The sequence below is a fragment of the Streptomyces sp. CHD11 genome (assembly GCF_018638295.1).
In the GTDB taxonomy this organism is placed as follows: domain Bacteria; phylum Actinomycetota; class Actinomycetes; order Streptomycetales; family Streptomycetaceae; genus Streptomyces.
Map to the genome: position 1 here is coordinate 57,672 of NZ_JABTTS010000023.1, position 53,757 is coordinate 111,428.

Below are 53,757 nucleotides of genomic sequence, written 5' to 3' on the forward strand. Positions count from 1 at the left end.
CGGTCACGTGCTCGGCGTCCGACAGCTCCAGGATGGCCGCGAGTTGGGCCCGCGAGGTTGCCCGGCCGCCCACTCTGATCCGCAACGCCGCCTCATGAACCAGGGCCTCGTACGGGACGGGCCGCGCGCTCTCGATGACAACTCGCCGCTGCATGCGGTGCCGCACCCGCCACTCAAGTTCGTCCCCGGGGAGTTCGGGGACCCGCCTCGAGAAGAGCGCACGGGCGTAGTCCTCGGTCTGCAACAGGCCCGGCACATGCAGGAAGTCCACGTCCCACCGGAACGTGGCATGGTGCTCGAGCTCGGACAGGTCCAGGAAGGCCGTGGGCAGAAGGCCGCGGAAGCCTTCCCACCAACCACGCACCCGTTCCGTCGACATCGCTGCCAGCGCGTCGACCAACCCTGGGTCTGTGCAGGCGTAATGCGCGGCCAGCCGCCGCAGCCTCTGTTCACTCACACCAGTGGTACCGGCCTCGATCTGACTGATCTGCACCGAGTTCACACCGAGCAGCGCTGCCGCCTCCCGCGCGCTGAGACCTGCCGCCTCCCGAAGCCGACGGAGTTCGACGGCCAGACGTAGTTGTCGTGCTGTCGGCTCACGCCTGGTCCCCATCGACGGCTCCTCACTCAACACGCCGTTCGGCGCAACTCGTTCGGGCGTCAGATTACGCGACCCACTTGCTTCAGGTTAAATCTAAGGTCTACTTTCGGTGACGACGCGCACACACACAGCACCTCGGGCGTGGAAGCGCACCGCTCCGTCCCGCCGCGACGGGCGGCAATGACACCAACGCCCCAACCCCTCGCCTACCCCAAGGAGTCCGCATGCCCGGATCCGAACCGTGGGAGTACTCCCTCCACATCCCGAACGACCCCAGAGCCGTCACCGTCTGCCGCCGCACTCTCCGCCTGATCCTGACCATGCACGGCCTGATCGGGCTGGTCGACGTCGCGGAGCTGCTGGCCACGGAGCTGGTCGCCAACGCCGTACGGCACACCAAGGGGCCGGCGGCCCTGCGGGTGCACTGGTCGGGGACCGGTGTGCTGCGGATCGGGGCCTGGGACGCGGACCCCTCTCCGCCGGAGCCTCCGGAGCCCTTCGAGCCGGCGCTGGAGCGGGAGGACGGGCGAGGGCTCGCGCTCGTGCGGTCCTGCGCCGACGAGTGGGGGTGGCAGCCGCTGACCAGGGGCGGAAACAGGGGAAAGGTGGTGTGGTGCGAGCTGGCGCCGACTGGAGGCGCGATTCGAGAACGGTCGTTCTTGACTGGGCGTTCTTGAATCCCGTAGGGTCCTGGACATGGGACGACCACGCGCCTTCGACACCGACCGGGCCGTCGAGTCCGCGGCTGCCCTCTTCGCCACGCATGGCTACGAGGGGACCTCGGTGGACGATCTGGTCACCGCAACCGGGGTCCACCGGGGCAGCCTCTACAAGGTGTTCGGGTCGAAGAGAAGTCTGCATCTGACCGCTCTTCGTCATCACCTCGACCACGAGATCCACCCGAGCACCGCAGCCATCGCCACCTTGACCGACCCCGAGCAGGCACTGGCGGCGGCCATCGCCTCCTACGACAACGGGCCGGCCTCCGGGCTGCTGCTGCTCGCCGCCGCCGAGCGCGCACCCCATGACGCCGACGTCGCCGCGCTGGTCGCGGAGGGCATCGCCGCGCTACAGGACGCCCTGCGCCCTTCCCACGGTGATGCCGCACCGCAACTGACCTCCACCGTCCTCGGCGCGCGCCTGAGGGCGCGCGCCGCCCGGCCGACCGTCTCCAAGGAGCACTGACCATGGCCCTGATCTCCGTCGACCGCGAACGCGGCCTGCTGACCGTCGAGTTCCAGGGCCTCGACAGACTCTGGACGCTCAAGAGCCGTCTGGAGATCCCCCTCGCTCATGTGCGCGGCGCCACCCATGACCCCGGGATGGCGCGCGAGCCGAAGGGCATACGCGTCACCGGGACCCACTTCCCGGGCTACATCACCGCCGGACGCTTCCGGCAGGGCGGGGAACACCTCTTCTGGGATGTGAAGAACCCCGACAAGGCGGTCGTCGTGGCGCTCGCCGATGGCGGGACCTACGACCGCCTCGTCATCGAGGTCGACGACCCACGCGCCACCGTGGCGCTCATCGAGCGGTCCATCGAACGCGGTTGACGCCTCGCGGACGACTCAGCGGCCTACGGCGCAGGCGTCCCCGTCGAGCATGAACCGCGCCGGAGGCGTGACGTCGCCGGTGTGTTCGGTGAGGTAGCCGAGGGTGACGCTCGCGCCGGGGGCGATCGTGGCGTTGTGCGGGGCGTTGACCGCCGTGATCACGTTGCTGCCCTGGGTCAGGGTCGTGTTCCAGTCGGAGACGACCGTCTGGCCGAGGGCGAGCGGGAACTCCAGCGTCCAGCCGTTCACCGGTGTGTCACCGGTGTTGGTGACGGTGAGGTCGACCGTCGCCCCGGTGCCCCAGGACGTCACCGTGCGGTCCACCCGGCAGGTCGGTTCCTCCTGGGCGAAGGACACCTTGTACAGGCCGCCGGGGAGATCGTTGACCACGTAGAACTCGCCGTCGGCGGTCGTGCCGATCGACGTCACCTGGGTCGGCATCTCCCCGATCTCCGCTTCCTCGTAGCCGCCGCTGCCGTCGGGGCGCAGTGCCCACACCGTGGACGAGCAGTAGTCGGTGGCGATGTACGTGCCGCCGGCCAGGCCGGCGTGGTCCCGGCCCCGGTAGACGTGGCCGCCGATGACCGAACAGCCGCCGGTGTAGGGGGAGTACGTGAAGACCGGCTCGGTGTACTCCTCACCGGGCACGCAGTCGCCGTCCGTGAACTTCTCCAGGCCCTCGTAGCAGGACCAGCCGAGGTTCAGCCCGCCCCGGCCGGGGGCGAGATGGTCGATCTCCTCCCAGCGGCCCTGGCCCACGTCGCCGATCCACATCGAGCCGTCGGCGGTGTCGAAGGAGAAGCGCCACGGATTGCGCAGGCCGTACAGCCAGATCTCCTCGCGGGCGCCCGGCGTGCCCACGAACGGGTTGTCGGCGGGGACGCAGTACGGAAGCGGGTCGCAGGCGCGGCTCACGTCGATGCGCATGATCTTGCCTAGGAGGGTGTCCAGCCGCTGCCCGGCGTGGAAGGGGTCGCCGGAGCCGCCGCCGTCGCCGATGCTCCAGTACAGGTTGCCGTCGGGACCGAACGCGAGCTGGCCGCCGTTGTGATTGCTGAACTCGGCGTGTTCCTGGGAGAGAAGGGGTTCCAGGCGGGAGTCGTCGAGGCGGTAGCGGGCGACGGTGACCGCGCCGTCGGGCAGTGCGGTGTAGGCCAGGTAGAGGTGGTGGGTGTCGGCGAAGTCGGGTGGGAGGGCGATACCGAGCAGGCCGCGCTCGTTGCCTGATTCGTCCACGGCTGACGTGATGTCGAGGAGGGGTGCGGCCGCCAGGCCGGTGTCCGGGTGGTAGACGCGTACCGTGCCGGACTTCTCCGTGATGAACAGGCGGTCCGTGCCGTCGTCGGGGGCGGCCAGGGCGGTCGGGCGCCGCAGGCCGGAGGCGACCTGGGTGGTGGTGGCGCGGAGGGAGGGCAGAGGGACCGAGGGCGCGGCCTTCGTCGTCTCCTTCGGGGGCGGTGCGGGGTCCGCCGCGGCCGAGGGCAACGGGGTGAGCACGCTCAGCAGGAGGGCCAGCAGAACGGGCCCGGTCCAGCGGGGTCGTGGCATGTCGGCTCCAGAAACGAGGGGGGACGCTGACACAGCGGTGGTGCCTCTGGTGCTTCTTCGGGTGGCGGGCGCGACCGGTCTTTCCCACCGCGGTTCCACGGCGGCGTGGGAGCGCTCCCGCGACCTCCCAGGCTGCGCGTCGCCGCACAGGGCAGCAATGATTGAACGCGCCACTTTCGCCCCCCATGGCGCAAACGCTGCGGCCACTCGGCGCCGTTCCTCCGAGGTCGGCCGAAATAAAGTCACTGGCAAGCTACTTAGTGTCAACCTAGTTTCTTGCGGATGACCGGGCTCCGGCGGATACTCCTGGCCATGAGCACACCCGCCGAGCAGCGCCGCAAGGATCCCGTCGACGCGATCGTCGAGCAGTGGGCCCAGGTGCGGCCCGACCTCGACACGGCCGGCATGGAGGTCTTCGGTCGCGTCTACCGGCTCGCGCGCGCCATGGGCGACCGGATGGAGAGGGCGTACGCCAGGTACGGCGTCTCCCGCGGGGAGTTCGACGTCCTGGCCACGCTGCGCCGGTCCGGGGAGCCCTACACCCTCTCCCCCCGCCAGCTCTCGGGCGCGCTGATGCTGACCACCGGCGGGATGACGGGGCGTCTCGACAAGCTGGAGCGCGCGGGTCTGCTGCGCCGCTCCCCCGACCCGCACGACCGGCGGGGACTCCAGGTGACCCTCACCGACGAGGGACTGCGGCTGATCGACCAGGCGGTCGGCGCGGGTTTCGCCGAACAGGCGGCGGCGCTGTCCGCACTGGACGGGGAACGGGCGGCTCAACTGGCCGATCTGCTGCGGGACTTGCTGTTCGCGACGGAGAGGCAGGGTTAGGGGTCCGGCGCTCCGGGAGCCGACAGCACGGAGGGCGCCGGCTCCGCGTGTGCGGCGGTGCCGGCGCCCTCGGGAGAGTGCGCGGGGGCCGCCCGGGTGGGCGGCCTGCTCCGGGTCAGGCCTTGGCTTCCGCCTTGGCCTTGGTGCTGATGTTGGAGCTGGTGACGTCCTTCTTCTTGTGCGACTTGTCGCCCACCATCACCAGCCCGGCGATGATCGCGAACAGTGCGACCGGGGCCAGGACGTAGAGACCCAGCGTCTCGACCACGCTCAGGCCCGTGCCGGGGTCGTCGCCGTCGTCGCGGGTGAGCGCGAGCGCGGGGGACGTCATGAGCAGCATCATCAGCGTCGTACCGGCTGCCAGGGCGCCGGCGCGCAGGGCGTTCTTCTTGTCCACGGTCCCCAAAGTATCGAACGCGGATCAGCTGCGCGCGCCCGGGGTGTCCTAAAGGGGCGCGGCGGGGCCGGCGGGGTCCCGAAGGGAGCGGGCGGTGTCGTGTTCGGCCCGGGATACGGGAGGGCAGCGCAGGCGGGTGCGAGCCGGGGGGAATCGCGCGGCCCGGCGCAGGCGGGGTAGCTCCGATGCCTTCGAAGCACTGGGGGAGGCACGACTGCCCGCAGGGGGGCGGGGGTCCGGTGGGTGGCGTGGTCGGCCCTTGCGGAGCCCCGGGACGCGGTAGGCCGCGCGGGAGTCCCACGGGGACGCGGTACGCCGCGCGGGAGTCCCACGGAGACCCGGCGACGGAGACGCGGGGGTCCCACGGAGACCCGGCGACGGAGACGCGGGGGTCCCACGGAGACCCGGCGACGGAAACGCGGGGACGGGATCCGCGAAGGGGGTGGCGGTGGCGGGTGCCGGGCGGGGCTCGTCGGGGGGTCTACTCCCGCAGTACGTCCAGCAGGGCCCGCAGTCTCGGCGACCCCGTCAGTTCCTCCAGCGTCACCGGGCGCCCGGCCGCGTCGGCGATCGGCAGCCGCCAGTTGGGGTACTGGTCCCAGGTGCCCGGCAGGTTCTGGGGGCGGCGGTCGCCGACTCCGTCCGGCAGCCACACGCCGATCATCCGTGCCGGGGTCCGCAGCAGGTACCGGTGCACGGCCCGGATCTCCGCCTCCTCCCCGGAAGCGGCGTCCAGCAGCCCGAGCCGCGCCAGCAGCTCCCGCCACTCGCGGACGTCCGCCGCCGCCTCCGCCCGCTCTTCCTCCAGCGGCCGGGTGAGCAGCCCCAGGCTGTCCCGGAGCTCCACGTGCTCACCGCTCAGGCGGGCCGCCGTGGGCGGAAGGTCGTGGGTGGTGGCCGTCGCCAGGCAGTCCGCGCGCCAGGCGTCCGGCGGCAGCGGGCGGCGGTCGCCCTCCCAGTCCCGCTCGAACCAGAGCACCGAGGTGCCGTACACCCCGCGTGCGCGCAGGGCCTCGCGGACGCCCGGCTCGACGGTCCCGAGATCCTCCCCGATCACCATCGCCCCGGCGCGGGACGCCTCCAGGACGAGCACGGCGAGCATCGCCTCGGCGTCGTAGCGGACGTAGGTGCCCTCCGTGGGCGGGTGGCCCTCCGGAACCCACCAGAGCCGGAACAGCCCCATCACATGGTCGATGCGCAGCGCCCCCGCGTACCGGAAGAGCGCCCGGAGCAGCGCGCGGAAGGGGGCGTATCCGGAGTCGGCGAGGCGGTCGGGGCGCCAGGGCGGCAGACCCCAGTCCTGGCCGCGCGCGTTGAAGGCGTCCGGGGGCGCGCCGACGGACATGCCGGCCGCGAAGTGATCCTGCTGCGCCCAGGCGTCGGCGCCGGCGGGATGGACGCCGACGGCGAGATCGTGGACGATCCCGACCGGCATCCCCGCTTCCCGCGCCGCGCGCTGGGCGGCGGTGAGCTGGGCGTCGGTGAGCCAGACGAGACGGGAGTGGAAGTCGACGCGGTCCGCCAGCTCCCGGCGGGCGCGGGCGGTCTCCGGTGACCCCGGGTCGCGCAGCGGCGCGGGCCAGCGGTGCCAGTCGGGGCCGTGGACCTCGGCGAGGGCGTACCAGGTGGCGTGGTCCCGCAGGGCCTGGCCCTGACCGGCCAGGAAGTCGGCGTAGGCGGCCTCGCGGCCGGGGCCCAGCGGGACCTGGTGCGCCAGTTCCAGCGCCTCCCGCTTGGCCTCCCACACGGCGTCCCGGTCGATCAGCGCGCCCTTCCCCAGCACCGCCTCGCGCAGCTCCCCCGCCCGCTCCAGCAGGGCGTCGACGCGGCCCCGGTCCTCCACGTGAGCGAACTCGGGGACGTCCTCGACGCGCAGGTGGACGGGGTCGGGGAAGCGGCGGGACGAGGGGCGGTAGGGGGAGGGGTCGGTCGGAGGGCCTGGGACGGCCGCGTGCAGGGGGTTGACCTGGACGAACCCGGCGCCGAGGGTGCGCCCGGCCCAGCCGGCGAGTTCGCCGAGGTCGGCGAGGTCGCCCATGCCCCAGGAGCGGCGTGAGAGGAGCGAGTAGAGCTGGACCAGCAGGCCGCGGGAGCGGGTGGGCGGCGCGGGCAGCCGGGGCGGAGCGACGATCAGGTGGGCGTGGGCCGTGCGGCCGTCCGGGGCGGTGGCGGTCACCGCGTGCACACCGGGCGGGAGGTGTTCGGCCGAGGCGCGGGTCTCACCCTGTTCGGTGCGGATGCTCAGCCGGGTGGCCTCGGGGAGTGCGGCCAGCGCGCCCGGGGTGCCGGTGCCCCAGCCGACCACGGTGGGCGGCAGCAGCCGTTCGCCGAGTGCGTGTTCGCGGGCGGTGAGGGCGGTGCGGACGGCGTCCGGGGTCGCCGCGTCCACGTCCAGGGCGGCCAGCGCGAGGGTGACGGCGGTGGCCGAGGCCGCGACCGTGCGGTCCGGGGAGGGCTGGTAGGAGGTGGCGACGCCGTGCAGCGCGGCGAGCCGGGACAGGTCCTCGGAAAGGGGCTCGGCCGGCCGTGGCGCTCCCACGCTAGGGCTCCGGGCGGTACTGGGCCGGGAAGGAGTCGAGTCCGGAGGCGTCGGAGCAGTCCATGTAGGCGTCGGACTCGCTGGTCAGGGGGGTGGCCTCGGCGAGGGGCGGTTCGCTGGTGAGCGGCTCGGCGTCCGGCAGCGGGGGTTCGCTGGTCAGCGGGAGTTCGACGCAGGGGCCGTCCGCGCCGAAGACACAGAGGTGGAGGTCGTCGGCGGAGGTCTCCGCCGTGGGTTTGGACAGGGCCGGAGCAGGAACGTATGCCGGTGCGGTCACAGATGGTCTCCTCGTCGAGCACGGTCCGCGGGTCACGCGGGCGTGCGGGTGCGGGTCGTGCGGGTTATCTCGCAGCCCTACCCAGCGGGCGCGATGCCAGACGCACAAAGTCTTCCAACGTGGTCCTGCTCACATTCTCTCCCTGCCCTCTCCTCCCACAGTGGGACAAACGCGCCACTACGTCCACTCTCATTGACACGTTCACCGCAGAAATGGTGGGCTCAGGGCTTCCCGGTAACGGAATGGAAACGGCGGGCCGGCCGGTGGCCGGCCACCGAGCGCATCAGGAGGGTCCGTGGGGCTGCGGCGTGGGAGCAGGGCGAGCGCCAGGAGGACCGCCCTCGCGTTCGCCGTCCTCGCCGGAACCCTGGGCACCGCGCCGGTGGCCGTGGCGGCGCCGCCCGCGCCCGGGGCGACCGCGCCGCCCGCCGCCGACCCGGTGGGGGCCGCGGCCCTGTCCGTATGGCCGCGCCCCCATTCCCTGCGTGCGAACGGCGCGGCGGTCGAGGTGACCGAGGAGGTCGCCCTGGCTGTGGACGGGGCGTCCGACCCGTACGCCGTCGAAGCACTCAGGGGACTGCTGCGGGAGGCCGGGGCGCGCCGGTTCACCGCCCCCGGCGCACCGAAGCCCCAGGGGGCGCTCGTGGTGCGCGTGAGCAGGGAACGCGCCTCGGACGACCCCCGTCACGCCCTACCGGACGGCGGCTACGCACTGACCACCGGACGGGGCGCCGTCTCCCTCACCTGGGCGGACGGCGACGGCCTGTTCCACGCCGTGCAGACGCTGCGGCAGCTGCGGCGCCCGGACGGCACCATCGGCGCGGCCGTCGTACGCGACTGGCCGGGCACCGCCGTGCGCGGCGTCACCGAGGGCTTCTACGGCACCCCGTGGACGCACCGGCAGCGGCTGGCCCAGCTGGACTTCATGGGCCGCACCAAGCAGAACCGGTACCTCTACGCCCCAGGCGAGGACCTGCTGCGGCAGGCCCGCTGGCGGGAGCGGTACCCGGCCGGGCAGCGCGCCGAGTTCCGGGAGCTGGCGGAGCGGGCGCGGCGCAACCACGTCACCCTCGGCTGGGCGGTCGCGCCGGGGCAGGCGATGTGCTTCGCCTCGGAGGAGGACCTGCGGGCGCTGACCCGCAAGCTGGACGCGATGCGGGCGCTGGGCTTCCGCGCCTTCCAGCTCCAGTTCCAGGACGTCAGTTACAGCGAGTGGCACTGCGAGGCGGACGCCGACCGGTTCGGATCCGGGCCCGAGGCGGCCGCCCGCGCCCAGGCGCACGTGGCGAACGCGGTCGCCCGGCACCTGGCCGGCCGGCACCCCGGCTCCGCCCCGCTGTCGCTGATGCCGACCGAGTACTACGAGGAGGGCTCGACCGCCTACCGGCGGGCTCTCGCGGACGCCCTGGAGCCGGGCGTCGAGGTGGCCTGGACCGGGGTCGGGGTGGTGCCGCGCACCATCACCGGCAGCCAGCTGGCGGACGCCCGGAAGGTGTTCGGGCATCCACTGGTGACCATGGACAACTACCCGGTGAACGACTACGCGCCCGGCCGGATCTTCCTCGGCCCCTACCAGGGCCGTGAGCCGGCCGTGGCCGCCGGTTCGGCCGCGCTGCTCGCCAACGCGATGGAGCAGCCCGAGGCGTCCCGTATCCCGCTGTTCACGGCCGCCGACTTCGCCTGGAACCCGCGCGGCTACCGCCCCCGGGAGTCCTGGCGGGCCGCGATCGCCGACCTCGCCGGGGGTGACGCGCGGCGCCAGGAAGCACTGGCCGCGCTCGCCGGGAACGCCGCCTCCTCGGTGCTGGGCGGGACGGAGTCGGCGTATCTGCGTCCGCTGATGGAGGAGTTCTGGCGGAGCCGGCCGACGGCGCGCGGCACCGGGGAGAGCGCGGCGGCCGTCCGGCTGCGCGCGGCCTTCATGACCCTGCGCGATCTGCCGGGCCGGCTGTCCGGCACGGCGCTGGCCGACGAGGTCGCCCCGTGGACGGACCGTCTTGCCCGTTACGGCGACGCCGGCACGACGGCCCTGGACATGCTGCGCGCGCAGCAGGCCGGGGACACGGCCGCCGCCTGGACCGCCTTCCGGAAGCTGGGCGAGCAGCGGGACGGGGCGGCGTCCGTGCGGGCGAAGGCCGGCGAGGGCGTGCTGGAGCCGTTCCTGCGCCGCGCGCAGAAGGCGTACGAGAGCTGGGCGGGCATCGACCACGAGCCGCCCGCCCGCTCCGGTGGCGAGCGCACCCTCGACCTTCCTCGCGCCCGCGCGATGAACACCGTGACGGTGCTCACCGAGCCGGGGACGGCAGGGGCCGTGGAGGTACGTGCGCCGGGCGGGGAGTGGCGCCGGCTCGGCGCGCTGTCCGCGCGGGGCGCCACCGAGCTGCGTACCGGCGGCGAACCGGTCGAGGCCGTCCGCGTCACCGGCGCGGATCCCTCCCGGGTGCGGCACCTGGTCCCGTGGTTCGCGGACGCGCCGGCCGCTTCCCTGGAGCTGCCCGACGACCGTACGGACGCCGACATCGGCGGCACCCGGCGGCTGACGGCCACCCTCGGCTCCCTGCGCCCCGGGGAGGTACGCGGCAGGCTGACCGTCGAGGCCCCGGAGGAGCTCGGCGTCCGGGTGCCGGGGAAGGCACTGACGGTTCCGCGCGGTACGCCGGTGGAGGTACCGGTCGAGGTGACCGTGAAGCCGGGCACGCCGGCCGGGTCCTACCAGGTCCGGCTCGGCTTCGGCGGCGCGACCCGGGCGCTGACGGTGCACGCCGTCCCCCGCACCGGCGGCCCCGACCTCGCCCGCACCGGCCGGGCAGGCTCCTCCGCCGACGAGACCCCCGACTTCCCCGCCCCGGCGGCGAACGACGGTGATCCCGGCACCCGTTGGTCCTCCCCCGTCGAGGACGACGCCTGGTGGCAGGTGGAGCTGGAACGCCCGGTACGGCTGGGCAGGGTCGAACTGCACTGGCAGGACGCGTACCCGTCGGCCTACCGCGTGGAAATCTCGGCGGACGGACGCAACTGGCGCACGGCAGCGGAGGTACGGGACGGCAAGGGCGGCCGGGAGACCATCCGCATGGACGAGCGGAACGTCCGCCACATCCGCGTCCAGGGCGAGAAGCGGGCGACGCGGTACGGCTACTCACTGTGGTCGGTGGAGGCGTACGCGGTCGCGGACTGAACGCCCACCCGTTCTCTCGTCCGGCTGGGCGTGGCCTGCCCCGCCGACGACCGCGGACGCACCACCTCCTTGACGCTGACGGAATGCCACATGCGGTCAGCCGCGAGAGCTCACTCGGTGCAGCCCATTTTCTTCATCGCTTCGGGCAGATAAGACCGGGCAAATCGCTCGAGCTCCTGAGACTTTGCTGCGTCCCGCTTTCCGGCCAGGGTCACATCCAGTACGTAGTAATCCCCCATCCCCCGACCGGAGCAGGCATTCATCGACATGAGCCAGTCATCGGACGTCACGGTATCGTCACCGACATCCGATTTCTCGGGATTGGCAAATCGGTCACGATTTTCCCGCACAAATTCCATGACGTCGAATTTGTTCTGGCCTCGATGTTCACTGATCGTGAGCACGTTGACTTTGTCGACGAAGACGGAACACTCGGATTCACCATCCTCGGTCGCCCTCTGTTCAGCCTTGACCTCACCCCCCGAGGGCAGCAACGGCTTCAGCGCGGACGGCTCGACAGCTCTGCCGCACATGTCGTCGGGAATTTCATACCCAGTGGAGTTACCGCACCCGACGAGCACAACCAGCAGAGACAAGAGACCCGACGTCAGTACCGATGGCCGCAGCGCTTCACTATTCATCGTGGAGTGATCCCCGCCGCCCTGTTCGCAGTATCGTTCCCGTCAAATGCACTGCCGCCGATCTCTCCTTGCCGCAATCGCTTATTTCCTTCCTGGGACAGTTCATGCCCGGGATTGACACGAGACCATTCATCGCCCAGCGCATCCAGGTAAGCGGAACGCGAAGCGAAAGTGCGCCTGGTATCTATGGCCAGCTCTTCATCGATACGACCCTGCTCCTCCAGCTGCCAGGCGTAGGCTGCGGAATCCACTCCCCGCTGTACCGCATCACCGACCACCGGTATGAAGTTGGCCGTGCCGCCGACTATGTGATAACCCCACTTCGCCGACCAGGAAGGGTCTTCCTTGTCGGTCTCGAGCGCCTGGTACCGAACGGATTCCATGAACCCGACGGTGTGCCCAGCCCGGATGAGTTCCTCCTTCGGATCGCCTTGATGCTCAGTATGGAAATCAGCGACAACAGCCTGATTCACGCCTTCCATCAGCGTGCCGTAGGCGTTCTGATCACGCGAGACCTGCTTGGACACCTCCAGCAAGTCGCCATAGTCCAGTGGCCCTTCACCGGGGCCCAGCGAACTGGCCGTCCGGTGAACGTCATCTCCCCAGTTCCCCAGAAGCAACGCCGTGTCGTCCCGTAGCTCAGCGGGAAACTCATCGCCCTTGTCGGCCAGACGTCTCATCGCGCCGTCAAAGACCTGCCGCTGTACCTCCGTGTGTTCGTACGACGCGACGACGTACGGCTGGTCCGGGTTCAAACCGGTGCCCGCTGCCAGCAATGCCTTGCCGAGCGCGTCGCGGGACTGAACCGTGCCGTCGCCCTCGCCGTAGGGGTCGTCCTCGTCGTAGTACTCGCGCTCCGTGAGAAGGTAGTCGGCCGCGTCCTCACGGCTGAACAGTTCGGTCGCATAGTCGGGATTGTGCGAGACGGCCTTGAGGAAGCCGGCCATCGGGTCGCTGCCGGTTGTTCCGTAGTCGCCGTCGGGCCCCTTGGCCGTGTAATCGAGCTGGGCCCCTCCGAGAGCGGGGTTACCCCAGACCGAGGCAGGATCGAAGGGCTTCTTCTCCGCCTCGAAGGTGCGCAGGCCTTTGTAGTAGTCGTCCAGAAAGCCCTCGTCGAACTTCCCCTTGACCATGAGGTTGCTCATGATCTGGAAGCCGTACGTCTTCGCCATGATGCCCTCGTGCCCGTACAGCTTGCCGCCGGCGGCGATCAGGTCCTTCTTCCACGCCTCCATCTCCGGTGACGTGCTGTGCGAGGCGCCGGCGAGAGACATGCTGAGGTTCTTCTGGAGGTCACCCAGGAGCTTGGCGCGGTCGCCGTCGGGCGTCTTGCCCTGGCCGGGGTCGGCCAGATCACGCCAGAACTGGAGTGTGCCGTCCGCCCCCAGATCGAGGGCGAGGGTCTCTGTGAAGCCGGGATTGTCCCGCTGGTTCTTCAGCGTCTCGTTGAAGCGGGCCAGCTTCTCCTCGCTCCAGTTCTCGACGTTGCCCTTGGCGATCTCCCTGCGCCAGTACGCGGCGTCTGCCCTGCCCTGGTCGTGATCGGCGTCTTCCAACCCGGTCGAACCCTGGTCGGTGAAGTCGTACTTGTCCTTGGCGAGCAGCCGCAGGGCGCGGGCGGCGATACGGTCGGTCTCGGTCGCCTCCCACAGGATCCTGGTGATCCTGGCCTGCGCGACCTCCAGCTCCTGGTCCGTAGGCCTGTGGATGTCGGCCTTTCCCGCGACCGCGGGAGGGGGCACCGAGGCGATCACACCCCCCTTGCCGCTGACGTAGATGTTACGTTTCGCCAGCTCGTCGATCGCGGTCTGCAGGTCCTGCTTGTGCTGCGTGAACGCGGCGTGCGCGTCGCTCAGAATGGCCAGCACACTCTTCGCCTCGGAGGCCGCGTCATCGAACTGCGCCGCCGTCCTGGCCACGAACTGCCGCGAGACCGTGGCGTTGACACCCACCCAGTCCGCCGCGTTGGCCTTCTTCTGCAGATCCTTCGCGCTGACCTGGCCGTCACCACCGGTGGCCAGCTTCTCCAGTCGGCCGACCATCGTCCGCCAGTCGTCCACCGAGGTCTTCAGGCTGGCCAGGCGCAGGTCGTTGAGTACCGGCACCGTGAGCATGTCCGTCGCCATCGGTCTCACGCCTCCGCGGACTTCGGAGCGTAGTAGTCGTTGATCCGCGACACCGTCATCAGGTGACCCGCCGCGTTCCTCATGCCGGTCACGACGTAGTCCTCGTCCTTCGCGTGCTGAGCCCGTGTGAAGTCCAGGTGGTTGGAGATGTGGGCGCACGCCTCCTTCAGAGTGCCCAGCTGGGTGTTCCACGCGTCGTGCAGTTCGGTGAGCGCGGAGCCCATGTCGAGGCCGTCGTTGAAGAGGTCGACGGATGCCTTGAAGGTGCTCGGCCGCGCGACGTCCCCGTCCAGCATCAGCCGTTCGCGCAGCTCGTAGGCCATGTTCCCCAGCTTGCCCAACTGATCGTCATGCACCACCAGGTCCGGTGACCCGCCTCCGCCACCATGTCCCGTGTCGGGAGCGATCGCGTTCAACCGCATCGACGCCGCCTGCTTCTGTGCGACCTCGGCCTTGATCTGCTCCCATTCGTCCCACGCCATGCGGACGAACCCCCTCCCCGTATGCGATATCGACCCGAAGCGCACCGGCGTGCTTCCAGCCGGCGTCGGGCATTCTTCCATGATGGTCCGGGACGGCATTGGGGCAGCGGTCATCAGCCGCCGGTGTCGGCGTTGCAGGTGACGCATTGACGTGCTCTCTGACCTGAAGTCCAGGAATGCCCGGCCTGGGTCCTCCGACCCTTTCGAGGGCTTCCTGCTTCACCGCGCTCTGCGGGCACAGGCACCTCTTACCAGCGCTCTCCGGGCGTTTAGCGTCTCCACCCCGTCCGACGGCGACGAAGCGACGTTTATCGAAGAGGACGTTGCGGGTTGCGGTGTCCGGGTGCCGGGGAAGGCACTGGTTCCGCGTGGTACGCCGGTGGAGGTACCGGTCGAGGTTACCGGAAGCCGGGCACGCCGGCCGGGTCGCACCAGGTCCGGCTCGGCTTCGGTGACGCGACCCGAGCGCTGACGGTGCACGCCGTACCCGCCCCGGCGGCGAACGACGGTGACCCCGGCACCCGTTGGTCCTCCCCCGTCGAGGACGACGCCTGGTGGCAGGTGGAGCTGGAACGCCCGGTACGGCTGGGCAGGGTCGAACTGCACTGGCAGGACGCGCATCCGTCGGCGTACCGCGTGGAAATCTCGGCGGACGGACGCAACTGGCGCACGGCAGCGGAGGTACGGGACGGCAAGGGCGGCCGGGAGACCATCCGCATGGACGAGCGGAACGTCCGCCACATCCGCGTCCAGGGCGAGAAGCGGGCGACGCGGTACGGCTACTCACTGTGGTCGGTGGAGGCGTACGCGGTCGCGGACTGAACGCCCCCTTGTGCTGACCGGATGTCTTCGGGGTTTCGCTGGTCACCCAGTACGTGTACTCAGTCCGACGGAGCCGATCCGCCTGACGTTGTCGAAGGCGCCACCCTCCCCGTGTGCATGGAGCGGCCCGGCGCCGGGAGGGCAGGGGATGACTGCATCCCGCGGTCCACGCCGTACCGCCGGCATACCGGCTCTCAGCCCGGCGCCCGCTGGTCCCGGGTCGTTGCACGGGACGGCCGTCAGCCGAAGTCGTCGGGGACGATGCGGAGTTTGTGCGCGATGCGGGCGAGGGCCTTCTGGTCGGTCGTATTGAGCGAGTCGAGGACCATGCGGCGTACGGCGCGCAGGTGTGTGGGCGCTGCCAGCCGCACGATGTCGAAACCGGCGTCGGTGAGTTCGGCGAGGGTGTAGCGGCCGTCGGCCGGATCGGGTCTCCGTACGACCCAGCCGCGCTGTTCGCAGCGCTTGATGACGTTGGACAGGCGGGAGAGCGACCCGCTGGCGAGAAAGGCGAGCTCTCCCATCCGCAGCTTGCGCTGCGGGGCCTCGGACAGGTGGCTGAGCACGAGGTACTCGAACAGGGTGAGGCCGTGTTCCTGCCGCAGCGGCGACTCCAGCTTTCCGGGCAGCAGCAGGACAAGGGAGATCAGCCCCGTCCACGCTGCCTTCTCCTGCTCGTCGAGCCATCGCAGCTCCTCATCGCCCTGGTGTTCACCCGCGCCGCTCATCGGCCCTCCTGTGCTGCTCATCGATTTTCCCGCACCTTCAGCGAAGCCCGCCATCACTTTACACTTGAAGTCATCGGGTGCTAGCTTCACTTTACGCGTGAACTCATGCAAGGGCGAACGCGCCCCCTATGGACAGGAAGAGGGAACATCATGAGCACCGTCACCTTCGGCGTCGCTCCGGGCTCCGGCGAGAAGCTGCACGAGGCCCTCGGCTACAGCGGGGCCGTCCGCGTCGGCGACCGGGTCGAGACCTCCGGTCAGGCCGGGGTGGATGACGACCTGGTCGTCCCCGACGCGCTGGAGGACGAGATCATCCAGGCCTTCGACAACGTGGAGCGCGCGCTCGCCACGGTCGGCGCGACGTGGAAGGACGTCATCCACGTCAACTCGTACCACAAGGTCGTACCGGGAGATGACGCCATCGGCGATGACGTCAACGCGGTCATGGCCGAGCAGTTCCGCCGTCGCCTCGACGGCCGCGCGCCGATCTGGACCGAGACCGGCGTCACGGCCCTCGGACTCGCCGCCATGCGCGTGGAGATTCGCGTCACCGCCATCGCCGGCTCCGCGAACTCTCTGGCCTGAGGTCCAGGGTGGGGCTGCGCGGTGGCGGCGCGGCTCGTCCCACGGATGAGGTGCGCCGTCCATCCGGAGGCGCAGCGTCTCCCTCGCCCGGCGCCGTGCCGCGCGGATCTGCGCGGAGTGGGGGCAGCCGGGGCTCGCCGGTGACGTCGCCCGTGTCGGGGTTGCTGACAAACGCCCTGTCGCACGGCAGCGTCCGGGGACGACTCCTTCGCGCGTGCGGGTCACCCTCCGTCACCGCACCCTCCGTCACCGCACCCTTCGTGCCGAGGTGAGCGATCCGTGCGGTGAGCGGCTGCCGAGGCCGCGCCAGGGCGGGGGCGGTGATCAGTTCGGACGGGGACTGCTCCTGGTCGAGGCGGTCGCCGCACGGTGGCGTGGGAACCGCGGACCGTCGGCAAGACGGTGTACGCCGAATGGGACGTCCCGCTCCGGGACCACTGCGCCCGGGATGTGAACACGTGACGCGGGAGTGTTCACGCTCGCGCGGAATGCCCCCGGGCCCGGAGCGGAGTCCCCGGCATACGGAGGCCCGGGTGCGGCGGCGTCAGGCGGAGATGCCGTCGATCCGGGCCATGCCGTCGATGCGGGCCATCGCGTCGTCCGCGCCGTACGGCTGGAGGTACGGCAGCCAGCGCGGGTCCCGGTGGCCGGTGCCGATGATGCGCCAGGCCAGGCCGGTGGGCGGGGCGGGTTTGTGGCGCAGGCGCCAGCCCAGCTCGATCAGGTGACGGTCGGCCTTCACGTGGTTGCAGCGGCGGCAGGACGCCACCACGTTGTCCCAGACGTGTTTGCCCCCGCGGCTGCGCGGGACGACGTGGTCGACGCTGGTTGCGACGCCACCGCAGTACATGCACCGGCCCCCGTCACGGGCGAAGAGCGCCCGGCGGGTGAGTGGAACGGGCCCCCGGTAGGGGACCCGCACGAAGCGTTTGAGCCGGACCACGCTGGGTGCGGGGAGCGTGACGGACGCGCTGTGCAGATGGGCGCCGGTCTCCTCGAGGCAGACTGCCTTGTTCTCGAGGACGAGTACGAGCGCGCGGCGGAGCGGTACGACGCCGAGCGGCTCGTACGACGCGTTGAGGACCAGGACATGCGGCACGGACGGCCTCCTTGTACGCCGGCGGCGCGTGGCTCGCGCCGGGACGATCCGTAGTCAGTTTCCCCTCATGCCTGGTGGAAGCGCCACCATGTCCCGGTAACGGGCTGGGAGTGTTTTCGACCACACCCCGATGCATCCCCAGGAACATGGCCTGTTCAAGCGCGGGTGAGCACGGTCTCTTCTTCACACAGTGCGCCGGTCCCTCCGCAATGCCCCGTTAGTGTGGTGGTTCTACCCGTCCGGTGACCCGATCGTGACCTTGCCGGACTTGACCGCCGCGCCGGGGGCGGATCATGCACCTGGAGGTACCTGCCGTGTCCTTGTCCGCCGTCCTGTCGGCCGCCGTTCCGTCGCCGACGCCCTCGGAGTCCGGGACCCCCGTGGTGCCCTCGCTCCAGGACGCCCAGGAGAGCGCCACCAACGCCGCCGGCTGGGTCGAGGAGAACTGGTCGACGTGGCTCGCGATCGGGCTCAGGGTCCTGCTGATCCTGGTGATCGCGGTGGTGCTGAGATTCGTGGTGCGGCGGGCGATCACCAAGATGGTCGACCGCATGTCCCGCACCAGCGGGCCGGTGAACCCCACCGGCCTCGGCGGCCTGCTGGTCAACGCCGAGCGGCGCAGGCAGCGCTCGCAGGCGATCGGCTCGGTGCTGCGGTCGATGGCGTCGTTCCTGATCCTGGGCACCGCCGCGCTGATGGTCCTCGGTACCTTCCAGATCAATCTGGCCCCGCTGCTGGCCTCGGCCGGCGTCGCGGGCGTGGCGATCGGCTTCGGGGCGCGCAACCTGGTGACGGACTTCCTCTCCGGCGTCTTCATGATCCTGGAGGACCAGTACGGCGTCGGCGACTCGGTCGACGCGGGCGTGGCGTCCGGTGAGGTGATCGAGGTCGGGCTGCGGGTGACCAAGCTGCGCGGCGACAACGGCGAGATCTGGTACGTCCGCAACGGCGAGGTCAAGCGGATAGGCAACCTGTCCCAGGGCTGGGCGACCGCCAACGTCGATGTCACGGTCCGTTCCGACGAGGACCTGGACCGGGTGAAGGCCACGCTGAGCGAGGTCGCCGAGAAGACGGGCAAGGAGGAGCCCTGGAACGAGCTGCTGTGGAGCCCCATCGAGGTCCTCGGCCTGGATTCGGTGCTGCTGGACTCGATGGTGGTCCGGGTCTCGGCGAAGACCATGCCGGGCAAGTCGCTGACCGTGGAGCGGGAGCTGCGCTGGCGGATCAAGCGTGCCTTCGACGCGACCGGCATCCGTATCGTCGGCGGCGCCACGGCCGTGGAGGACGTGCCGGCCGCCGATCCGACGGCCGGCATGGCGGCACCGTCCGCCTACGCGAGTGCGGTCTCCCCGCAGTCGATCGCCGCGTCCCCGCTGCCCCCGACGAACATCACGAAGTAGCCGCACGCTCCTGGAGGGCGGCACCCGGAACCGACCGGGTGCCGCCCTTTCCCGTGCCCCCTCTTGACGCCTCCTCCGCGCCGGGCTTACGTTCCTCCCCATCCGACAGGAAACTTTCCTAACAATGATCTGCGGGAGAGCGGGACCGGGCCCGGATGGACGCCCCGCACCGGCCGCTGAGAAGCTGGGCAGTCGAAGAAGGGCAGGTGTGGCACGCCATGGCAGGAACCGCCGGTACGCCGGGCACCCCGCGTGTGCTGCGCGCCATGAACGACCGCACCGCCCTGGACCTGCTGCTGGAGCACGGGCCGCTGTCCCGCACCCGGATCGGCAAGCTCACCGGCCTGTCCAAGCCGACCGCCTCTCAGCTGCTGGCCCGCCTGGAAGCGGCCGGACTGGTCCTCGCCGGCGGCACCACCGAGGGCCGCCCCGGCCCCAACGCCCAGCTCTACGAGGTCAACCCGGCCGCCGCCCACGCGGCCGGGCTCGATGTCACTCCCCAGCGGATCCGGGCCGCCGTCGCCGACATCACCGGCCGCACGGTCGGCCACCACGAGCTGCCCACCCCCGGCCGCCGCTCGTCGACCCCCGTCGTCCAGCAGGTCACCGACGCCCTGGACGGTGCGGTGAAGGCGGCGGGACTCTCGCGCTCCGACGTCCACCGCCTGGTCATAGGGACCCCGGGCGCCTTCGACCCGAACACCGGCCGGCTGCGCTACGCCTCCCACCTCCCCGGCTGGCACTCCCCCACCCTGCTCGAGGAACTGGCCGCCGCGCTCCCGATGCCGTTCGAGTACGAGAACGACGTCAACCTGGTCGCCCTGGCCGAGCAGCGTCTCGGCGCGGCCCGCAGCCACACCGACTTCGTCCTGCTGTGGAACCAGGAAGGGCTGGGCGCCGCCCTGGTGCTCGGCGGCCGGCTGCACCGGGGCTGGACCGGCGGCGCGGGCGAGGTCGGCTTCCTGCCGGTGCCGGGCACGCCCCTGGTCCGTCAGGTCGCCAAGGCGAACAGCGGCGGCTTCCAGGAGCTGGCCGGCTCCCAGTCCGTCCCGCGCATCGCCCGTGAACTGGGCATCACGGACATCCCGCAGGGCCCGTACACCGAGACGGCGGCCGCCCTCCTCGCGCGCGCGGCGACGGCCCCGGCCGACGACCGGCCGCACCACCACCTCCTCCAGACCTACGCGACCCGCCTGGCCACCGGTCTCGCCTCCCTGGTCTCCGTCCTCGACCCCGAGCTCGTCGTCCTGAGCGGCACCGGCCTGACCTCCGGCGGCGAGGTGCTGCGCGCCCTGGTCCAGGCCGAGCTGGAGGAACTGGCCGCCCCCCGCCCCCGGCTCGTCCTGGGCGACGTCCGTGAACACCCTGTGCTGCGCGGCGCGCTGGAGAGCGCGCTGGCGACCACCCGCGACGAGGTCTTCGACACCTCCCGCTAGCCCGCCCGTTCACCCCTTCCCCCTCCCACCCCTGCCCCAGGGAGCACCGTCATGCCCGGAATATCCCGAAAGACGACGCTCGCGCCGAACGCAACCCTCTCCCTCGCGCTCCTCACCACGGCCTGCACCGGCCAGTCCGGATCCGGCGCCACGGACGATCCGAACGCGGAGGCGACCATCACCTTCTGGCACGGATGGAGCGCGCCCGCCGAGGTGAAGGCGGTCCAGGAGAACGTGGACCTCTTCGAGAAGGCGCACCCCCACATCAAGGTCGAGATCGTCGGCAACATCAACGACGACAAGCTCAACCAGGCGCTGCGCGCGGGCGGTTCGAAGGGCCCCGACGTGGTCTCCTCCTTCTCCACGTCCAAGGGCGCCCACCACACCGACTGGAACCTCACCATGGCGGCGACCGTGCTCGTCATGGCCCCCGTGATCCTCGTGTTCTTCTTCGCCCAGAAGGCGTTCATCGAGGGCGTCACCCTCACCGGAGTGAAGGGACAGGAGACACAATGAAACTCACCGTGGTCGGCGGAGGCTCGACCTACACCCCCGAACTCATCGACGGCTTCGCCCGTCTGCGGGACACCCTCCCCGTCACCGAGCTCGTCCTCACCGACCCGGCGACGGACCGGCTCGAACTGATCGGCGCCCTGTCCCGCCGCATCTTCGCCCGGCAGGGCCATCCGGGCACGATCACCACCACCCCCGACCTGGACGCGGCGGTGGACGGCGCGGACGCGGTCCTCCTCCAGCTCCGGGTCGGCGGCCAGGCGGCCCGTCAGCAGGACGAGACATGGCCACTCGACTGCGGCTGCGTCGGCCAGGAGACCACCGGCGCCGGCGGCCTGGCGAAGGCGCTGCGCACCGTCCCGGTCGTGCTGGACATCGCCGAGCGCGTACGCCGGGCCAGCCCCGACGCCTGGATCATCGACTTCACCAACCCGGTGGGCATCGTCACCCGGGCCCTCCTCCAGGCGGGCCACAAGGCACTGGGCCTGTGCAACGTGGCCATCGGCCTCCAGCGCAAGTTCGCCGCGCTCCTGGACACCGACCCCGCGGGCATCCACCTGGACCACGTGGGCCTGAACCACCTCACCTGGGAGACGGCGGTACGGCGGGGCGGCCCGGACGGCGAGGACGTCCTGCCGCACCTCCTCGCCGCCCACGGCGACACGATCGCCGCCGACCTCCGCCTCCCCCGCCCGCTGCTGGACCGCCTGGGCGTGATCCCGTCCTACTACCTGCGCTACTTCTACGCGCACGACGAGGTCGTACGGGAACAGCGCACCAAGCCCTCCCGGGCCGCCGAGGTGGCCGACATGGAACGCCGTCTGCTGGCCCTGTACGCCGACCCGGCCCTCGCGGAGAAGCCGGCTCTGCTGTCCCGGCGCGGCGGCGCCTACTACTCCGAGGCCGCGGTGGACCTGGCGGCGGCCCTGCTCCACGGCGCGGGATCCCCGCACCAGGTGGTCAACACCTACAACAACGGCACCCTCCCCTTCCTCCCCGACGACGCGGTCATCGAGGTCCAGGCGGCCGTCGGCCCCAAGGGCGCGAGCCCGCTCGCCGTCTCCCCCGTGGACCCCCTCTTCGCGGGCCTGACGGCCGACGTCACGGCCTACGAGAACCTGGCCCTGGAGGCAGCCCTGCACGGCAGCCGGGACCGCGTCTTCCGCGCGCTGCTGGCCCACCCGCTGGTCGGCCAGTACGCGTACGCGGACAGACTCACCGACGACCTCGTCGCACACAACCGGGAGCACCTCGCGTGGGCCTGACCGCGGGTGTCCTCGCCATCGACGCCGGCAACAGCAAGACGGACGTGGCGGTGATCGGGGCCGACGGGACGGTGCTGGCGACGGCCCGCGGTGAGGGATTCCGTCCCCCCGCCGTGGGGCTGGACACGGCGATGGGCACCCTCGCCGGGACCGTCGACCGGGCGCTCACCGGCGCCGGGACCCCGGCCGTCTCCCATGTCTCGGCCTGCCTGGCCAACGCCGACCTCCCCGTCGAGGAGGAACAGCTGACGGCGGCGCTGGCCGCGTGCGGCTGGGGCGCGACCGTCGAGGTGCGCAACGACACGTTCGCGATCCTGCGCGCGGGGGTCACGGAACCGCGGGGGGTGGCCGTCGTGTGCGGGGCGGGCATCAACTGCGTCGGCATGCGGCCGGACGGTCGCACCGCCCGCTTCCCGGCGATCGGGCGTATCTCCGGCGACTGGGGCGGGGGGTGGGCCCTGGCGGAGGAGGCGCTGTGGCACGCGGCCCGCGCGTCGGACGGGCGCGGGGCGGCGACGGCCCTGACCGTCGCGCTGCCGGCGCACTTCGGGCTCTCCGGCATGCCCGCGCTGATCGAGGCGCTGCACCTCGAGCACGTACCGCCCGCCCGGCGGCACGAACTGACTCCGGTGCTCTTCGCCACGGCCGCGCGGGGGGACGGGGTCGCGCGGGCGATCGTCGGCCGGCAGGCCGAGGAGATCGTGACGATGGCCGTCGTCGCGCTGACGCGGCTGTCCCTGCTGGACGAGGAGACGCCGGTGGTGCTGGGCGGGAGTGTGCTGGCGGCGCGGCATCCGCTGCTGGACGACGGGATCCGGGAGCTGCTCGCCGAGCGGGCGCCGAAGGCGGTGGCGCGGGTGGTGACGGAGCGTCCCGTGCTGGGGGCGGGGTTGCTGGGGCTGGACCGGTTGGCGGCGGGGACGGACGCGCAGGCGCGCTTGCGCGCCTATTACGCGGGCTGACGGTCCCGGGGTGTACAACCCGGTGCTTGCGGGGCGCCCGCTTGCGTACTGGGCGGGGGGGGTGTTGCGCAACCCGGCGCTTGCGGGGTGCCGTCGCGCCCACCCGTGCCGCCCTGGGGGTACCTCCCAGGCCCTCAAGGCACTGGGGGAGGCACGACTGCCCGCGGGAGCGGGGGTGGTGGTTGGGGTGGTGGTCGGGGTGGATCCGCCCCAAGCGCTCGGTGCGCGGGAAGGGGCGCCACAGGCCTTCCGGCCGGCCCTCCCACCGGCCGTGTGGGAACCCGGGAACCGGACCCGAACGTGCGGGCGTGTTCGTGGGCAGGGCGGGGCTGAATTCCCGGCAATCGGGATGCAATCGCATCAAGATCGTGCCAAGGCCGGTGCATATGGCAGCCACGGCGGCGATACTTGCCGCGGAGGGATGGCCATGGGGGAGGTCGAGTGACACACACGCCGAACAGCGCGGCTCCGCCGGGCAAGGCCGCGCCCGGACTGCCGGCGGTACCGGCGCAGTACGCCCCCCTCCCCACACCCCCGGCCACACCCGCGCCCGTACCCGCGCCTCCCGCCGCACGCCGTACCGCGTTCGCCGAGGGCGTCGACCGGCTGCGCAGGGCCGCCACCACCGAGCCCGGCCGGCTCCGCATCATCGGCGCGGCCCTGGCCGCCCTCGTCCTCGCGTTCGGCGCCGTGACGGCCTGGCAGATGACCGACCGGGCCACGGCCGCCGACGACGTCCTCACCAGCAGCCAGCCCCTCACGTCCGACGCCGCCGACATCTACCGCTCCCTCGCGGACGCCAACACCGCGGCGTCCAGCGGCTTCCTGGCCGGCGGTCAGGAGACCGCCGCTTCCCGGGACCGTTACGAGAAGGACATCCGCACCGCCGCCGCCAAACTCGTCAACGCCGCGGCCAACTCGGACCCCGGCTCCTCCGCCGCGGAGACGATCACCGAACTCAACCGCCTGCTCCCGGAGTACAAGGGGCTGGTGGAGCGCGCCCGTACCTACAACCGCCAGGGTTTCCCGGTCGGCGGCGCCTACCTGCGGTACGCGAACGAGAAGATGCAGCAGGAGATGCTCCCGGCGGCGGAGGACCTGTACACCACGGAGAACCAGCGGCTGCGTGCGGACTACGCGGACGCGACCCCCTACCCGTGGCCCTCGACAGCCCTCGGCATCGCCGTCCTCGCCGTCCTCGCCTGGGTCCAGCGCCGCACCTATCTGCGCACCCACCGCGTCCTCAACCACGGGCTGGTGGCGGCGACCACGACGGCCGCGGTGGTCCTGCTCTGGCTGACGGCCGGTCACGCCCTGGCCCGTTCGAACCTGAACGACTCCTACGACCACGGCGTCCGCTCGCTCAACGTCCTGCACGACGCCCGTATCGCCTCGCTGAAGGCCAGGGGCAACGAGAACCTCACCCTGGTGGCCCGCGGCGCGGAGACGACGAAGGTCGGCGAGGAGACGTACGACGCGTACGACTACGACTTCGGCCGGGACATGGACGTCCTCGCGAAGGGGCTGGCCCGCGCCGAGCGGCTCGCGGACGACGACGGCGGCGCGAAGCCGGTCACCGCGGCGGTGAGCAACATGACCGAGTGGAAGAAGCGTCACGCGGCCGCGCGGGAGCACGACGAGAACGGCAACTACCAGCAGGCGCTGGACATGGTGATCGGCGCGGAGGGCGCGACGGGCGAGTGCTTCGACAGCGTCGACAGGAACCTGGCCACGGCGCTGGCGCACGAGGAGACGGAGTTCAAGCAGGCGGCCGGCGACGGCCGGGACGCGCTGACGGGTCTGCCGCTCGGCGCGGCGGTGCTCGCGGTGCTGGGCGCGGCCGGCGCCGTGCTGGGCATCGGCCGCAGGCTGTCGGAGTACCGGTGAACGCGCGCATGCCCGGCCCGAGAGGGACGACCGGGCCGAAGGGGGCGCCGAGGATGACCGCACACGTGCCGCGGGCCCGTACGAAGGGCTGGGGCGGGGTGGGTGCGATGGCGACGGCCTGCGCCCTGGCGCTGGTCTTCGCTCTCCTCCTGACCTGTACCGGTTCCCAGGGCCGCACCCCGGCGAAGGCGGCCGGCGAGTCCGTGTCCCACGCGGAACGGACACGGGCAGCCGAGGAGTGCACGGCCCCGGAGAAGCAGACACTACCTCCCGGCGACTCCGACGGCCCCGCGATCGCGGAGATCAAGAACCGTGACGGCGAGAAGCGCAAGCTGATCGTCGGGGTGGACCAGAACAGCTACCGCTGGGGCTACCGGGACCCCAACAGCGGCGAGGGTGTGCAGCTCGAGGGGTTCGACATCGACCTGGTGCACCGTATCGCCGAGGACATACTCGGCGACCCGGACGCGGTCCAGTTCAAGGCGATCCCGACCGACCAGCGCATCCCGGCGATCAGGGACGGCCGGGTCGACATGGTGGTCCGCACGATGACGATCAACTGTGCGCGCATCCAGGAAGTGGCGTTCTCCGCACCGTACTTCAAGACGGGCCAGCAGGTCCTCGCCCCGAAGTCCTCGCCGGTCGAGGGGTACGACGCGACCCTGGCGGACCAGGAGATATGCACGGCGACGGGCTCGACGGCGTACTCGACGCTGGAGGCGGACAGGAAGGCGGGCCTCCTCCCGGAGTCGGCCGACATCCGCACCACGGTCCCCAACCAGTTGGACTGCCTGGTGCGGCTGCAGCTCGGTGAGGTGGACGCGGTGGTCACCGACGGCGCGCTCGCGGCCAGCCAGGCCGCGCAGGATCCGACGGTGGAGCTCAAGGGCGAGGCCTTCACGACCGAGTACTACGGCGTGGCGATGAAGAAGGACGCGGACGATCTGGTCCGCCGGGTCAACCGGATCCTGGTGGACTTCCGTGCGGATCCGACGGACGGCTGGCAGTCCTCGTACACCGAGTGGCTGTCGGCCACGCTGGGACAGGATTCCTCCCGTTCGGCCCCGCCGGCCCCGCAGTACCTGCGCAGAAGCTGACCCGACACCGACACATACCCCCGACCCCGACCGCACTCTCCCCCGCCCGCCAACCGCCAACAACTCCGCAGCGAAAGGTGATCGATGGCCGACACGGATCCCGCCGGGCCGGTACTGGACCGGGACGAGGTGGACCGTGCGCTGGCGCGGCTCGGCGCGGAGCACGAGGCGATCGAGACCTCGCTCCTCGCCCTGCAGGACCACGCGGGCCGAAGGCTCCTGGAGGGCGCTCGGCTCACCGGCCTGACCCAGGAGCGCTGGACGTCCACGGAGGCGTCGATCACGCTGCTGTGGACCTACTTCGACGCGTACACGGACGCGCTGCGCGCCGCCCGGGACATCCGCTCCCGCCGCCGCTGGTCCAGCCGCGAGGACCTGGTGGCGCTGACGGAGCTGCTGCGCGGCGACTCGGTGACGGTGGCCGGCGGCGCGTCGGCGACGGCCCTCGCCGCGGCGCCGGACGCGGCCCGTCCGGGCAGGCTCAGTGAGCGGTATTCGCTCGTCGCCCTCGTCGACCGGATGAACGAGCTGTACGCGGCCTCGCTGGACATGGTCGTGGCGGCGGACGCGGTGTGGTCGGCGCTGCCCGCGCGGATCGATCTGCTGGCCGCCGAACTGCATCGCACGAGCAGGCTGGCGCATTCGGTCGGGGTCCGTCCGGGTGAGCATCCGGCGGGCGACGACCTGGAGCGGATCACCCGCACGCTGACGAGGCTGCGCGAGGCGGTGGTGTCCGATCCGCTGGCGTACTGGAAGCCCGCGGAGGGCAGTTCGGCGCCGGGCGGCGGGCGTCCGGACACCACGGTCTACGACCGCGAGGCGCGGGCGCTGGAGGAGGTCCGCCGGGAGATCGACGCGGTGCTGACGGTCCGCCAGGACGCCGAGAAGCGCATCGTCAGGCTGCGTGACGTCCTCTCCCGCGCCGACCGCACGCTCGCCGAGGCGCGCACCGCGCGCGGCGAGGTGCTGGCGAAGATCGCCGCGACGGAGGTGCCGGTGGTCAGCGGCCCGCCGACCGTGCTGCAGGAGCAGTTGTCGACGGCGGCCGAGTACCGCAGGCACGCCCAGTGGCACCGGCTGTCGCCGCTCCTGGAGTCCCTTGAGCAGAAGGCGGAGGACGAACTACTGCGCGCGCGGGAGTCGTTGACGGCGGTCACGGCGCCGCTGGCAATCCGTGCGGAACTGCGCGGCAGGCTGGACGCGTACAAGGCGAAGGTGGCCCGGCACGGCCTCGCGGAGGATCCCGAGCTGGTGGAGCGGTACGAGAAGGCGCGCCGCATGCTGTGGAGCGCGCCCTGTGATCTGCGCGTCGCCGAGCAGGCGGTGCTGCGCTACCAGTACGCGGCCACCGAACTGCTCGGCGGCACACCGCGGGTGCCCGAGCAGGGCGGGCCGGACGACCGGAGGGGGCCGGGCGCATGAGCGACCAGGGGGAGGCGGGGTCATGAGCGGGCCGGAGAACCGGGAGGCCGTGGCCGGCCAGGCGGCGCGCGCCTGTCAGCGCCCCGACTGCGACGGCACGTACGAGGACGTCGGCGGCGGCGAACTGTACTGCGACACCTGCGGTCTCGCCCCGGTCGTGTCGCCGACGGGGCTGGTCGGCTCGCCCACGACCGGCATCACGGTGGGCGGCCGTGACTCACGCGGTTCGTCGGGCAGCGGGCGGTCGCACGGCAGCCGCGGCAGCGGCCGCAGTGCGCGTACGTCGTCGCAGTCGTCGAAGTCCCGGCGTTCGGTCTCCGGGCGGCTCTCCCGCGCGCTCACGGGCCGGGTCTCCGGCCGCTCGGTGTCCGTGCGCAGCTCCGGCGCGGGCGCCGTGTCGTCCGGCCGGGGCCGCCTGGGCGCCGGGCTGGTCGAGGTGCCGCCGATCCCGCGCCCCGATCCGCGCGGAATGGTGCTGGACAGCCCCGAGGTGCCGGAGCGGAAGCGGTTCTGCTCCCGTTCGGACTGCGGGGCGCCGGTGGGCCGGGCCCGCAACGGCCGGCCGGGGCGTACGGAGGGGTTCTGCACCAAGTGCGGCCACCCGTACTCCTTCGTGCCGAAGCTGCGGTCCGGGGACGTGGTGCACGGCCAGTACGAGGTGGTCGGCTGTCTGGCGCACGGCGGGCTGGGCTGGATCTATCTCGCCGTGGACCGGGCCGTCTCGGACCGCTGGGTGGTCCTCAAGGGCCTGCTGGACACGGGCGACCAGGACGCGATGGCGGCCGCCATCTCCGAGCGGCGCTTCCTCGCCGAGATCGAGCACGCCAACATCGTGCGGATCTACAACTTCGTGGAACATCTGGACCAGCGCACGGGCTCCCTCGACGGCTACATCGTCATGGAGTACCTGGGCGGCAAGTCGCTCAAGGAGATCGCCAACGCCCGCCGCACGCCGGAGGGCAGGCGCGACCCGCTGCCGGTGGAGCAGGCGTGCGCGTACGGCATCGAGGCGCTCGAGGCGCTCGGTCATCTGCACAGCCGGAACCTGCTGTACTGCGACTTCAAGGTCGACAACGCGATCCAGACCGAGGACCAGCTGAAGCTGATCGACATGGGCGCGGTGCGCCGGACGGACGACGAGGAGTCGGCCATCTACGGCACGGTCGGCTACCAGGCGCCCGAGGTCGCCGAGACGGGCCCGTCGGTGGCGTCCGACCTGTACACGGTGGCCCGTACGCTCGCCGTTCTGACGTTTGATTTCCAGGGGTACACGAGCGTTTTCGTGGACTCGCTGCCGGACCCGGACAACATCGAGGTCTTCCGTCAGTACGAGTCCTTCTACCGGTTGCTGGTGCGCGCCACCGACCCGGACCCGGCCCGCAGGTTCGCCTCCGCGCAGGAGATGACCGAGCAGTTGACGGGGGTGCTGCGCGAGGTCGTCTCGCTCCAGTCGGGCCGTGCGCGGCCGGCGCTGTCCACGCTGTTCGGCCCGGAACTGCGGGTGACGGACACGGAGCTGTTCCCGGTGCTGAACGGCGATGTGTCCCGGCTGGGGAGCAGGGCGCCCCGCCCCCGGACCCGTCTCGGCAAGGGCCGCCGCGCCCTCGCCCCCGCGGGCGGCACCCCTGCCGTCCCGGCCGCCCCCTCCGCCTTCGCCGCGCCGCCCGCCGTGCCCGCCGCTGCGGCCGCCACCCCGGTCCGGCCCGTCGACTGTGCCACCGCCGCGCTCGCGCTCCCCGTTCCGCACGTGCATCCCGCCGACCCCAACGCCGGCTTCCTCGCGGGTCTGCTGACGTCCGCGCCGGGTGAGCTGATCAACGCGCTGGCGGCTGCGCCCGCCCCGTCGACCGAGACCCTGCTGCGCGAGATGCGCGCCCGGCTGGAGACCGGCGAGCGGGACACGGCGCTGCACACGCTGCGCGCACTGGAGGACGAGGACCCCGACGACTGGCGGGTGGTCTGGTACCGGGGCGTGGCCGCGCTCGTCACCGGCGACCACGAGGGCGCGGCGCTCGCCTTCGACGCGATCTACGACGCCTTTCCGGGTGACATCGCGCCGAAGCTGGCGCTGGGCCTGTGCGCGGAGGTGCTGGGCCAGCTGGACAACGCCGCGGAGTACTACCGCCTGGTGTGGTCGACCGACCCGAGCTATGTGAGCGCCGCGTTCGGGCTGGCCCGCGTCCAGTTGGCGGCCGGCGACCGGCGCGGCGCCGTGACCACGCTGGAGTCGGTGCCGGAGTCCTCCATCCACTACACGGCCGCACGGGTGGCGGCCGTCCGGGCGCGGTTGCGCGGACGTGCGGCAACCCGCGGCGACGTACGGTTCCCGGACGACCTGGCCGCCGCCGCCGGGCAGGTCGAGGCCCTGGAGGCGTACGGTCTGGATCCGGCACGGCGCGAGCAGTTGTCGGCCGAGGTCCTCGGTTGCGGGCTGGACTGGGTACTCTCCGGGGGCCAGGGTTCCGCCCCTCCCGCCGCCGGGGGACGGACGCTGCTCGGCAGCGGCCTGGACGAGCGGGGCCTGCGCTTCGGCCTGGAGCGCTCGTACCGCACGCTGGCCCGGCTGGCGCGCAGCGGCGAGGAGAGGATCGACCTGGTGGAACGTGCCAATCGTTACCGCCCCCGGACATGGGTGTAGTTGATGTCGCAGATGCCTCAGCAGGCCGCTCTGTCGAAATGCCCGAGCTGCGAGGAACCCCTCGAGTCGGGTGATCGTTTCTGCGGTGCCTGCGGATACGACCTGTCCGTGGTCCCCGCGCGGCCGCAGGACGAGCCGACGATCACCCTGAACGGCGCGGTGCCGCCCCAGGCGCCGGCCGACCGTGCCCGTCCCCGGCCCGCGGCCGCACCTCCCGCGGCACCACCGTGGCCCGCGCCCGGCCCGGCCGGATCCCTCGACGGGCCCCCGACCCATCAGCCGACGGACGTGCCCGGTACCCACTCGGACGGCTCCCCGCTCTCCGGCGCGGCGGACGGACCGGCCACCCCCGCATCCCCCGCCCCGGCCGCCGCCCGGACCCCGGACGAGGGCCCTCGCGTGTCACCGCTGCCCCGGGGCACCGCCGGACAGCCTGGCACGCCGGGCGATCCGGCGGTCCCACCGGCATACGGCAGCCCAGTACCACCGCCGCCCGCGCCCGCGGCACCGCCCGCCCCGTCGTCCGGTGTCCGCTTGGACCGCCGCGCGCAGCCCGGCACGCCCCCCGTGCCGGAGGCGTCCCCCGCCCCCGGAGGGCACCCGGGCGGCGCTGACCACCAGACCGCGCAGCCCGAGGAGTACCCCCTCCAGGCGCCCGACCCGCGCATGACCGCCGGGCCCGAGCGTCAGGCCGGCGGCGCGGTGTGCGTCGCCTGCCGTGCGGGCAGGGTGGACGACGACGGCTACTGCGAGAACTGCGGCCACGCCCAGCCACGCGAACGGGACCACATGGAACAGGAATGCGGCCCCCTGGCCGCGGTCAGCGACCGCGGCCTGCGCCATCACCGCAACGAGGACGCCTTCGGTATCGGCACCGCCACACTGCCCGACGGCTCGCCCGTCTCCGTGGCGATCGTCTGTGACGGTGTCTCCTCGGCGACCCGCCCCGACGAGGCATCGCTCGCCGCCTCCCGTGCGGCGACCGGATCGCTCCTCGCGGCCCTGCCCCGCGGAACCCATCCGCAGCAGGCGATGCACGACGCGATCATCGCCGCCTCCGAGGCGGTCAACGCACTGGCCGACGACCCCGAGGCGGCCGCCCGTGAGCACGCCCCGCACCAGAACGCCCCCGCCTGCACGATCGTCGGCACGGTGGTGGCGGCCGGTCTGCTGGTCGTCGGCTGGGTCGGCGACAGCCGCGCCTACTGGATCCCCCTGGACCGCTCCGCCCCGGCGGCCCGGCTCACCGAGGACGACTCGTGGGCCGCGCAGATGGTCGCCGCGGGCCTGATGGGCGAGGCCGAGGCGTACGCCGACCACCGGGCCCACGCCATCACCGGCTGGCTCGGCGCCGACGCCTACGAACTGGAACCGCACACCGCGTCGTTCAAGCCGGACCGGCCCGGAGTGATCGTGGTCTGCACCGACGGTCTGTGGAACTACGCGGAGTCGGCCGACGAGCTGGCCGAGATCGTTCCCGCCGACGCCGCCGCGCGCCCCCTGCACAGCGCCCGGGTCCTGGTCGGTCACGCGCTCGACGGAGGGGGCCACGACAACGTAACAGTGGCCCTCGTGCCGTTCCCGGTCGTCCCCCAGGGGGCAGGATCGGCCTGAGGCCGCGTACGGGATGCCTCCTGCGGGGTCTTCACGCAAGCCGCGACGGGCCGGAGGGGACCGGCCCGTCATCCGTCGTCGCCCCGCGCCGCCGGGGCATCCAGGGGGGAGCGAACAGGCATGGCCATCTTCTCGAAACCGAACGTGCCGCAGTTCTCGGTGGACGTGTACCAGAACGAGTACCTGCCGGAGGGCGGCCGCGAGGTCAACGCCATCGTCACGGTGACGGCGACCGGCGGCGGCACCATCGGCAGCGCGGTGGCGGCGCACCACCTCTACTCGCCCGGTGAGGGGCCGTCGGCGGCCGTGGTCCTCATGGTCGACTGCTCGGGCTCGATGGACTATCCGCCGACCAAGATGCGCAACGCCCGGGACGCGACCGCCGCCGCGATCGACGCGCTGCGCGACGGCGTGCACTTCGCGGTGGTCGGCGGCACCCATGTGGCCAGGGAGGTGTATCCGGGCGACGGCGCGCTGGCGGTCGCCGGCGCCGCCACCCGTGAGCAGGCCAAGCAGGCACTGCGGAAGCTGAGCGCGGGCGGCGGTACGGCGATCGGCACCTGGCTGGGTCTCGCCGACCGGCTGCTGGCGTCCGCGGACGTGGCGATCCGGCACGGCATCCTGCTCACCGACGGCCGCAACGAGCACGAGTCGCCGGAGGACCTGAAGGCCGCCCTGGACGCCTGCGCCGGACGGTTCACCTGCGACGCCCGCGGCGTGGGCACCGACTGGGAAGTGAAAGAAGTCACAGGCATCGCCTCCTCGCTCCTCGGCAGCGCCGACATCGTCGCCGACCCGGCCGGTCTGGCCGCCGACTTCACGCTGATGATGGAGACGGCGATGGGCAAGGAGGTCGCGGACGTCTCACTGCGGCTGTGGACCCCGGCCGGCGCGACGGTGCGGTTCGTCAAACAGGTCGCGCCGTCGGTCGAGGAACTCACCGGCCGCCGTACCGAGTCGGGCCCGCGATCGGGCGACTACCCCCTTGGTTCCTGGGGAGACGAGTCCCGCGACTACCACGTCTACGTCGAGGTGCCCTCCGCCGGCCTCGGCCAGGAGATGCTCGCGGCCCGGCTGTCGCTGGTCATTCCGCAGCCCGACGGCGGCGTGCGGAACCTCGGCGCACAGGGTCTGGTGCGGGCCGTGTGGACGGACGACATGGCCGCCTCGACGTCCATCAACCCGCAGGTGGCCCACTACACCGGACAGGCCGAACTGGCACAAGTCATCCAACAAGGGCTCGATCTCCGCAAAGAGGGAGACAAGGACGGAGCAACGGCCAAACTGGGCCGCGCCGTTCAGCTCGCGAGTGCGTCCGGCAACGCGGATACTGCGAAACTGCTTTCGAAGGTGGTGGACGTCGTCGACGCCGCGACCGGTACTGTGCGACTGAAGGCGAAGGTGGAGGAGGCCGACGAGATGACACTCGAGACCCGGTCGACCAAAACCGTTCGTGTGAAGAAGTGATCTGCAAGTAGTCGAGCCTGACCCATCGGGGTCGGAGAAATCCGGTCGGAAGCGACCGGGCAAGGAGAGGGGGAAGCGCCGACATGCCGACCTGCCCGAACGGACACCAGTCGGGTTCCGACGACTGGTGCGAGGTGTGCGGTCACCGCATGGCCGGTGCCGTGCCCCCACCACCTCCTCCCCCGCCGCCCGCGCCCGGCGGCTACGGCTACCCGCCGCCCGGCGGCCCCGCGGGCGGTCCGGGTGGACCCGGCGGCTACGGCGGCCCCGGTGGACCTGGCGGACCCGGTCCCGGTGGACCCGGTGGCCGGACCGAGCTGTGCCCGCAGTGCCGTACGCCGCGCGAGGGCGGTGCGCCGTTCTGCGAGGAGTGCCGGTGGAACTTCCTGACGAACACGGCGACCTCGTACACCCCGGCCGCCCCGCGTCAGCCGGCCCCGGGCCCCGGCCCCGGACCCGGGGGCCCCGGGCCGGGCGGGCCCTTCCAGCAGCAGCCCGGGCCGTCGTACGGCGGCGGTGACTCCTACGACTACCAGGGCTCGCGTCCCTCGCAGATGAACCGCCCCGCCGAGCCGATCCCCCCGGGCCCTCCCGGCTTCGGCGGCGACCCCTCACGACCGGTACCCCCGCCGCCCGGACCGGGCGGCCACGGCGGGCCGGGAGGCCAGGGCGGTCCCAACGGTCCCGGTGGACCGAACCGTCCCGGTGGACCCGGTACTCATGGCGGACCCGGAGGCCACGGCGGACCTGGCGGTCCGGGAGGCCACGGCGGTCCGAACGGGCCCGGTGGACCGAACGGTCCCGGTGGCCCCGGTGCTCCGCAGGCGTTCCAGCCCGGTCCGCAGGCTCCTCCCGGATACCCGCAGGAGACCGGACGCCCGCAGCAGGGCGGTCCGCCCTTCGGCGGCGGTGACGACGACTGGGTGATCTCCCCTCCGAACGGCGGCCCCGGCGGCCCGAACGGCCCCGGTCAGGGCGGCGGTTACGGCTACCCCCAGCCCGGCGGCACCCAGGCGCCGCCCGGACCGGGTGGCTACCCGCAGCAGTCCCACCGGCCGCAGGGCCCGGTCACCTGGACCGCGACCATCGGTCCGGACCGTGACTACTTCATGGCGATGATGCACCGCTCCGGTCCCGAGGCCGCGGGGCTGAACCTGCCCGCGTACTCGCCCGAACAGCAGCGCCAGCTCACCGGCAACCAGCTCACCATCGGCCGCCGCCGCCACTCCACCGGCGACACCCCCGACATCGATCTGTCCACACCCCCGGAGGACCCGGGCGTCTCGCACCAGCACGCGGTACTGGTGCAGCAGCCGGACGGCACCTGGGCGGTCGTCGACCAGAACTCGACCAACGGCACGACGGTCAACGGCTCCGACGAGCCCATCCAGCCGTTCGTCCCGGTCCCGCTCCAGGACGGCGACCGCGTCCACGTGGGCGCCTGGACGACGATCACCATCCACCGGGGCTGAGCGGAGCACGAGCCCGTCCGGCGGTTCATGCCGCCGGACGGGCCTCTGCCAGGGGGCGAGCGCCGGAGTGCTTAGGCCTTGAGACCTAGGCCGTGCCGTCTGAGACCATGGGGAGCGTGACAGAGATTCGGCGCGGCACGCTTCAGGAGCAGACGTTCTACGAGCAGGTCGGCGGGGAGGAGACCTTCCGCCGGCTCGTCCACCGTTTCTACCAGGGAGTGGCGGAGGACCCGCTGCTGCGGCCCATGTATCCCGAGGAGGATCTGGGCCCGGCGGAGGAGAGGTTCGCGCTCTTCCTCATGCAGTACTGGGGCGGCCCGACCACCTACAGCGACAACCGCGGCCACCCGCGGCTGCGGATGCGCCACGCCCCGTTCACGGTCGACCGCGCGGCCCACGACGCCTGGCTGAAGCACATGCGCGACGCCCTGGACGACCTCGCACTCCCCGAGGAACACGACCAGACCCTGTGGAAGTACCTCACCTACGCCGCAGCCTCGATGATCAACACCCCGGACTGACCCGGCGTCCGCGCGACCAGCCAGCCCTTCGGGCAACCCAGCTCCTCGGACAACCCAGCCCCTCCGGCGTTCGAGGAGCGGGGTCCGGGGCGGAGCCCCCGGGACGGGAAGGGGCGGCGGGGGCGAAACCCACCCGCCCCCGGACTCATTGGACTCACCGGACTCACCGCACGCTGATACCCAACGCACCCACACCCGCCCGCCGCACAGCCACCGACCCGTACCGCGTACGCAGCCGCAGCCACGCCCCCGACGACAACAGGCTCTGCTCCCCGCCCCGCAGGAACCCCAGCGACTGAGCGGCATGCACCGCCCTCACCTGAAGCCCGGTCTCCCCGACCGTACGGGACCAGATCTCCCGCCCCACCTGGTCGAGCGCGGCACGCGTCCGCGCCTGCGGCGCCAACTCCTCCGTCCGGGACCGGAACTCCGCGACCGAGGCCGCGACGAGCCCCCGCAGCTCACCGGGCGCCGGCAACCCGGGCTCGGCCCGCCAGCCGCCGCGCGGCGGCAGCACACCGGCCCACGGCGGCCCGGTCACCGCACCCGGTACGGCGGCCGTGGCGGCGGACTCGTCCACCGCTTCCAGCAGCTCGCCCGCGGACACGGTCACGTCCAGCGTGACGTCCAGCCCGTTCTCGTACGGCTTCGCCAGCCGTGCGGCGCGGATGGCGAGCACCTCGAAGGAGGGCGGCCGGCCGAAGACGGCGAGCGCCGTGCCGGCCGCCTGCAGCCGCACCGCGGCGGAACGGTCGTAGTGCAGCAGCCGGGAGAGGAAGGCCGCGAGATCCGCGGCCTCCCCCTCGTCGGCGAGATGGAGCACCGTCATGCGGCGACGGCCTCCTCCTTTTCACCGGCGGCGCCGTCGGTGCCGTCGGTGTCGTCGGCGGCGTCGTCCGTGTACTCCTCGAGGAACTCGCGCTCCTCGGCGGTGAGACGGCGCGGACGCTGCGCCTCGAAGTCGAACGGCACGATCACCGTCGACGCGCGGACGTAGACGACGTCGCCGTCCTTCACCTCGTAGGTGAGGGTGAAGGAGGCGGCCCTGATCTGCGTGACCCACAGCTCGATGTCGACCGGGTGGTGCCGGTGGACCAGCTGCCGCTTGTAGTCGATCTCATGGCGTGCCACCACGGACCCCTGCTTGAAGTCCTTCTCCGGGCGGAACAGGAAGTCGATACGGGCTTCCTCCAGGTAACGGAGGAACACCACGTTGTTGACGTGGCCGTACGCGTCCATGTCCGCCCAGCGCAGTGGGCAGCGGTAGATGTGCCGCAAGAGATCAGCCCCGGGTCAGCTTCTTGTAGGTGGCACGGTGCGGACGCGCCGCGTCCGGGCCGAGCCGCTCGATCTTGTTCTTCTCGTACGACTCGAAGTTGCCCTCGAACCAGAACCATTTGGAGTCACCCTCGTAGGCGAGGATGTGCGTGGCGACGCGGTCCAGGAACCACCGGTCGTGGGAGACGACCACGGCGCAGCCGGGGAACTCCAGGAGCGCGTTCTCCAGGCTGCCGAGCGTCTCGACGTCGAGGTCGTTGGTCGGCTCGTCGAGGAGCAGCAGGTTGCCGCCCTGCTTGAGGGTGAGCGCGAGGTTCAGCCGGTTGCGCTCACCGCCGGACAGCACTCCCGCGGGCTTCTGCTGGTCCGGGCCCTTGAACCCGAACGCGGAGACGTACGCCCGCGAAGGCATCTCGACATGGCCGACGTTGATGTAGTCGAGCTCGTCGGAGACGACCGCCCACAGGGTCTTCTTGGGGTCGATGTTCTCGCGGCTCTGGTCGACGTAGGAGATCTTGACCGTGTCGCCGACCTTGATGGAACCGGAGTCCGGCTCCTCGAAACCCTGGATCATCTTGAACAGCGTGGTCTTGCCCGCGCCGTTCGGTCCGATGACCCCGACGATGCCGTTGCGCGGCAGCGTGAAGCTGAGGTCGTCGATGAGGACCTTGTCGCCGAACCCCTTGGTGAGGTTGTTGATCTCGACGACCACGCTGCCCAGGCGCGGACCCGGCGGGATCTGGATCTCCTCGAAGTCCAGCTTCCGCATCTTGTCGGCCTCGGCGGCCATCTCCTCGTACCGGGCGAGGCGCGCCTTGGACTTGGCCTGACGCCCCTTGGCGTTGGACCGCACCCACTCCAGCTCGTCCTTGAGACGCTTCTGCCGCTTGGCGTCCTTGGCACCCTCGACCTTGAGGCGGGTGGCCTTGGTCTCCAGGTACTTGGAGTAGTTGCCCTCGTAGCCGTGCAGCCGGCCGCGGTCGACCTCGCAGATCCACCCGGCGACGTTGTCCAGGAAGTACCGGTCGTGGGTCACGGCCACGACGGTGCCCTCGTACTTGGCGAGGTGCTGCTCCAGCCAGTTCACCGACTCGGCGTCGAGGTGGTTGGTGGGCTCGTCGAGCAGCAGCAGGTCGGGCGCCTCGAGCAGCAGCTTGCAGAGCGCCACCCGGCGCTTCTCGCCACCGGAGAGGTTGGCGACCGGCCAGTCCCCGGGCGGGCAGCCCAGGGCGTCCATGGCCTGCTCCAGCTGGGCGTCGAGGTCCCAGGCATTGGCGTGGTCGAGCTGCTCCTGCAGCTTGCCCATCTCGTCCATCAGCTCGTCGGTGTACTCGGTCGCCATCTGCTCGGCGATCTCGTTGAACCGGTCGAGCTTGCCCTTGACCTCGGCGACGCCCTCCTGCACGTTCTCCAGGACGTTCTTGTCCTCGTTCAGCGGGGGCTCCTGGAGCAGGATGCCCACGGTGTAGCCGGGAGTGAGGAACGCGTCACCGTTCGAGGGCTGCTCGAGCCCCGCCATGATTTTGAGGACCGTCGACTTGCCGGCGCCGTTCGGTCCGACGACGCCGATCTTCGCCCCCGGCAGGAAGCTCAGGGTGACGTCGTCGAGGATCACCTTGTCGCCGTGCGCTTTGCGCGCCTTGCGCATGGTGTAAATGTACTCAGCCAAGAGAAACCGTCCGGCAGCTGGCAGTGGGCAGATACACCCCATCTTGCCGCACCGCCACCCCTTGGAGGAAACGCGTTGCCGCCGGGGGCTCTGACCTGGCCTTTCCTGGGCGACGCCCGTACCCCGCCGGTCACCGCCCACCGGTCTCGGGCACATGCGCACGGCTCCGGGACGGCCCGACGGTGCCGCTCCCCCACCGCGCCGGGTTACCGTGCCGCCGTGACCAGCGCAGCGGAGCGCCCTCCCCTCTTCCTCGACGGCCCACTGATCCCGTTCGGATCGCCGGCCGGTCAGCCGGAGGTCACTGCCGTCTCCTCCACGACGGTCGGGGAAGGCAACCCGCTGCTGGCCCGGCTCGGCCCCGGTGTCGGGGCGCGCCTGGCGGCTCTGCGCTGCCGGCTCGTATGGGCGACGACCTGGGGGGAAGCGGCGAACGAGATCATCGCCCCGCGCATCGGCCTGCCGAGGCTGCCCGTGGTGGAGTGGCCCGACTCCGGCGCGGTGGGCGGCCCGCGGGGTCTGCACTGGAAGACACCCGCCCTGGTCGAGTGGGCCGGCGGCCGGCCCTTCGTCTGGGTCGACGACGAGATCAGCGAGATGGACCGCCTCTGGGTCGCCGCCGCCCACTCCGGGCCGTCACTGCTCCATCGGATCGACCCGGCCCAGGGCCTCCAGGACGCCGACTTCTCTCTCATCGCCGAGTGGCTCCGTGCCGTCGCGGCGGCATCGTGGCCCACGGCGTCCGGCGGGTCGTGAGCCTGCTCGCGGAGCCGGTCGTGGACTGGTGCGCGCTTCCCGGACCGATCCGGGGGAAGGCTGGTTCGCGCTGCCTGCGGTCGAGACCGGCCGGCGGGCGATCACCCTCCGCGGGAGGGCGCGGGCAGCCCGCGAGGAGGCTCCTGCCGGCCACTGGGTCCATGGCCGGCGGGGGCGGCCGCACCCCGCGCCGGCCGTTCGCCCGGGACGGTCCTCCGGGAGGCCGGGCTCAGTCGACGGGCGGGGTCTGACGCTGGCGGGTGATGACCAGGCCCGCTCCGCCGAGGACGACCAGGGCTATGGCGGTGCCGGCGATCCACGGAGTGGCGCTGGAGGCGCCGGTGGCGGCGAGGTTGGTGTCGGTGGGGGTGTCCGGGAGGGGCGTGGCGCTGGGGGCGGTGAGGGTCTGGGTGGTGGTGCCCGCCTCGGCGGCGCGGGTGCGGCAGTCGAGCATGCCGGTGAAGCGCTTCTGGAAGCCCGGCGGGCCCTCGACCGTGAAGTCGTACGGCTGGTCCTCGTTGAGCGGGACCGTCACCGTAACGGGCCTGCCGGCCGTTACGGTGTGCCGGGTGCCCGCGAGTTCGAACGTGAAGGGCTCGTCGCCCTGGTGGGTGACCGTGAGGTCCACGCCGCCCCTGGCGCAGTTCTCCCGGGCCGACAGGGCGGGTATCGCACCCTTCTCCGCCCAGGTGACGCTCGCCTTCGCCGAGACCGTCGACTCACTGGATCCGGCCAGGATCTGCGTCTGGCTGCGGCTCTCGGAGACGAAGGCGCGGCCGACCGGCACCGTGGTGGAGGCCTGCGCTGTCAGCTCCACCGTGCCCGTCTCCTCGCTCTCGGGCACCTCGAAGAAGATCTCACTGCCGTCGGCGGCGGTGGTGACGGGTTCGCCCTTCTCGTCGACGATCCGCACCCCGGCCGTGTCGGCGTCCGCCGGCGGGGAGACCGTCACACTGCGTGCGTCGGTGCGGACCGTCACCGGGCCGACGCGCTCGCCCGGACGCCCGGAGACCGCCGGCGGGTCCAGGGTCAACGACGCCCTGGGCTCCGGCTGGTCGCGGGCCTTCTTCTGGAGGTAGTCGGCGAGCTGCTCGGCCTGGGGGTCCACGGCGTCCACGTCCACGTCGTCGGAGTACCGCCAGATGGCCACCTGGGTTCCGGCCGCCGCGTCCTGCTCGGTGAGCCGGCCGCGGACGCCCGCCTTCTCGGCGAGCGCCGCGAGGTCGTTCACCTGCGGGTAGGAGTTGCGCAGGATCCAGCGGATCCGGCCTGCGTCCTCGTTGATGCCCAGCGAGGTGCCGCTCCAGGCGGTCTCGTGGTACTTGGCGTCCTTCTGCGTGGGCGTGTGGAGGTCGACGCAGTAGGTCTGCAGCATGCCGCCGCCCTCGACGGACATCTCGAACAGGCCCGCGGACACCTGAGTGTCCCCGGCGGCCCCGCGTATGACCGCGGCGCCGTAGGTCTTGAGTCCGCTGATGGTCGCCGCGGCTCCACTGTGTCCCGGCGCCGTTCCGCCGTCGGCGGCCGCCGTCCCGGCACCGGCCAGCACGGTGGCGGCGACCAGTCCTGACACCAGCGCTCCCGCGGCGAGGCGGGCCGACCCACGTCCGCGCGCGGTCCACGCGGAGAACGAAACAGACACCTAATTCCCTTCCGAGCTGGACCCGTTGGCGAGGGAGGACGGTCCCACCAGCGCAGTCTTCGGCCCCACGAGCCCTCCGGAGCCGTCCCGGCATCCTAAGGAGGCGGCGGACAGCGCTTGCCGATGATCGCGTCGGAGGAGAGATCCGAATCGGAATCGTTATCGCCGCAGCTCCCCGGAGGCAGGGCTTATCGACAAATCCACCCGGGACGGTTTCGGTATGCACCTGTCGATAAGCCTCAGCTCGGCCGGCGAATCCGGTTGCTGTCGCTGAGAGTTGACGTCACGTCACAGCGGTCGGCTCCGGGCTCGGCCGGGCGCCCTGCTCGCCGGGCGGCGGTGAATCCTGCTGACCCGTATCCCAGTTGGGTTCCGGGCGGTCCGGGACAGCCGTCTGTTCCGGTCGGGGCGCTCGGCGGAAGGCGGTGGTGCCCCGGGCCAGGTCGTGGCCGATCGCCACCGCGTCGATGTCGGCCGACATCCAGCCCTGCTGCCCCTCCCGCGTCTCCGTGCGCACCTTCAGCCGGCCCTGGACGATCACCGGTTCGCCCACCGACAGGGACGCCGCGGTGTTGGTCGCGAGCTGGCGGTTGGCCCACACCGTGAAGAAGTTGGTGTGCCCGTCCGCCCAGGCGCTCTTCTCCCGGTCCCAGTACCGGGAGCTGACCGCCACCCGGAACCTCGCCGCAGGACCGGAGGCCGTCTCCCGGTACACCGGCCGTGTCGCCACGTTCCCCACCACGCACACCATCGTCTCGTTCATCGCGTCTGCCTCCCTGGCCCGCGTCCGCCGGCATCCACGCCGGCGCCGGGCGGATACGCGCACGGGCCCGTCCCGTACGGCTGCCGTCTGGCGCGGCGGCCGCGGACCGTGCCGCGATCGCCGTGCCGCCAGACTGCCGCCGTACGGGCCAGGCCCGCCGGGCACTGTGGACGGCCTCCGGCCCTGTGGACATCTCCGCCACCCGACCGGAGGCCCGCCGTACAGGCCACAGGCCACAGGCCCCACCGAGCAGGCCGCAGGGTTCAGCCCCTGCCGGTACTCGCCCCCGGTCCCGCCGCCACCCCCATGACCCGTCCGTACTGCTCCCGTACCTCCCGGTACCGCAGGAGTTCCGCCGCCACCGGGTCCAGGACGCGGGCCCGCCCGCAGCCCGAGGCCGCCTCCCGCAACCGTCGTTCCGCCTCCAGCCCATACCGCCGGGCGGGTCCCCGGGCGGCCATGCGGCAGCTCCATTCGACGAGCGGTCCGCCGACGATGCCGATCACCATCAGCAGCACCGGCACCCCCAGGTTCGGCGCCATGACCCCGATGATCTGCGCCAGCAGCCACAGCCCGCCCGCGAACTGGAGGGCCGTCATCGACACCTGGGCGAGTACGGCCACCGGCCACCATCCGGGCCGGGGCGGCCTCCCCGGGGGCAGGCCCGCGCGTACGGCCAGTTCGTCCAGCGCCTCCGGCAGCCCCTGGGAGCCGCGTACGGCCGCTTCCCGCACCGCCTGCGCCCACGGCGCCGGCAGTCCCGCACAGGCCCGGTCGGCCACCGTGCGCACCGCCTGCTCCACACGCTGCCGGGCGGTGACCTCCTCGTCGTGCTGGCCCCGCAGGGTGACCCTGCCGGTGGACGGCTCGCTCCGCTGCCGGCACCAGCGCCACAGCCTCAGCCACGGCGTGCCGCACGCGCGGCCCGCGTTGCGCAGCCAGGCGCGCTCGGCCGCCTCGCCCGCCGCGGTGGCGCCCACGGCGTCCGCGAGCCGGTCGGAGAACTCCTCGCGCGCCTCCTCGCTCAGACCGGTGCGGTGACGGGTGGCGTACACCGGCCACAGCCGGGCCGCCGCGATGTCGACGTCCGCGGAGATCCGGCGGGCCGGCGCCCCGCGCTCGGCCACGAACCTGCCGAGCGCCTCCCGCAGGTCGCCGACCCCCTCGCCGGTGAGCGCGGACAGCGCCAGCACGGTGGTGCCGGGTTCGCCGTACTCGCCGAGGACGATGCCGTCCTCGTCGAGCAGCCGCCGCAGATCGTCCAGGACCTGTTCGGCGGCCTCCCCGGGCAGCCGGTCGACCTGGTTGAGGACGACGAACATGACCTCCGCGTGGGCCGCCATGGGCCGCAGATAGCGCTCGTGCAGCATGGCGTCGGCGTACTTCTCGGGGTCGACGACCCAGATGACCGCGTCGACCAGCCCCAGCACGCGGTCCACCTGCTCCCGGTGCTGGACGGCCGCCGAGTCGTGGTCGGGCAGATCGACCAGGACGAGCCCGCGCAGCCGGTCGTCCGCATCCGCCGTCACCTGGAGGGGACGCCGTCTGAGCCGGGGCGGGATGCCCAGGCGCTCGATGAGACTCGCCGCGCCGTCGCTCCAGCTGCACGCGATGGGCGCCGCGGTGGTCGGCCGGCGGACGCCGGTCTCGGAGATGGGCACTCCGGCCAGCGCGTTGAAGAGCTGCGACTTGCCGCTGCCGGTGGCGCCCGCGAGGGCCACGACGGTGTGCTGCCCGGAGAGCCCGCGCCGCGCGGCGGCCTCGTCGAGGATCCGGCCCGCCTGGGAGAGGGTGCGGTTGTCCAGCCGGGTGCGGGAGAGTCCCACGAGCTCACGCAGCGCCTCGAGCCGGGCACCGAGCTGGGGGCCGTACGCCAGGGGGGCCACCTTCTGCGGTACGGACGCCCTCGGCTCCGTCACCCGGCACTGCTCCTCACCCGCGTTGCCGCTCACGCGCCGCGCGATCAGCCCGTCGTCCCAGGGACCCGCCGCATCCGCCCGGGACGCGCCCTCGACGTCCCGTCCGGAGCATCCGGAGCGTCCGGAGTGCTCCGGACCCCCGGCACACTGCGGACTCCCGGAAGGCTCGGCACGCTCGGCACGCGCGGGGTGCTCGGCATGCTCCGGGTGCTCCGGGTGCTCGGTGTGGTCCTGGTCAGTGACGGCGGTCACCGGTCACCTCTCCTTCTGCAGTACGGACAACGCGGCGATGAGTTCGGGCTGGGGTTCCGCGTGCACCTCGAGCGCGTCCAGCGGGGTGAGCCGGCGTTCGCGTTCGGTGTGCATGACCCGGTCCACGTGCTCGACGAGCAGCCGCCCGCCGCGGTCGCGCAGCCGCAGGGCGCCGTGCGCGCCGATCCGTTCGGCAAGCCCCTCCCCGGCACTCCGGGCCCGGCGGCCGCCCAGCAGGGCGGTGGCGACCAGCGCGGCGACCATCTCGGGGTCGGGAGCCAGGCCGCGGTCCAGCTCCCGCACCTCGTCCTCGGCGTACTCCTCGAGCTCGCGCCGCCAGCGCCGTACGGCCAGCCCGATCCGGTGCTCGGCGCTCTCCGGGCCGCGGTCACGGCCGTCGAGTTCGGGGGCGTCCGCGGCCGGTTCGCGCCGCCAGGCGTCCTCGACGCGCTCGTCGGCGGCGGCGACGGCGCAGAGCAGCAGCGCGCCGAGGCTCTCCACCAGGGTGTCGAGGAGTTCGCCCGGGGTGCAGTCGAGGGGGAAGGCCCGCCACCGTTTGAGCGCGTCCCCGGCGAGTACGGCCCCGGCCTGGAGCCGGCCGCGCACACGGGAGTGCTCGCTGTCGTACGCGCCCTCGATGGCGGAGGTGAGCCGCAGCGCGGCGGCGTACTGGGCTGCGGCGGCCCCGGCGAGGTGGGGCAGACGGGAGCCGAGGGAGTCGAGGACGCCGTGCGCGGTGCGGGCCACGACGTGCTGCCGGGCGGCGGGGTCCAGCGTCTGGTGGATGAGCCAGGTGCGCAGCGCAGCGACGGCGGTCGCGGGCAGCAGTCCGCCGCCCCAGGCCGACTCGGGCAGCTCGGGCACGGTGAAGCGGGGTACGTGGCCGAGTCCGGCCTTGGTGAGCAGGGCGCCGTACTGCCGCGACACCTCGGAGACGACCTGGTGGGGCACCCGGTCCAGCACGGTGACCAGGCTGACGTCGTACTCCTTGGCGGTGCGCAGCATGTGCCAGGGGACGGCGTCGGCGTAGCGGGCGGCGGTGGTGACCATGATCCAGATGTCCGCGGCGCTGATGAGTTCGGCGGCGAGGACGCGGTTGTCGGACACCAGGGAGTCGATGTCGGGGGCGTCGAGGAGGGCGAGGCCGGGGGGCAGGGTGTCGGCGGTCTCGACGCGCAGCACGCGCGCGGGGTTCTCGCCGGGCAGGAGCAGGTCGTCCGCCGGGTCCTGATGGTGGGGAACCCACACGCGCGTCAGGTCGGGCAGCACCCGCATGCCGCTGAACCAGTGGTGGTCCTCCGGATGGCAGACGAGCACCGGTGTGCGTGTCGTCGGCCGCAGCACGCCCGCCTCGCTGACGCGCCGGCCGACGAGGGAGTTCACCAGGGTGGACTTTCCGGCCCCGGTGGATCCTCCGACGACGGCCAGCAGGGGCGCTTCGGGATCTCTCAGCCGGGGCACCAGATAGTCGTCGAGCTGGGCGAGCAGTTCGTCGCGGTCGGCACGCGCGCGTGCGGCCCCCGCCAGGGGCAGCGGAAAGCGTGCGGCGGCGACACGGTCGCGCAGGGCGGAGAGTGCGTCGAGCAGCTGAGGCCGTACGTCCAAGGTCACCACATGCGAAGAATGCCCAATTTTAGGGGAATTCTGAAGCATATGAGCATGTCTGCGCGCCGACAGAACACAAGGGATGGAAGGGACGACTGAGACACGGACACAGCTCAGGCATAACGAGTGCACAACACCCGATGCGCGAGAGGCCGAAATCGGTGCACGATTCGTACCTGCCTGCGATTATCAGGACCGCTTCACCGAACCTCCACATCGAGCCACGGAGGTGAGGCGACAGGGACAAGGACGCGGGAGCCCTATCCTTGTCTCCGGCAACGTCAGGAACAGGCCCTACCAGGGCATCATGACGCCAGGCCGTCACCACCGGCCCCCGTAGCTCAGTGGATAGAGCAGGCGCCTTCTAAGCGCTTGGCCGCAGGTTCGAGTCCTGCCGGGGGCGCAAGTCTCTGCCCTCCCGTCGGGGAGGGCTTTTTGCTGGTCAGAGCACATTTCACTCACCACGCCGAAACCCCGGACACTCCTCCGACGATCATGGGGAGGTTCCGGGGCTGTCCGGCTGTCACCGGGTTTTCGCGGGTGGCTGTGTCGAATACGTGTCGAAGTTTTCGGCGAGAGGCCTCAGCCTGCGTCGGCCGTCTCGGGGAGATCTCCCGCGGCCTCCAGCCGCCTCTTCAGGTCAGGCAGCTGCCCCTCGACACACCGTGCGTAAGTAGCCAGCAGGACCGGCACGCTGTTCCCGGCCCATTCGGCGACCTGAGCGGGCGGGATCCCGTCATTGAGCCACTTGGTGAGGCGCGTGTGCCGGTTGTCGTACACCCGCCTCCCCGTGGGCGAATCGAAGACGTGCGGGGGCAGCACGGCCTTGCGCGCGCCGCGCCACGCCCGGCGGATGACCGAGCCGGCGAGAATGCCGCCCGTCTCCCCCTGGAACAGCAGATCACCGGGCTTGAGCTGTTCGTCCGCGATGTGCTGCCGCAGGATGCGCGTCAGGGCGGGATGCCCCGGCACGCTGCGCGTCTCACCCTCGGCGCGGCCCTTCAGATCGCGCTCCTCGTGGATCTCTCCGGTGTCGGTCCACTGCTTGCCGACCTCCGGGGTCGCCGTGTGGATCAGCAGCTCACACCACTGGTCCCGGACGTCGGGGTCGGGAAGCGTCACGTCCTGCACTCGCATAGCTACGGCTTCCTCCGGCCGCAGAGCGCAGTAGTACAGCGTGGCGAAGAACGCGTGCAGCCGCGGTCCCCCGCGCGGCCGGCACCGGATCCAGCCGAGGAGTGCCGCCGCCTGGTCCGCGTTCATCAGGGACCGCTTGTCCACGGCGTTGCTGGTCTTGGTGACGGCCGTCGACTCCTTCCCCTTGGGAAGGGGGTTGGTCCGCAGGACGCGTCGCCGGATCGCGTGCTGCATGACGACATTGAGGATCCGGCGGTTGCGCTTCCGGGACCAGGCCGCCGCCTGTTTCCCGTCGAGGCGCGTGTCGACGGCTCGCAGGACCTCGTCGACCCTCTCCGGCTCCTCCCAGACCGAGACCGGCAGGGAGTTGCGCTCCACCCACCTGAGGATGGTCACCACGTCTCGCGGGGCGTCCGCGCGGTGTGTCGCATTGAACGCCCACTCACGCAACGCGGTCCGCACGGCCACCGGGGCGAAGTGGGTCGGCTGGACGCGCAGCAGTGCGATGGTGACCGCAGTGAGGGTCTTGGCGGTGTTCTTACGGCTGTTGCCGCCGAGTTCCGACCAACGAGCGTCCACGTACCCGACCGCGAACGCGTACCAGCTCATCGAAGCCGACTTGGAGCGGTGGGACACCGGCAGCCCGGTCGCGATGACGAAGGCTTCGCCCTTGCCCGTGGCCCGGATCAGTTCGGAGCGGAAGCCCTCGGCGAGCGCGACGGTGCCGAAGGGCTCACGCCAGCGCTTGCCCGCGACCTCCCAGCGCACGGTGTACGTGGTCTTCCGGGCACCCTTGTACGTGAGGATCTTGTAGACCTTCACGTCGTACGTGGTTTCCATCAGGCGGCGTCCTCGCGGTCGTCGAGCCAGTGGTCGAGATCGCTCCGCCGGATCCGGAGGTCGCCGTTCGGGAGCTTGATGCAGCGCGGCGCACGCCGCTTCGCCCGCCAGTCGTAGAAGGTCGAGCGCGAGACGCCCAGTTCCTTGCAGACCTCCGCGAGGGTCAGCATGGTGCGCGACCGGACGGCCGTGGTCATTCCGTGTTCCCTTCGCTTCGGAGCGCCTCGCGGGCGGTCTCTCGGTTGGTGTGCAGGTCGCGCGCGATGGTCGCGGCGAGAGCGGCTTCACCCGGGGTGTGGCCGTGGCCGGCGTACTGCCAGTCGGTCAGGACGAGGATGGTGTCCGGTTCGCGGTCGTCGAGGCCGAGGGCCGACGCCTCCTGCGCGGCGCGGAAGTCGGCGCGTTCCTGGCGGAGGGCGCCGAGGGTGGTGGAGTAGGCGCGCGACTTGGACGAGAAGTGCCCGCGGAAGCCGAGCATGTGCGCCCAGGCCCAGAGCCGTCGGTCCGGATACAGGGCGTCGAGGTCGCGGCACGCGGTGATGAGCCGCCGGGTGTGGTCGGGGACGCCGTGGCGGTCGAGTTCGGCGAGTTCCCCGATGCGGCGGTCCAGGGTGCCAGTGTTCTCGGCGGCCTTGGTGGCGTACTTGGCCACGTACGAGGCGACGGCCTGTTCGGTGATGTCGGAGCCGTCCCCGAAGGTCTTCACGGGGCGGACGTCGAGCTGTCGGCCCCAGCGGAACGTCCGGGCCGGCTGGTCGGCGGCGGCCGGAACCGAGACGGACGTGTACGAGTGCGCGGCGGCGGCCCGGAGCACGTCGGTGAGCATGTCGACTGTGGCCCAGGCTGGCGGCGGTGTGCCGGGTCCCTCGGGGCCGTCGAGGCGCACGACGGCGTGGAAGTGCAGGGCCCCGCGCTTCTGGAACTCCGCCACCTTGCCGTACGAGACACGCAGGTGATCGGCGAGCTCCCGGCGGGCCAGGCCGCGGCGGGCGGCGAGTTCGCGGCGGAGCCGGGTGGTGAAGCGCTGCCAGAGCTGTCCGGCGTGGTTGTTGAACAGGACGGCGCCCGCGTAGTCGTAGGCGTCCGGGTCGAGGGCGGTGCCCAGCTCCGGGGCGCCGGACGCGTGCCGGTCGCCGCAGCGGCAGGGGCCGCCGTGATCCGGCCGGTTGTGGACCGGGCCGAACGAGGGGGCCGTGAGGGTGACGAAAACGCGCGGGTGATCGCGGACGGCGGCGGAGATGTCCCGGCGGTCATCCCCTGCGAGGCCGGCCCGGATGAGGTGGTAGGTGTCGCCCGCGTACGTCCAGGCGCAGGACGGGCAGCGGGAGGCACGGCGGTTGCCGCAGGCGAGGCGAAGGCGTCCGCCCGGCTCGTTCTCGGTGGAGTAGTGGTGCAGCGTCTCGCCGGTGGTCTTGTCCTTGGTGAGCGTCCAGCCGGTGAGGTGGATCGGGTCGGAGCAGCCGCCGGTGCGGCGGATCTGGTCCTCCCAGCGGGTGTAGTCGGAGGCCGAGGCCACCCGGAGGATGTCTCCGAGCGTGATCGGGTCGAGTGGGTGGGCGGACGTGGGCACCTTGGGTGTCGCGGATGAGGCCCGGTGGGCCATGCTGAGGGTTCCTTCCGGTTGCGAGATCGATCGGTGGGGACGGCTCCCGGGCGGCGGATGCTTGGCGGTATCAGGGCCGCCCGGGGGCCGGTCAGCGACGCTTGGCGTCGGCGGTGATCAGGGAACGCAGGACGAGGGCGCAGACGGCGACGGACGCGCCGGTGACGGCGACGGACGCGCCGGTGACGGCGACCGCCAGGAGCAGCGAGACCAGGACGGCACCGAGGACCAAGACCACAGCCGTGCCAGCGCCGACGAGCGCGAGGGTGGTGCCGGGGGTGAGCTGGACGACCGGGCGGGACGGGGCCGGGGCGACGGGGGCCGGAAGCGGGACCGGGGTGTACGAGGTGATGGTGGTCGGCTCGGCGATCACGGGCCGGGAGACGAGTCCGGTCGGGGTGGGCATGGTGGGGATCTTCGGGCGCAGCATGGCAGGGCTCCCTACTTGGTGATGGCGGTGTCGATGACGGGGGCGAGGAGGCTGTCGGCGATGAGGTAGCCGCCGAGGAGCAGCACCAGGACCAGCCAGAGCGGCGGGCGGAAGAGCTTGCAGCCGAGGTAGCCGACGGCGGCGAGGGCGAACCAGAGCGGGACCTGCATTGCGGTGTCTCCTAGCGGACGCGGCAGCGGTGGGTGCGGGCGGCGGTGCCGCTGGAGTAGTCGGCGGACCAGCCGCAGCGGTCGGCGGTGCAGACGGCGGCGTGCTTGGTTCGGCCGTTGCGGTCGCGGTGGGTGCCGATCTGCACGGGGCCGATCCGCATCACGGACTGGAAGTGGTCGCGGGCGGGCATGTCAGTCGGTCTCCTCACGGGTTGCGGTCGGGTCCGGGAAGCCGGCGCGGATTCCGGCGGCGGTGGCCGGGTCGGTGGTGCGCCGGGCGGCTTCCTCGGCGAGCAGGTGGGCGAGGTAGGGCCGGTCGGCGGCGGTCATCTCGCGGGCGCCGTCGAGGTAGTCGGAGGCGGTCAGGCCGGCGGGGTCGGAGGTCATCTGTCGTCCTGTCTTCCGGGTCAGGTGAGCTGGGCGGCGATGGCGTCGGCAAGGTGCGGCGGGACACCGAGGCGGGCGCGCAGGGTGTCGGTGTCGATCGGGGCGCCGGTGCGGTCGCGGTAGTCGGCAGCGACCTTGCGGGCGTGGTCGACGAGGACGGCGGGAACCGCGGGGGCCGGGTCGGCGGGCGGAAGCGCCGGCGGTTCCGCCTCCGGGGCCGGGGTGGGCGCCGGGTCCGGCACGGGTTCGGCTTCCGGCTCGGGGTCTGTGACGGAGTCGGTTTCCGGTGCGGGTGCCGGCTCATCCGGGGACTGGTGGTCGGCGGAGTGGGCGAGGAGGGTCCCGCCGAGGAAGGCGAGGGCGGGCCATCCGGCGATGCCCAGGCGCAGCAGGGCGGGCGGGTCGGCCAGGTCGAGGAATCCCGCGGTGGCGACGTTCGCGCCGAGCGAGGCGAACAGGGCGATGAGGAACCAGCACCAGGCCAGCCGGGACGGTCCGTCAGCGCGGAGGCGTCGCCAGGCGGCGACCATGAGCAGATCCACGCTGACCGGGTAGGCCTAGGCCTTCCAGCCGTCCTGTCCGGCAGCGGCGGCCAAGTCGTGCAGGTGGGCGAAGGACAGGGCACCGGCAATCACGGCCTGGACCAGGACGGCGTCGACACGCAGGACGTGACGGGCGGCCATCAGGACTCCTCCCCGGTCGGCGGCTCGGGAAGCGAGGCGGCCAGGGAGGGGCTGACGACGTCGACGAAGTCGAGGTCGGCGCCGCTGGTGTCGGCGTAGAGGGCAAGCTGGCCCAGGAGCAAAACGGTGCGGGCGAAGTCCTCACAGTCGGGGCACATGACGCGGGTTCTCCCTTCATCAGGCATGGCGGGGGTAGGGACTTGGCGCGAAGGACGGTCGCGCCGGCCGAAGTGGCAAGCGAGAGATCAGGCGGTGGCCGGAGAAGGCTTGACCGACGGCACAGGTTCGGCGGCGGGCCCGGCGAAGGCGGGCCGGAACGGCGCCAGTTCGGGCAGGGTCGGGGTCCGGTCGGCGTGCCGGTTGCAGAGGTTCACGGCTTGGCGGAGCGAGGTGTGCGGAGCCCGGATGCGGTGCCAGCCGCCGGAGGAGTCACCCGCAATGGCGATCCCCCGCAACTCGGCCGGGATCTGGATGGCGGCGAGGACGGCGTCCGGGGAGATGTCGCCGAAGGCCATGTTGGCGCTGGTCTCGTCGTTGACGCGGTGGGCGGTTCGGCCGGTGAGCTGGGCACGGAGCATGGTGATGCCCTTGCCGAGTTCGGAGCCGAAGCGCTGTCCGCAGATCTCCAGGTAGATGCCGGCCGCGCGGCCGAGCTGGGCGAGGCGGACCAGGGCGGTGATGATGCGGTCGCGCCGCTTCTCCTCCTCCTTGCCGGCGAACAGGGCGAGTTCGGCGACCTCGTCGACCAGGACCACGATCGGGGTCGGACGCAGTTCGTCGGGCAGATCCCAGATGTCGGCGGCGATCTCCGCGTCCGGCACGTCGACCGTGATCCGCTGCTGGGCACGGATGAGCTGATAGACGTCTGCCATCCGAGTCACGAGCGCGTCGAGCAGTTCGGCGGCGGTGTCGGGGTTGTCGGCGAGGGCGGAGAAGCGGCGGGCCAGCGGGAACAGCTCGACCCCCTGTTTGCAGTCGATGCCGACGAGCGCGACGTCCATCGGAGCGAGTCCGACGACCAGGTTGCGTTGGTAGACGGACTTGCCGGATTCCGTGGCACCGAGGGTGAGGGCATGAGGTATCGCCCGATAGTCGCGGTAGTGCACCGAGCCGTCCTGCCGCAGGGCGACGGGAACCCGCATGGGCCGGGTCTCGACCGTGGCGGGCATCTGCACCCGCTTGAGCACGTCGTAGCCGGTCATCCGCACCTCTACGACGCCGGACCGCAGCTCACGCGAGGTGACGCCGTACATCGAGAACGAGTGCCGCAGCCGGTCCAAGGCAGCGGCGATGTCGAAGGCGTCCTGTCCGGGGCGCAGTTTGAGCCGTAACACCAGGCCGGTGCGAGTCGGCCGCAGCCGCAGGATGCGCGGTGGACGGGACTCCGGCATAGGGCGGTTGGTGGTCCGTGCCAAGGCGAGCCGCCATCTCGCGGGCAGTACGGTCAGACCGCACGCGTCCATGACGGAGCCGTACCGGACCAGAACCCGCAGCGTGGCCAGGGCGACCCCGAAGGCCAGCCAGTACCAGGCGGGACGCCGCCACCGCAGGAGACCCGCGGCGGCGACGACCAGCACCAGGACGACCGCAAAACCGGTCATGATCAGGCCGCCTTCGGCCCTGCGGCGGCGTTGACGTCGGCGAGCGAGGTGACTGCGACCGCGCGGAACGCGATGCCGTGCCGCTTCTGGCCGTTGAAGTCGTTCTCCCACGGCCGCGCGACCAGGCCGGTGAGCGCGACCGGCGTGCCCATGGCCAGCTCACCACTGATCCCGGGCTCCGGGACGGTGATGGACAGGATCTCCACCTCCTCGTTCGCCGCGAACATCACGTCGACCGTCATCAGCTTCGAGCCGGACTCGATGTCCATGGCGATCTCGCCCGTACGGCGGTCCTTGACCTTGGGCTGCGGGGTCTTGGCGGCCATCACGATCGCGGCGGAGGTGTCGACGGGAATCTGACGCATAGCAGAGCACTCCTCTATAGATGCCAAACTTCGCCACTCATGTACATGAGTGACATGAAGAAGAGTGCACCACTCCTATACATGAGTCAACCCGTCGCGAAGAAGAACTCGCGACGGGCTGTGGAGGGTTGAGGGGCCGTCAGTCGTCGGCAGGGATGCGGTACTCGAAAACGAACTGGTCAGCGGCCATGAGCGTGTCGCACACCTCGACCACGAGACCCGCGGTCGTACGGGCCTCCCGGATCAGGTGAACCACGGCAGCACCCGGGCTCAGCGCAAGCTCCGAGGCCTCTGCCTTCGAGGCCGGCCTCGCTTGCAGCGTCTCGACGAACTCTGCGAACTCGTGTCCGTGGTCTTCGAGTCGGGCGTAGATGCCACCACCGCCGGGGTTCTCGGCGAACAGTTCCGGGATCTCCTTCACGACATCCCACGGCAGGTAGGACGTGGCAGTCTCGACCGGAACGCCGTTGCGGAAGTAGAGGCGCCGGCGGGCCAGCACCTGTGTACCGGCGGGGACACCCAGCCGCTGGGCTGCGTCCTCGGGAGCCTCCATGGGCCCGATGTAGAGGACGCTCACCTTTGCGGTGGCGCCGGACTGGGCGGACTCCGCAAGGTAAGCCGCCTGCCCTCCCTGCCGGAGCGAACGCCGGAAGCGATCGGAGGAACGGTGCCGCACAGGAGGCCGGTTCTTCACGATCGAGCCCTTGCCGTGCCGGGTCTCGACGAGTCCACTCGCCCGCACCTCGGCCATGGCCTTACGGATGGTGCCACCAGACACGCCGTAGCGATCCACCAGCTCGGATTCACTCGGGACCATGTCACCGGGCTTCAGAATCCCCGCCCGGATCTGCTGCACGATCTCTTCCGCGATCTGCACGTACCGAGGCCCGGCCGTGCCCCCTCCAGCAGCAGTTCCCATAGTCCTTCTCTGCCTCCTAAGCTCCTCTACATGAGTCAACCACAGGAAGCGACACCGCCTCCCCTGCACTCCGTGTCCGTAGCCGGAGTGGTGGTGCGCGAGGACGGCCGCCTCCTTGCGATCCGCCGAGCCGACAACGGCACCTGGGAGCTCCCCGGCGGCATCCTCGAACTCGACGAGACCCCAGAGGCCGGCGTCACTCGCGAGGTCCTGGAGGAGACAGGCATCCACGTCGAGGTGGACGAACTCACCGGCGTCTACAAGAACATGACCCGCGGCGTCGTCGCCTTGGTCTTCCGCTGCAAGCCGTCCGGCGGCACTGAACGCACCTCCGGCGAGTCCACGGCAGTCTCATGGCTCACGCCCGACGAGGTCAGCGAGCGCATGTCCGAGGCCTTCGCCATCAGACTCCTGGACGCCTTGGACGGCAACGGCCCCCACGTACGAAGCCACGACGGACAGCACCTCATCCCTGTCTAGTCCCAGGTGATGTTTGACGTTCTGGTCCCAGGTGATGCTTGACGGTGGGCCTAGACAACATCGGAAACTTTGTGGGGCTTGTTCGCCTTCACGTGGCGGACGGGGATGTCGGTGGTGCGCCGGATGACGCGGACCTGCCCGTCCAGCTCGACGGTGATCG

Annotated in this window: 48 protein-coding genes, 1 tRNA gene and 3 pseudogenes (1 of these 52 cut by a window edge); 23 read left to right on the forward strand and 29 right to left on the reverse strand. The window is 71.8% G+C overall.

What is annotated here, in order from left to right; genetic code table 11:
• Positions 1-613: the 5' portion of a helix-turn-helix transcriptional regulator gene (locus HTV45_RS21780; RefSeq protein WP_215207514.1), read on the reverse strand. 239 nt of this gene lie to the left of the window's left edge; 613 of the gene's 852 nt are visible here — the first part of the coding sequence; it begins with the start codon at positions 611-613; its stop codon lies off the left edge, out of view.
• Between the two features lie 212 nt (positions 614-825).
• On the opposite strand from HTV45_RS21780, the gene HTV45_RS21785 reads away from it, so the two are divergent.
• From HTV45_RS21785 to HTV45_RS21795, 3 genes are read left to right on the forward strand one after another with little or no spacing between them, the layout of a single operon-like run.
• Positions 826-1,278, forward strand: a complete 453-nt coding sequence (locus HTV45_RS21785; protein WP_215207515.1) for an ATP-binding protein — start codon at positions 826-828, stop codon at positions 1,276-1,278.
• 19 nt (positions 1,279-1,297) lie between these two features.
• Positions 1,298-1,786, forward strand: a complete 489-nt coding sequence (locus HTV45_RS21790; protein WP_215207516.1) for a TetR/AcrR family transcriptional regulator — start codon at positions 1,298-1,300, stop codon at positions 1,784-1,786.
• Between the two features lie 2 nt (positions 1,787-1,788).
• Entirely contained in the window at positions 1,789-2,154 is a 366-nt protein-coding gene (locus HTV45_RS21795; protein WP_215207517.1) for a hypothetical protein, read from the forward strand.
• A 15-nt stretch (positions 2,155-2,169) separates the two neighbouring features.
• Here the strand turns inward: HTV45_RS21795 and HTV45_RS21800 are convergent, their stop codons facing one another.
• Entirely contained in the window at positions 2,170-3,702 is a 1,533-nt protein-coding gene (locus HTV45_RS21800) for a PQQ-dependent sugar dehydrogenase (protein WP_215207518.1), read from the reverse strand.
• Positions 3,703-4,014: 312 nt separating this feature from the next.
• Here HTV45_RS21800 and HTV45_RS21805 point away from each other — a divergent pair, with 312 nt between their 5' ends.
• Positions 4,015-4,533, forward strand: a complete 519-nt coding sequence (locus HTV45_RS21805) for a MarR family winged helix-turn-helix transcriptional regulator (RefSeq protein ID WP_215207519.1) — start codon at positions 4,015-4,017, stop codon at positions 4,531-4,533.
• 115 nt (positions 4,534-4,648) lie between these two features.
• Here the strand turns inward: HTV45_RS21805 and HTV45_RS21810 are convergent, their stop codons facing one another.
• The 3 genes from HTV45_RS21810 to HTV45_RS21820 form a co-directional block, all read right to left on the reverse strand.
• Positions 4,649-4,930, reverse strand: coding sequence for a hypothetical protein (locus tag HTV45_RS21810; RefSeq protein ID WP_215207520.1), 282 nt, complete (start codon positions 4,928-4,930; stop codon positions 4,649-4,651).
• A gap of 481 nt (positions 4,931-5,411) precedes the next feature.
• The gene (gene malQ, locus HTV45_RS21815; RefSeq protein ID WP_215207521.1) at positions 5,412-7,469 is read right to left on the reverse strand and encodes a 4-alpha-glucanotransferase; all 2,058 of its coding nucleotides are present in this window, start codon (positions 7,467-7,469) and stop codon (positions 5,412-5,414) included.
• A 1-nt stretch (position 7,470) separates the two neighbouring features.
• A complete protein-coding gene (locus HTV45_RS21820) occupies positions 7,471-7,746 on the reverse strand; it encodes a hypothetical protein (protein WP_215207522.1) in 276 nt (91 codons plus the stop codon).
• Positions 7,747-8,041: 295 nt separating this feature from the next.
• Here HTV45_RS21820 and HTV45_RS21825 point away from each other — a divergent pair, with 295 nt between their 5' ends.
• Positions 8,042-10,921: a beta-N-acetylglucosaminidase domain-containing protein gene (locus tag HTV45_RS21825; RefSeq protein WP_215207523.1), complete on the forward strand. Its 2,880-nt coding sequence runs from the start codon at positions 8,042-8,044 to the stop codon at positions 10,919-10,921.
• Between the two features lie 110 nt (positions 10,922-11,031).
• Here HTV45_RS21825 and HTV45_RS21830 read toward each other — a convergent pair whose 3' ends face one another.
• From HTV45_RS21830 to HTV45_RS21840, 3 genes are read right to left on the reverse strand one after another with little or no spacing between them, the layout of a single operon-like run.
• The gene (locus HTV45_RS21830; protein WP_215207524.1) at positions 11,032-11,562 is read right to left on the reverse strand and encodes a hypothetical protein; all 531 of its coding nucleotides are present in this window, start codon (positions 11,560-11,562) and stop codon (positions 11,032-11,034) included.
• On the reverse strand, positions 11,559-13,688 hold the full coding sequence (locus tag HTV45_RS21835) for a hypothetical protein (RefSeq protein ID WP_215207525.1): 2,130 nt from the start codon (positions 13,686-13,688) through the stop codon (positions 11,559-11,561). The genes HTV45_RS21830 and HTV45_RS21835 overlap by 4 nt, the downstream gene beginning before the upstream one ends.
• Positions 13,689-13,693: 5 nt before the next feature.
• Positions 13,694-14,170, reverse strand: a complete 477-nt coding sequence (locus tag HTV45_RS21840; RefSeq protein WP_215207526.1) for a hypothetical protein — start codon at positions 14,168-14,170, stop codon at positions 13,694-13,696.
• 337 nt (positions 14,171-14,507) lie between these two features.
• Between HTV45_RS21840 and HTV45_RS21845 the strand changes: the two are divergent.
• Positions 14,508-14,992 (forward strand): annotated as a pseudogene (locus HTV45_RS21845) (discoidin domain-containing protein); the annotation flags it as partial.
• Positions 14,993-15,231: 239 nt separating this feature from the next.
• On the opposite strand, the gene HTV45_RS21850 reads toward HTV45_RS21845, so the two are convergent.
• Positions 15,232-15,741 carry a MarR family winged helix-turn-helix transcriptional regulator gene (locus HTV45_RS21850; RefSeq protein ID WP_215207527.1) on the reverse strand — a complete coding sequence of 170 codons (510 nt, stop codon included), beginning with the start codon at positions 15,739-15,741 and terminating at the stop codon, positions 15,232-15,234.
• A 129-nt stretch (positions 15,742-15,870) separates the two neighbouring features.
• Between HTV45_RS21850 and HTV45_RS21855 the strand changes: the two genes are divergently transcribed.
• On the forward strand, positions 15,871-16,305 hold the full coding sequence (locus HTV45_RS21855) for a Rid family hydrolase (protein WP_215207528.1): 435 nt from the start codon (positions 15,871-15,873) through the stop codon (positions 16,303-16,305).
• Between the two features lie 544 nt (positions 16,306-16,849).
• Here HTV45_RS21855 and HTV45_RS21860 read toward each other — a convergent pair.
• Positions 16,850-17,404, reverse strand: a complete 555-nt coding sequence (locus HTV45_RS21860; RefSeq protein WP_215207529.1) for an HNH endonuclease — start codon at positions 17,402-17,404, stop codon at positions 16,850-16,852.
• Positions 17,405-17,697: 293 nt separating this feature from the next.
• Here HTV45_RS21860 and HTV45_RS21865 point away from each other — a divergent pair, with 293 nt between their 5' ends.
• The 13 genes and pseudogenes from HTV45_RS21865 to HTV45_RS21925 all read left to right on the forward strand — a co-directional run bounded on the left by HTV45_RS21865 (position 17,698) and on the right by HTV45_RS21925 (position 35,098).
• Positions 17,698-18,804, forward strand: coding sequence for a mechanosensitive ion channel family protein (locus HTV45_RS21865; protein WP_215207530.1), 1,107 nt, complete (start codon positions 17,698-17,700; stop codon positions 18,802-18,804).
• A 218-nt stretch (positions 18,805-19,022) separates the two neighbouring features.
• Entirely contained in the window at positions 19,023-20,240 is a 1,218-nt protein-coding gene (locus tag HTV45_RS21870; RefSeq protein WP_215207531.1) for an ROK family transcriptional regulator, read from the forward strand.
• Positions 20,241-20,291: 51 nt separating this feature from the next.
• Positions 20,292-20,609, forward strand: a pseudogene (locus HTV45_RS21875) (ABC transporter substrate-binding protein); the annotation flags it as partial.
• 143 nt (positions 20,610-20,752) lie between these two features.
• Positions 20,753-22,018, forward strand: a complete 1,266-nt coding sequence (locus HTV45_RS21880) for a 6-phospho-beta-glucosidase (RefSeq protein ID WP_215207532.1) — start codon at positions 20,753-20,755, stop codon at positions 22,016-22,018.
• Positions 22,009-22,980 carry a BadF/BadG/BcrA/BcrD ATPase family protein gene (locus HTV45_RS21885; protein ID WP_215207533.1) on the forward strand — a complete coding sequence of 324 codons (972 nt, stop codon included), beginning with the start codon at positions 22,009-22,011 and terminating at the stop codon, positions 22,978-22,980. The genes HTV45_RS21880 and HTV45_RS21885 overlap by 10 nt, the downstream gene beginning before the upstream one ends.
• Positions 22,981-23,421: 441 nt before the next feature.
• Positions 23,422-24,867, forward strand: coding sequence for a hypothetical protein (locus HTV45_RS21890; protein ID WP_215207534.1), 1,446 nt, complete (start codon positions 23,422-23,424; stop codon positions 24,865-24,867).
• Positions 24,868-24,920: 53 nt separating this feature from the next.
• Positions 24,921-25,964 carry a glutamate ABC transporter substrate-binding protein gene (locus HTV45_RS21895; RefSeq protein WP_215207535.1) on the forward strand — a complete coding sequence of 348 codons (1,044 nt, stop codon included), beginning with the start codon at positions 24,921-24,923 and terminating at the stop codon, positions 25,962-25,964.
• Positions 25,965-26,048: 84 nt separating this feature from the next.
• Entirely contained in the window at positions 26,049-27,386 is a 1,338-nt protein-coding gene (locus tag HTV45_RS21900; protein WP_215207536.1) for a hypothetical protein, read from the forward strand.
• Positions 27,387-27,408: 22 nt separating this feature from the next.
• On the forward strand, positions 27,409-30,024 hold the full coding sequence (locus HTV45_RS21905; RefSeq protein WP_215207537.1) for a serine/threonine-protein kinase: 2,616 nt from the start codon (positions 27,409-27,411) through the stop codon (positions 30,022-30,024).
• A complete protein-coding gene (locus HTV45_RS21910) occupies positions 30,025-31,638 on the forward strand; it encodes a PP2C family serine/threonine-protein phosphatase (RefSeq protein WP_251692527.1) in 1,614 nt (537 codons plus the stop codon).
• A gap of 120 nt (positions 31,639-31,758) precedes the next feature.
• Entirely contained in the window at positions 31,759-33,105 is a 1,347-nt protein-coding gene (locus HTV45_RS21915) for a VWA domain-containing protein (RefSeq protein ID WP_215207539.1), read from the forward strand.
• Positions 33,106-33,188: 83 nt separating this feature from the next.
• Entirely contained in the window at positions 33,189-34,577 is a 1,389-nt protein-coding gene (locus tag HTV45_RS21920) for an FHA domain-containing protein (protein WP_215207540.1), read from the forward strand.
• A 107-nt stretch (positions 34,578-34,684) separates the two neighbouring features.
• Positions 34,685-35,098: a globin gene (locus HTV45_RS21925; RefSeq protein ID WP_215207541.1), complete on the forward strand. Its 414-nt coding sequence runs from the start codon at positions 34,685-34,687 to the stop codon at positions 35,096-35,098.
• 163 nt (positions 35,099-35,261) lie between these two features.
• Here HTV45_RS21925 and HTV45_RS21930 read toward each other — a convergent pair whose 3' ends face one another.
• From HTV45_RS21930 to ettA, 3 genes are read right to left on the reverse strand one after another with little or no spacing between them, the layout of a single operon-like run.
• Positions 35,262-35,927 carry a hypothetical protein gene (locus HTV45_RS21930; protein WP_215207542.1) on the reverse strand — a complete coding sequence of 222 codons (666 nt, stop codon included), beginning with the start codon at positions 35,925-35,927 and terminating at the stop codon, positions 35,262-35,264.
• Positions 35,924-36,376 carry a thioesterase family protein gene (locus tag HTV45_RS21935; protein WP_215207543.1) on the reverse strand — a complete coding sequence of 151 codons (453 nt, stop codon included), beginning with the start codon at positions 36,374-36,376 and terminating at the stop codon, positions 35,924-35,926. Before HTV45_RS21935 ends, HTV45_RS21930 begins: the two co-directional genes overlap by 4 nt.
• 4 nt (positions 36,377-36,380) lie before the next feature.
• A complete protein-coding gene (gene ettA, locus HTV45_RS21940; RefSeq protein WP_215207544.1) occupies positions 36,381-38,045 on the reverse strand; it encodes an energy-dependent translational throttle protein EttA in 1,665 nt (554 codons plus the stop codon).
• A 219-nt stretch (positions 38,046-38,264) separates the two neighbouring features.
• Here ettA and HTV45_RS21945 point away from each other — a divergent pair, with 219 nt between their 5' ends.
• Positions 38,265-38,801: a hypothetical protein gene (locus HTV45_RS21945; RefSeq protein WP_215207545.1), complete on the forward strand. Its 537-nt coding sequence runs from the start codon at positions 38,265-38,267 to the stop codon at positions 38,799-38,801.
• 229 nt (positions 38,802-39,030) lie between these two features.
• Here HTV45_RS21945 and HTV45_RS21950 read toward each other — a convergent pair whose 3' ends face one another.
• From HTV45_RS21950 to HTV45_RS21965, 4 genes are all read right to left on the reverse strand, one after another.
• Positions 39,031-40,443 (reverse strand): Cys-Gln thioester bond-forming surface protein, encoded by a 1,413-nt coding sequence (locus HTV45_RS21950; protein WP_215207546.1) that lies wholly within the window; start codon positions 40,441-40,443, stop codon positions 39,031-39,033.
• Positions 40,444-40,726: 283 nt separating this feature from the next.
• A complete protein-coding gene (locus tag HTV45_RS21955) occupies positions 40,727-41,206 on the reverse strand; it encodes a single-stranded DNA-binding protein (RefSeq protein WP_215207547.1) in 480 nt (159 codons plus the stop codon).
• Between the two features lie 263 nt (positions 41,207-41,469).
• Positions 41,470-43,377 carry a YfjP family GTPase gene (locus HTV45_RS21960; protein ID WP_215207548.1) on the reverse strand — a complete coding sequence of 636 codons (1,908 nt, stop codon included), beginning with the start codon at positions 43,375-43,377 and terminating at the stop codon, positions 41,470-41,472.
• A 3-nt stretch (positions 43,378-43,380) separates the two neighbouring features.
• Complete coding sequence (locus HTV45_RS21965; RefSeq protein WP_215207549.1) at positions 43,381-44,991, reverse strand: dynamin family protein; 1,611 nt, start codon at positions 44,989-44,991, stop codon at positions 43,381-43,383.
• A gap of 321 nt (positions 44,992-45,312) precedes the next feature.
• Here HTV45_RS21965 and HTV45_RS21970 point away from each other — a divergent pair.
• Positions 45,313-45,385: transfer RNA gene (locus HTV45_RS21970), tRNA-Arg, on the forward strand.
• A 179-nt stretch (positions 45,386-45,564) separates the two neighbouring features.
• Here HTV45_RS21970 and HTV45_RS21975 read toward each other — a convergent pair.
• The 12 genes and pseudogenes from HTV45_RS21975 to HTV45_RS22030 all read right to left on the reverse strand — a co-directional run bounded on the left by HTV45_RS21975 (position 45,565) and on the right by HTV45_RS22030 (position 53,117).
• The gene (locus HTV45_RS21975; protein ID WP_215207550.1) at positions 45,565-46,959 is read right to left on the reverse strand and encodes a site-specific integrase; all 1,395 of its coding nucleotides are present in this window, start codon (positions 46,957-46,959) and stop codon (positions 45,565-45,567) included.
• Positions 46,959-47,156, reverse strand: a complete 198-nt coding sequence (locus HTV45_RS21980) for an AlpA family transcriptional regulator (RefSeq protein ID WP_215207551.1) — start codon at positions 47,154-47,156, stop codon at positions 46,959-46,961. The genes HTV45_RS21975 and HTV45_RS21980 overlap by 1 nt, the downstream gene beginning before the upstream one ends.
• Positions 47,153-48,562 carry a replication initiator protein RepSA gene (repSA, locus tag HTV45_RS21985; protein ID WP_215207552.1) on the reverse strand — a complete coding sequence of 470 codons (1,410 nt, stop codon included), beginning with the start codon at positions 48,560-48,562 and terminating at the stop codon, positions 47,153-47,155. The genes HTV45_RS21980 and repSA overlap by 4 nt, the downstream gene beginning before the upstream one ends.
• Before the next feature lie 91 nt (positions 48,563-48,653).
• On the reverse strand, positions 48,654-48,992 hold the full coding sequence (locus HTV45_RS21990; RefSeq protein ID WP_215207553.1) for a SpdD-like protein: 339 nt from the start codon (positions 48,990-48,992) through the stop codon (positions 48,654-48,656).
• Between the two features lie 11 nt (positions 48,993-49,003).
• On the reverse strand, positions 49,004-49,162 hold the full coding sequence (locus HTV45_RS21995) for a hypothetical protein (protein WP_190154412.1): 159 nt from the start codon (positions 49,160-49,162) through the stop codon (positions 49,004-49,006).
• Positions 49,163-49,173: 11 nt separating this feature from the next.
• Positions 49,174-49,353: a mobile element transfer protein gene (locus HTV45_RS22000; RefSeq protein WP_215207554.1), complete on the reverse strand. Its 180-nt coding sequence runs from the start codon at positions 49,351-49,353 to the stop codon at positions 49,174-49,176.
• 1 nt (position 49,354) lies between these two features.
• The gene (locus tag HTV45_RS22005) at positions 49,355-49,549 is read right to left on the reverse strand and encodes a hypothetical protein (protein WP_215207555.1); all 195 of its coding nucleotides are present in this window, start codon (positions 49,547-49,549) and stop codon (positions 49,355-49,357) included.
• Positions 49,550-49,569: 20 nt separating this feature from the next.
• A pseudogene (locus HTV45_RS22010) lies at positions 49,570-50,232 on the reverse strand (DUF2637 domain-containing protein).
• The gene (locus tag HTV45_RS22015) at positions 50,232-50,390 is read right to left on the reverse strand and encodes a hypothetical protein (RefSeq protein WP_215207556.1); all 159 of its coding nucleotides are present in this window, start codon (positions 50,388-50,390) and stop codon (positions 50,232-50,234) included. Before HTV45_RS22015 ends, HTV45_RS22010 begins: the two are co-directional and overlap by 1 nt.
• Positions 50,391-50,477: 87 nt before the next feature.
• On the reverse strand, positions 50,478-51,833 hold the full coding sequence (locus HTV45_RS22020) for an FtsK/SpoIIIE domain-containing protein (RefSeq protein ID WP_215207557.1): 1,356 nt from the start codon (positions 51,831-51,833) through the stop codon (positions 50,478-50,480).
• 2 nt (positions 51,834-51,835) lie between these two features.
• Complete coding sequence (locus tag HTV45_RS22025) at positions 51,836-52,198, reverse strand: hypothetical protein (RefSeq protein ID WP_215207558.1); 363 nt, start codon at positions 52,196-52,198, stop codon at positions 51,836-51,838.
• A 139-nt stretch (positions 52,199-52,337) separates the two neighbouring features.
• Positions 52,338-53,117 carry a GntR family transcriptional regulator gene (locus HTV45_RS22030; RefSeq protein ID WP_215207562.1) on the reverse strand — a complete coding sequence of 260 codons (780 nt, stop codon included), beginning with the start codon at positions 53,115-53,117 and terminating at the stop codon, positions 52,338-52,340.
• Positions 53,118-53,147: 30 nt separating this feature from the next.
• Here HTV45_RS22030 and HTV45_RS22035 point away from each other — a divergent pair, with 30 nt between their 5' ends.
• Positions 53,148-53,597, forward strand: coding sequence for an NUDIX hydrolase (locus HTV45_RS22035; RefSeq protein WP_215207559.1), 450 nt, complete (start codon positions 53,148-53,150; stop codon positions 53,595-53,597).
• The last annotated feature ends 160 nt before the right edge of the window (positions 53,598-53,757 follow it).

What these genes read in the sequence shown, in the direction of transcription:
- repSA (WP_215207552.1), bottom strand. Translation starts at nt 48,562, where the DNA reads ATGGCCCACCGGGCCTCATCCGCGACACCCAAGGTGCCCACGTCCGCC.
- HTV45_RS21975 (WP_215207550.1), bottom strand. Translation starts at nt 46,959, where the DNA reads ATGGAAACCACGTACGACGTGAAGGTCTACAAGATCCTCACGTACAAG.
- HTV45_RS22035 (WP_215207559.1), top strand. Translation starts at nt 53,148, where the DNA reads ATGAGTCAACCACAGGAAGCGACACCGCCTCCCCTGCACTCCGTGTCC.
- HTV45_RS21905 (WP_215207537.1), top strand. Translation starts at nt 27,409, where the DNA reads ATGAGCGGGCCGGAGAACCGGGAGGCCGTGGCCGGCCAGGCGGCGCGC.
- HTV45_RS21930 (WP_215207542.1), bottom strand. Translation starts at nt 35,927, where the DNA reads ATGACGGTGCTCCATCTCGCCGACGAGGGGGAGGCCGCGGATCTCGCG.
- HTV45_RS21785 (WP_215207515.1), top strand. Translation starts at nt 826, where the DNA reads ATGCCCGGATCCGAACCGTGGGAGTACTCCCTCCACATCCCGAACGAC.
- HTV45_RS21980 (WP_215207551.1), bottom strand. Translation starts at nt 47,156, where the DNA reads ATGACCACGGCCGTCCGGTCGCGCACCATGCTGACCCTCGCGGAGGTC.
- HTV45_RS22025 (WP_215207558.1), bottom strand. Translation starts at nt 52,198, where the DNA reads ATGCGTCAGATTCCCGTCGACACCTCCGCCGCGATCGTGATGGCCGCC.
- HTV45_RS21925 (WP_215207541.1), top strand. Translation starts at nt 34,685, where the DNA reads ATGGGGAGCGTGACAGAGATTCGGCGCGGCACGCTTCAGGAGCAGACG.
- HTV45_RS21990 (WP_215207553.1), bottom strand. Translation starts at nt 48,992, where the DNA reads ATGCTGCGCCCGAAGATCCCCACCATGCCCACCCCGACCGGACTCGTC.
- HTV45_RS21850 (WP_215207527.1), bottom strand. Translation starts at nt 15,741, where the DNA reads ATGAGCAGCACAGGAGGGCCGATGAGCGGCGCGGGTGAACACCAGGGC.
- HTV45_RS22030 (WP_215207562.1), bottom strand. Translation starts at nt 53,117, where the DNA reads ATGGGAACTGCTGCTGGAGGGGGCACGGCCGGGCCTCGGTACGTGCAG.
- HTV45_RS21955 (WP_215207547.1), bottom strand. Translation starts at nt 41,206, where the DNA reads ATGAACGAGACGATGGTGTGCGTGGTGGGGAACGTGGCGACACGGCCG.
- HTV45_RS21895 (WP_215207535.1), top strand. Translation starts at nt 24,921, where the DNA reads ATGACCGCACACGTGCCGCGGGCCCGTACGAAGGGCTGGGGCGGGGTG.
- HTV45_RS21855 (WP_215207528.1), top strand. Translation starts at nt 15,871, where the DNA reads ATGAGCACCGTCACCTTCGGCGTCGCTCCGGGCTCCGGCGAGAAGCTG.
- HTV45_RS22020 (WP_215207557.1), bottom strand. Translation starts at nt 51,833, where the DNA reads ATGACCGGTTTTGCGGTCGTCCTGGTGCTGGTCGTCGCCGCCGCGGGT.
- HTV45_RS21915 (WP_215207539.1), top strand. Translation starts at nt 31,759, where the DNA reads ATGGCCATCTTCTCGAAACCGAACGTGCCGCAGTTCTCGGTGGACGTG.
- HTV45_RS22005 (WP_215207555.1), bottom strand. Translation starts at nt 49,549, where the DNA reads ATGACCTCCGACCCCGCCGGCCTGACCGCCTCCGACTACCTCGACGGC.
- HTV45_RS21900 (WP_215207536.1), top strand. Translation starts at nt 26,049, where the DNA reads ATGGCCGACACGGATCCCGCCGGGCCGGTACTGGACCGGGACGAGGTG.
- HTV45_RS21790 (WP_215207516.1), top strand. Translation starts at nt 1,298, where the DNA reads ATGGGACGACCACGCGCCTTCGACACCGACCGGGCCGTCGAGTCCGCG.
- HTV45_RS21880 (WP_215207532.1), top strand. Translation starts at nt 20,753, where the DNA reads ATGAAACTCACCGTGGTCGGCGGAGGCTCGACCTACACCCCCGAACTC.
- HTV45_RS21920 (WP_215207540.1), top strand. Translation starts at nt 33,189, where the DNA reads ATGCCGACCTGCCCGAACGGACACCAGTCGGGTTCCGACGACTGGTGC.
- HTV45_RS21840 (WP_215207526.1), bottom strand. Translation starts at nt 14,170, where the DNA reads ATGGCGTGGGACGAATGGGAGCAGATCAAGGCCGAGGTCGCACAGAAG.
- HTV45_RS21800 (WP_215207518.1), bottom strand. Translation starts at nt 3,702, where the DNA reads ATGCCACGACCCCGCTGGACCGGGCCCGTTCTGCTGGCCCTCCTGCTG.
- HTV45_RS21805 (WP_215207519.1), top strand. Translation starts at nt 4,015, where the DNA reads ATGAGCACACCCGCCGAGCAGCGCCGCAAGGATCCCGTCGACGCGATC.
- HTV45_RS21795 (WP_215207517.1), top strand. Translation starts at nt 1,789, where the DNA reads ATGGCCCTGATCTCCGTCGACCGCGAACGCGGCCTGCTGACCGTCGAG.
- HTV45_RS21870 (WP_215207531.1), top strand. Translation starts at nt 19,023, where the DNA reads ATGGCAGGAACCGCCGGTACGCCGGGCACCCCGCGTGTGCTGCGCGCC.
- HTV45_RS21995 (WP_190154412.1), bottom strand. Translation starts at nt 49,162, where the DNA reads ATGCAGGTCCCGCTCTGGTTCGCCCTCGCCGCCGTCGGCTACCTCGGC.
- HTV45_RS22000 (WP_215207554.1), bottom strand. Translation starts at nt 49,353, where the DNA reads ATGCCCGCCCGCGACCACTTCCAGTCCGTGATGCGGATCGGCCCCGTG.
- HTV45_RS21830 (WP_215207524.1), bottom strand. Translation starts at nt 11,562, where the DNA reads ATGAATAGTGAAGCGCTGCGGCCATCGGTACTGACGTCGGGTCTCTTG.
- HTV45_RS21835 (WP_215207525.1), bottom strand. Translation starts at nt 13,688, where the DNA reads ATGGCGACGGACATGCTCACGGTGCCGGTACTCAACGACCTGCGCCTG.
- HTV45_RS22015 (WP_215207556.1), bottom strand. Translation starts at nt 50,390, where the DNA reads ATGTGCCCCGACTGTGAGGACTTCGCCCGCACCGTTTTGCTCCTGGGC.
- HTV45_RS21865 (WP_215207530.1), top strand. Translation starts at nt 17,698, where the DNA reads ATGCACCTGGAGGTACCTGCCGTGTCCTTGTCCGCCGTCCTGTCGGCC.